The sequence below is a fragment of the Companilactobacillus sp. FL22-1 genome (assembly GCF_043951805.1).
GTDB lineage: Bacteria > Bacillota > Bacilli > Lactobacillales > Lactobacillaceae > Companilactobacillus.
The window spans coordinates 1-41395 of the sequence record NZ_JBINJY010000015.1; the positions used below are offsets into that span (position 1 = coordinate 1).

Annotated in this window: 33 protein-coding genes, 6 tRNA genes, 1 pseudogene, 2 riboswitches and 1 other annotated feature; of the genes and pseudogenes, 12 read left to right on the forward strand and 28 right to left on the reverse strand. The window is 37.6% G+C overall.

Translation table 11 applies throughout. The annotated features are described in order from the left end of the window. Positions 1–636 (reverse strand): annotated as a pseudogene (locus ACG72T_RS11535) (hypothetical protein); the annotation flags it as partial. A gap of 243 nt (positions 637–879) precedes the next feature. Here ACG72T_RS11535 and ACG72T_RS11540 point away from each other — a divergent pair. Beyond that, positions 880–1161 (forward strand): hypothetical protein, encoded by a 282-nt coding sequence (locus tag ACG72T_RS11540; protein WP_395266304.1) that lies wholly within the window; start codon positions 880–882, stop codon positions 1159–1161. A gap of 131 nt (positions 1162–1292) precedes the next feature. Here the strand turns inward: ACG72T_RS11540 and ACG72T_RS11545 are convergent, their stop codons facing one another. Continuing rightward, the gene (locus ACG72T_RS11545; RefSeq protein ID WP_395266305.1) at positions 1293–1730 is read right to left on the reverse strand and encodes a MerR family transcriptional regulator; all 438 of its coding nucleotides are present in this window, start codon (positions 1728–1730) and stop codon (positions 1293–1295) included. A 177-nt stretch (positions 1731–1907) separates the two neighbouring features. Further along, positions 1908–3236: a type I glutamate--ammonia ligase gene (glnA, locus tag ACG72T_RS11550; RefSeq protein ID WP_395266306.1), complete on the reverse strand. Its 1329-nt coding sequence runs from the start codon at positions 3234–3236 to the stop codon at positions 1908–1910. Positions 3237–3544: 308 nt separating this feature from the next. Between glnA and guaC the strand changes: the two genes are divergently transcribed. Further along, positions 3545–4522: a GMP reductase gene (gene guaC / locus ACG72T_RS11555; RefSeq protein ID WP_395266307.1), complete on the forward strand. Its 978-nt coding sequence runs from the start codon at positions 3545–3547 to the stop codon at positions 4520–4522. A gap of 200 nt (positions 4523–4722) precedes the next feature. Here the strand turns inward: guaC and ACG72T_RS11560 are convergent, their stop codons facing one another. Next, complete coding sequence (locus tag ACG72T_RS11560; RefSeq protein ID WP_395266308.1) at positions 4723–5691, reverse strand: glycosyltransferase family 2 protein; 969 nt, start codon at positions 5689–5691, stop codon at positions 4723–4725. Between the two features lie 20 nt (positions 5692–5711). Then, positions 5712–8144: a glycosyltransferase family 39 protein gene (locus ACG72T_RS11565; protein ID WP_395266309.1), complete on the reverse strand. Its 2433-nt coding sequence runs from the start codon at positions 8142–8144 to the stop codon at positions 5712–5714. Between the two features lie 218 nt (positions 8145–8362). On the opposite strand from ACG72T_RS11565, the gene ACG72T_RS11570 reads away from it, so the two are divergent. The 3 genes from ACG72T_RS11570 to ACG72T_RS11580 are packed head-to-tail and all read left to right on the forward strand — an operon-like array spanning position 8363 to position 10817. Further along, positions 8363–9055 carry a response regulator transcription factor gene (locus ACG72T_RS11570; protein ID WP_395266310.1) on the forward strand — a complete coding sequence of 231 codons (693 nt, stop codon included), beginning with the start codon at positions 8363–8365 and terminating at the stop codon, positions 9053–9055. Further along, positions 9039–10358, forward strand: a complete 1320-nt coding sequence (locus ACG72T_RS11575) for a sensor histidine kinase (protein WP_395266311.1) — start codon at positions 9039–9041, stop codon at positions 10356–10358. Before ACG72T_RS11570 ends, ACG72T_RS11575 begins: the two co-directional genes overlap by 17 nt. A 15-nt stretch (positions 10359–10373) precedes the next feature. Further along, a complete protein-coding gene (locus tag ACG72T_RS11580) occupies positions 10374–10817 on the forward strand; it encodes an ASCH domain-containing protein (RefSeq protein ID WP_395266312.1) in 444 nt (147 codons plus the stop codon). A gap of 84 nt (positions 10818–10901) precedes the next feature. On the opposite strand, the gene mscL is transcribed toward ACG72T_RS11580, so the two are convergent. Continuing rightward, positions 10902–11303 (reverse strand): large-conductance mechanosensitive channel protein MscL, encoded by a 402-nt coding sequence (mscL, locus tag ACG72T_RS11585; RefSeq protein ID WP_395266313.1) that lies wholly within the window; start codon positions 11301–11303, stop codon positions 10902–10904. Between the two features lie 180 nt (positions 11304–11483). Between mscL and ACG72T_RS11590 the strand changes: the two genes are divergently transcribed. Next, positions 11484–11870: a hypothetical protein gene (locus ACG72T_RS11590; protein WP_395266315.1), complete on the forward strand. Its 387-nt coding sequence runs from the start codon at positions 11484–11486 to the stop codon at positions 11868–11870. Between the two features lie 73 nt (positions 11871–11943). Here the strand turns inward: ACG72T_RS11590 and ACG72T_RS11595 are convergent. Beyond that, positions 11944–12027: transfer RNA gene (locus ACG72T_RS11595), tRNA-Leu, on the reverse strand. A gap of 67 nt (positions 12028–12094) precedes the next feature. Between ACG72T_RS11595 and ACG72T_RS11600 the strand changes: the two genes are divergently transcribed. Continuing rightward, positions 12095–12937, forward strand: a complete 843-nt coding sequence (locus ACG72T_RS11600) for an NAD(P)H-hydrate dehydratase (protein ID WP_395266316.1) — start codon at positions 12095–12097, stop codon at positions 12935–12937. A 111-nt stretch (positions 12938–13048) separates the two neighbouring features. Here ACG72T_RS11600 and ACG72T_RS11605 read toward each other — a convergent pair whose 3' ends face one another. The 3 genes from ACG72T_RS11605 to ACG72T_RS11615 form a co-directional block, all read right to left on the reverse strand. Then, positions 13049–14647 carry a polysaccharide biosynthesis C-terminal domain-containing protein gene (locus ACG72T_RS11605; protein WP_395266337.1) on the reverse strand — a complete coding sequence of 533 codons (1599 nt, stop codon included), beginning with the start codon at positions 14645–14647 and terminating at the stop codon, positions 13049–13051. 450 nt (positions 14648–15097) lie between these two features. Then, on the reverse strand, positions 15098–17512 hold the full coding sequence (leuS, locus tag ACG72T_RS11610; RefSeq protein ID WP_395266317.1) for a leucine--tRNA ligase: 2415 nt from the start codon (positions 17510–17512) through the stop codon (positions 15098–15100). Positions 17513–17552: 40 nt separating this feature from the next. After that, positions 17553–17768 (reverse strand) — a binding site (T-box leader). Further along, a complete protein-coding gene (locus ACG72T_RS11615; RefSeq protein ID WP_395266318.1) occupies positions 17766–19016 on the reverse strand; it encodes a glucosaminidase domain-containing protein in 1251 nt (416 codons plus the stop codon). (Overlaps the previous feature by 3 nt.) A gap of 79 nt (positions 19017–19095) precedes the next feature. Here ACG72T_RS11615 and ACG72T_RS11620 point away from each other — a divergent pair, with 79 nt between their 5' ends. Then, positions 19096–19746, forward strand: coding sequence for a phosphatase PAP2 family protein (locus tag ACG72T_RS11620; protein ID WP_395266319.1), 651 nt, complete (start codon positions 19096–19098; stop codon positions 19744–19746). Here the strand turns inward: ACG72T_RS11620 and ACG72T_RS11625 are convergent. Together ACG72T_RS11625 and metK are read right to left on the reverse strand one after the other, a co-directional pair. Continuing rightward, complete coding sequence (locus tag ACG72T_RS11625; protein WP_395266320.1) at positions 19693–21168, reverse strand: MDR family MFS transporter; 1476 nt, start codon at positions 21166–21168, stop codon at positions 19693–19695. The two genes, ACG72T_RS11620 and ACG72T_RS11625, sit on opposite strands and share 54 nt — an antisense overlap. Positions 21169–21241: 73 nt before the next feature. Next, positions 21242–22435, reverse strand: a complete 1194-nt coding sequence (gene metK, locus ACG72T_RS11630; protein WP_395266321.1) for a methionine adenosyltransferase — start codon at positions 22433–22435, stop codon at positions 21242–21244. After that, positions 22433–22511: riboswitch (SMK box riboswitch) on the reverse strand. It overlaps the preceding gene by 3 nt. Positions 22512–22603: 92 nt before the next feature. On the opposite strand from metK, the gene ACG72T_RS11635 reads away from it, so the two are divergent. Next, complete coding sequence (locus tag ACG72T_RS11635) at positions 22604–23278, forward strand: hypothetical protein (protein WP_395266322.1); 675 nt, start codon at positions 22604–22606, stop codon at positions 23276–23278. A gap of 95 nt (positions 23279–23373) precedes the next feature. Here the strand turns inward: ACG72T_RS11635 and ACG72T_RS11640 are convergent. Beyond that, positions 23374–23446, reverse strand: a tRNA-Val gene (locus tag ACG72T_RS11640). A 4-nt stretch (positions 23447–23450) separates the two neighbouring features. Beyond that, positions 23451–23522, reverse strand: a tRNA-Glu gene (locus ACG72T_RS11645). 130 nt (positions 23523–23652) lie between these two features. Here ACG72T_RS11645 and ACG72T_RS11650 point away from each other — a divergent pair. After that, positions 23653–24270: a DNA-3-methyladenine glycosylase gene (locus tag ACG72T_RS11650; RefSeq protein WP_395266323.1), complete on the forward strand. Its 618-nt coding sequence runs from the start codon at positions 23653–23655 to the stop codon at positions 24268–24270. On the opposite strand, the gene ACG72T_RS11655 is transcribed toward ACG72T_RS11650, so the two are convergent. The 11 genes from ACG72T_RS11655 to lysA all read right to left on the reverse strand — a co-directional run bounded on the left by ACG72T_RS11655 (position 24265) and on the right by lysA (position 38104). Next, entirely contained in the window at positions 24265–26064 is a 1800-nt protein-coding gene (locus ACG72T_RS11655; RefSeq protein WP_395266324.1) for a heavy metal translocating P-type ATPase, read from the reverse strand. The two genes, ACG72T_RS11650 and ACG72T_RS11655, sit on opposite strands and share 6 nt — an antisense overlap. Before the next feature lie 291 nt (positions 26065–26355). After that, positions 26356–26937, reverse strand: coding sequence for an anaerobic ribonucleoside-triphosphate reductase activating protein (gene nrdG, locus ACG72T_RS11660; RefSeq protein WP_395266325.1), 582 nt, complete (start codon positions 26935–26937; stop codon positions 26356–26358). Continuing rightward, positions 26867–29077 (reverse strand): anaerobic ribonucleoside-triphosphate reductase, encoded by a 2211-nt coding sequence (gene nrdD, locus ACG72T_RS11665; protein WP_395266326.1) that lies wholly within the window; start codon positions 29075–29077, stop codon positions 26867–26869. The genes nrdG and nrdD overlap by 71 nt, the downstream gene beginning before the upstream one ends. 280 nt (positions 29078–29357) lie before the next feature. Continuing rightward, the gene (locus tag ACG72T_RS11670) at positions 29358–30668 is read right to left on the reverse strand and encodes a hypothetical protein (protein WP_395266327.1); all 1311 of its coding nucleotides are present in this window, start codon (positions 30666–30668) and stop codon (positions 29358–29360) included. Positions 30669–30760: 92 nt separating this feature from the next. Continuing rightward, complete coding sequence (locus ACG72T_RS11675; protein WP_395266328.1) at positions 30761–31819, reverse strand: aspartate-semialdehyde dehydrogenase; 1059 nt, start codon at positions 31817–31819, stop codon at positions 30761–30763. Between the two features lie 180 nt (positions 31820–31999). Beyond that, positions 32000–33199: an aminotransferase class I/II-fold pyridoxal phosphate-dependent enzyme gene (locus tag ACG72T_RS11680; RefSeq protein WP_395266329.1), complete on the reverse strand. Its 1200-nt coding sequence runs from the start codon at positions 33197–33199 to the stop codon at positions 32000–32002. An 89-nt stretch (positions 33200–33288) separates the two neighbouring features. Next, complete coding sequence (dapB, locus tag ACG72T_RS11685) at positions 33289–34062, reverse strand: 4-hydroxy-tetrahydrodipicolinate reductase (RefSeq protein ID WP_395266330.1); 774 nt, start codon at positions 34060–34062, stop codon at positions 33289–33291. Between the two features lie 11 nt (positions 34063–34073). After that, positions 34074–34943 carry a 4-hydroxy-tetrahydrodipicolinate synthase gene (gene dapA, locus ACG72T_RS11690; protein WP_395266331.1) on the reverse strand — a complete coding sequence of 290 codons (870 nt, stop codon included), beginning with the start codon at positions 34941–34943 and terminating at the stop codon, positions 34074–34076. Then, positions 34943–36100 (reverse strand): N-acetyldiaminopimelate deacetylase, encoded by a 1158-nt coding sequence (locus ACG72T_RS11695; RefSeq protein WP_395266332.1) that lies wholly within the window; start codon positions 36098–36100, stop codon positions 34943–34945. The genes dapA and ACG72T_RS11695 overlap by 1 nt, the downstream gene beginning before the upstream one ends. A 2-nt stretch (positions 36101–36102) precedes the next feature. Then, the gene (dapD, locus tag ACG72T_RS11700; protein ID WP_395266333.1) at positions 36103–36807 is read right to left on the reverse strand and encodes a 2,3,4,5-tetrahydropyridine-2,6-dicarboxylate N-acetyltransferase; all 705 of its coding nucleotides are present in this window, start codon (positions 36805–36807) and stop codon (positions 36103–36105) included. Positions 36808–36820: 13 nt separating this feature from the next. Next, positions 36821–38104: a diaminopimelate decarboxylase gene (gene lysA / locus ACG72T_RS11705; RefSeq protein ID WP_395266334.1), complete on the reverse strand. Its 1284-nt coding sequence runs from the start codon at positions 38102–38104 to the stop codon at positions 36821–36823. A 75-nt stretch (positions 38105–38179) separates the two neighbouring features. Further along, a riboswitch (Lysine riboswitch) is annotated at positions 38180–38362 on the reverse strand. Between the two features lie 146 nt (positions 38363–38508). On the opposite strand from lysA, the gene ACG72T_RS11710 reads away from it, so the two are divergent. Then, a complete protein-coding gene (locus tag ACG72T_RS11710) occupies positions 38509–39867 on the forward strand; it encodes an aspartate kinase (protein ID WP_395266335.1) in 1359 nt (452 codons plus the stop codon). A gap of 13 nt (positions 39868–39880) precedes the next feature. Continuing rightward, entirely contained in the window at positions 39881–40849 is a 969-nt protein-coding gene (dapF, locus tag ACG72T_RS11715) for a diaminopimelate epimerase (protein ID WP_395266336.1), read from the forward strand. A 44-nt stretch (positions 40850–40893) separates the two neighbouring features. Here the strand turns inward: dapF and ACG72T_RS11720 are convergent. The 3 genes from ACG72T_RS11720 to ACG72T_RS11730 form a co-directional block, all read right to left on the reverse strand. After that, a tRNA-Arg gene (locus tag ACG72T_RS11720) sits at positions 40894–40967 on the reverse strand. Between the two features lie 243 nt (positions 40968–41210). After that, positions 41211–41301, reverse strand: a tRNA-Ser gene (locus ACG72T_RS11725). Between the two features lie 13 nt (positions 41302–41314). Continuing rightward, a tRNA-Asn gene (locus tag ACG72T_RS11730) sits at positions 41315–41387 on the reverse strand. Positions 41388–41395 lie beyond the last annotated feature (8 nt).

Sequence of the window (41395 nt, forward strand, 5' to 3'; positions counted from 1 at the left end):
TTGTTGCGCATACATCTTTTGGTTTTTCTTCGAAGTCATTTCAAAGTATTTTAAAGTTGAAAAGTCATAATAAGATAACGCACTTTCTGCACTGGCTTGATGTGCCTTCACATCATAAAAGCTGGCAATTTTTCCCCGGCTCATGGTGTTTTTTTGCAGTTTAGCAAATCTTGTGGCAGCTTCCTTTTTATATGAACGATTGCCAGTGGCTTCAGTGTACATTTGTAATGCACGAATAATTCGCAAATCATCCAAGGTAGCATTAACGTTGAATTGTTTTTTTGTAGCGGTCACATAACGATAACTGAACTGTGAACCCTGATCAAAGGTGGTTTTCGTAGCCGCATAAAATTGTCGAAACTTTTTATACTGATGCGTGGTCACCAAATATTCGAGCCAAAAGCCTGATGATTCAGATAATAACTCATGGCCCCGTGCTTCATCTTTTCGATATGTTTGTTTTTTATAATTAGTGTAAATACCTTTCTTGGTCAACATTTTTTGCTCAATAAAAGTTGATAACTCTTGTTCCTGTGATTGATAATCACCATATTTCGTCACTAATGAAAAATTACTTTGCGACTTAGGAACAATTGTCTCAACTTTTGAATCAGCACAGCTTACCAAAAAAAACATCAACAAAAAAATTAGTGAAACATTAAATTTTTTTTGCATGCAATAGTCGACCTTTACCCATAATTGAAACCCAATTCTCAATTTCTACTTTAATACAATTGTCTTGTTTTTAATATGTATCATTTCAATTTTTTTAAATTTTTTGAACCATTTCACCTGTTTTTATTGATTATGGAATATTATTTCAATATATAAATTTATACTGAAGTTTTTTTGATATAATCAAGTCAAGGAGGCGGTTCTATGGCTTTGAATATTAATTTAATAAATGGTCGCAGTATCCACATTACTGAAGAAACTTATATCATTGCTTGGAAATATCAATCCTCAATGATGGCTAGCAACGCTGATCACTACTATCTCGATTGTATCTTCAAGGGTGGATTTGAAGATGGCAAGATCACTGAAGAAGACGAAGAGAATAAGTTGGAAGGTTTGATCAGCGCAGCTGATTGGATCACCATAGGCAAAGATAGCAAGAATTCTTTGAAAACAACCGCAGTTTTAAGTATTACTCGAGAATAAAAAAAGGGCTCAGTCATTTGACTGGGTCCTTCGTGCTCTCTGGGGGGAAAGCAGTAATCAGTATTTTTGATTACGCCAAATATTACCATGAAAAAAAAACAATTTCCAGAGAAAAGCCTGAATACAATTATTTAGTTATCAACGGATTGATTAATTTTTGAAGTTTCATTTAAAACCTCACAATAGTCATTTTGGGAAGATTCAAAACTCTTTTTTTGAGCAGCTTCAAAATACCTAACTTTGTGATCCAGTTTCTCAAGGTATCTCTGTGACTGTTCGATTTGTCTCAATACTTCAGCACGTTGCTTTTTAAACATCTCTAAACGCGCTTCTAAGGTAGAATCGCCTTCAAGCGACATATTGACAAACTCTTTGATTTCTTTTAAGGACATCCCTGTTTCTTTCAAACAAGCAATCAAATCAACAAAATCAAGGTCATTTTCTGTAAACTCCCGGCGACCGCCAACTCCACGATGAACAAATGGCATCAAACCTTCTTTATCGTAATATCGCAAGGTGTAGCTGGATAAGCCTGTCCGTTCAGCGACCTGCCCGATTGAATAAGCCATATCGCAATCCTCTTTTCATAAAAATATCATTTTAATTATACCCGTTATTATCGCTAAATACTGTAACAAGCATCTAAACCGATTTAATACTTGTCGCATAAAAATCCCAGTGGGTTAGCCATTTCTGGTTAATCCACTGGGATTATTTACTTTTCGTAATTTAATTTATATCACAAATTAAAATTGTGACATGTATGTATCACGTTCCCATTGCGAAACGGTTTGTTGATATCTAGCCCACTCGGCATTCTTAGCAATGAAGAAACTATTGGTTAAGCCTTCACCAAGTGATTGTTGGACATATTCATCTTTTCTAAGAGCCTTTAAAGCGTTGTGTAAAGTGGATGGTAAGTCAGTAATGCCTTTTTCACGACGTTTTTCTTCTGACATTTCATAGATGTTGTCTTTAACTTCTGGCATCAAATCATAATCGTTGTTGATTCCATCTAAGCCAGCATCCAAAATACATGCGATAGCAAGATATGGATTAGTTGCTGGATCAACACTTCTTAATTCGATGCGTTTTGATTTTCCACTAGCAGCAGGTACACGTACTAATGGTGAACGGTTTTTACTTGACCAAGCAATGTAAGTAGGAGCTTCAAAGCCAGGTACTAAACGTTTATATGAGTTAACGGTTGAATTATTTACTGCGGTTAAGGCACGAGCATGCTTCAAAATTCCACTCAAGAATTTCTTAGCTGTATCTGACAACATGTCATTTTCATCATCAAAGATATTCTTATCGCCTTCAAAGAGTGACATATTGATGTGCATCCCAGAACCATTGATACCTTGCATAGGTTTTGGCATAAAGGTTGCATAGAGGCCATGTTGTTTAGCAATCGTCTTAACAACTAGTTTGAAAGTCTCAATACTATCAGCGGCTGACAAAGCGTCTTCATACTTGAAGTCAATTTCTTGTTGACCTGGTGAAACTTCATGATGACTCGCTTCAACTTCAAAGCCCATCTTTTCTAATCCTAAGACGATATCTTTACGAACGTTGACACCTAAATCAACTGGTGAAAAGTCGAAATAGCTACCATCATCGTTCAAATGTAAAGTTGGATTACCATGTTCATCGGTATTGAATAAGAAAAATTCTGGTTCTGGTCCGATGTTAAAGTTGGTATAACCCATTTTTTCCATCTTCTTAAGGATTCTTTGAAGATTTACTCGAGGATCGCCTTCAAATGGTGTGCCATCAGTCTTATAAATGTCACAAATCAAACGAGCAACCTTGCCGTGTTCTTCTCCCCAAGGGAAAATCAACCAAGTTGATAAGTCGGGATGTAATAACATATCACTTTCTTCAATTCGCGTGAAGCCATCGATTGATGAACCGTCAAAAGTAATCTTATTAGCTAGAACCTTATCTAGTTGTGAAACTGGAACTTCAACGTTCTTGATGATTCCGTTGATATCAGTAAACATCAAACAAATAAATTCAACGTTTTCATCATTTACCATTTTTGTAATGTCTTCTGCAGTATAATGTTGCACTTTTAACCACTCCTATTGGATATACCGATTTTTGGTGAGTCACTAATAAACGTTATTAATATACCGTTCTATTAATAATATGAAGATAATACCAATTTGACTTATTACTGTCAATTACTTTTCATATACATTTTCAAAAAATTCCATTATTGAATAATGAATTTATTATATATGAAAATTTTATCACATTTTACTTTTTTATTAGAAAGTTTTGTTTGACTTCTGAACAATTTCTAGGTAAATTATAGATACGAACGAAACTTAATATTAAAATAATAATTGTTCGTAATTAATGGAGTGAATAGTAAATGCAAGTTTTCGATTATGAAGATATCCAACTAATACCGAATAAATGTATCGTTGATAGCCGTTCTGAATGCGATACTAGCATCAAATTTGGGCCAAGGACTTTTAAAATTCCAGTCGTACCTGCCAATATGCAGACGATCATTGATGAAAAGTTAGCTGTAAAACTAGCCGAAAACGATTATTTCTATGTGATGCACCGTTTTGAGCCGGAAAAACGTGTTGGCTTTATTGAAGATATGAACCAACGTGGTTTATATACTTCCATCAGTGTCGGAATTAAAGCAGCCGAATTTGATTTTATCGATACTTTAGTTGAGAAACATTTAACACCTGATTATATTACGATCGACGTTGCCCATGGTCACAGCGACCGAGTTATTAACATGATCAAGTACATCAAAGAGAAATTACCCGATTCATTCTTAATTGCTGGAAATGTTGGTACACCTGAGGGAGTCCGTGAACTAGAAAATGCTGGAGCCGATGCTACCAAAGTTGGGATCGGTCCTGGAAAAGTTTGTATCACCAAATTAAAAACTGGTTTTGGTACTGGTGGTTGGCAATTAGCTGCTGTCAGACTTTGCGCAAAAGCCGCCAGCAAACCTATCATCGCTGATGGTGGTGTTAGAAATGACGGTGATATTGCTAAATCGATCCGCTTTGGTGCCGACATGGTGATGATTGGTTCACTTTTAGCTGGTCACAAGGAATCTCCTGGTAAGATCATCGAAAAAGATGGTCAAAAGTACAAAGCATATTTTGGTTCAGCCTCACAATATCAAAAAGGCGAATACAAAAATGTCGAAGGTAAAAGAATGCTAGTTCCATATAAAGGTGAAATTATGGATACTTTGGCAGAAATGAAACAAGACTTACAATCATCGATCTCCTACGCTGGTGGCCGCGATGTCAATTCATTACGTAAGGTAGATTACGTAATCGTTAAAAATTCAATTTACAATGGCGATGTTTATTAAAAAAAAATAAAAAAAGAAGCTGACGACTGGGTGTTCGTCAGCTTTTTTTTATGAATGGGATAGTTCATGTTCAATTTGATAAGAATCAGTTGTCCATCAAACAACGATCTGTAACTATCAAATTTAACATTACTTTAACACATTACAACCTAATTAAAAAGTATGAAAACTTTTAAGGTAAAAAAGATTTTTTCTAATATTTAATTATTGACTTGACGTGCTGAGAAATGGTGAATGCCTTGATTACGTTTTTCAAAACCCTCGGTTTTACTTACGATATAGCGAGGTCGATCGTTGACTTGATCTAAGACTCGGCCGAGGTAACTTCCCAAAATACCCAACGATAACATCAAGAGTCCTAGAGTAAAGAGTAATATCGTCACTCCTACTCCGGCAAGGCTATAGTTACCATTAATAATCATATATCCTAAAGAAAAGACTCCGCTCACTAAAGGCAAGATTGAGAAGACATTGACAAATTGTAAAGGCTTCATTGAAAATGATGTGATCCCATCAATCGCTAATTTAACCATCTTAGAGAGTGGATATTTGGTCTCACCAGCAATTCTCTCTTGACGATGATACTTAACGCTTGTCTGTTTGAAACCGATCCAAGTTACCTGACCTCTGACAAAGGGGTCTTTTTCGTGCAGTTTCAATAATTGCTGGACAGCTTTGCGATCCATTAGACGAAAGTCACCGGTATCGAGCGGCATATCAATTGTGGCCAATTTTTGGAAAGTTCGATAAAACATTTTAGCGGTGAATTTTTTGAAGAAAGTCTCACCGTCACGTTGCATCCTCTTCCCATAGACGATCTCATAGCCCTCGTGCCATTTTTCAATCATTTGAGGAATGACTTCAGGCGGATCTTGTAAATCAGCATCCATGACGACCACAGCATCACCTTTGGTGTATTCTAGGCCAGCAGTAATCGCTAATTGATGGCCGAAATTTCGTGAGAACTCTACCAATTTAATATTATTATGCAACTTAAGTGCATGTTTGATGATTGATACTGATTTATCTTTCGAACCGTCATCAACGAAGATCAATTCATACTGTTCCTCTTGCTGTTCAACATAATTTAATAACGTATCGATCGTTGCTTGAATTCCAGCTTCTTCATTAAAGACTGGCAAGACGATAGAAATCAATTGATTTTTCATAATTATTTTCCTTTCGTTGACTATTTGTAAATACTTGATAAATCGTAAAGGGTTCCTGATTGACCAGGTCCACCCATACCACCCATTGCTGATGAAGCTGATTTTGCATTCTTCTTCATCTTCTTGAGTTGAGCTTTAGTTAGCTTTTTCTTAGACCCAGTTGGTGGCGTCTTCGTATTTCCGGTAGCCCCGCTTGGAGCAGCGCCACTTGGAGCTTTAGTGCCACTAGGCTTAGTGCCGCTAGGTTTAGTTGGTGGATTACCTGACTGTGAACCAGGGGCATTTCCAGCTGCACTTGATGGCTGTGTTGGAACAGTAGTAGATTCATTTTTAGTTGAAACCGTAACTGAACTAGAATTATTAGTTGGTGTGGAACTAGTTGAAAGTTTAACTTTTTTTGCATGCTTCTTGATCCAAGAAACAATTTTACTATTGTTACCACCTGTCTTACCACCAGAATAGTAATACTTCAGCTTGCCTTCCTTAACTAACTTCTTGAATTGTTTTAAAGTAATCGCGTTATCGGTACCATTAAATCCACCCATGGCCATAACAGCTTTACCAGTTTTAATGATATATGGTGCAGCGGTACTAGAGTCATCTGTTGCAAATAAGTATTCTGCTGATCCTTGATGCTTTTCAAGATACTTCAACAAGGTTGTATCGACTTGAGAATTACCCATACCGCCACTGCCACTGCCGCCAGATAACAGCGATGGTCCAGCACTTGGAATACCGTCACTAGAACCAGCTAAAGTTGGAGTCAATGACCACCAAGTTGGTGCTAACATCATAATAATCAATGCAACAATCGGCCAAATTCGTTTATTTTTCAAGCGAATTGCGATCCATGGCAATACAAACAGTGGAATTGAGATGATGATTCCCGCAATTAAGAGAATCCATGACAAGGTTGGATAATAATCGTTTAAATACCAAGCTTGCAAGCAACCCGTTGATAAAATCGCAACCGGCAGAAACATCGACCAGATAGATTTCTCACGCCATTGCTTGATAATTGTAAAGATTCCTACACCTGCTAAGGCTGCCATAGCTGGAGCTAACATGATGGTGTAATAAGGATGGAAGAAACTTGCTACGGAGAAAAATCCTGCTACAGGAACTAACCATCCCATCCATAGCCAAAGGTTCCTTCTTTGGAAATTAAGACTGTACCACTTCTTCTTGGGATCTTGATAATAGATATAACTAGAAATTACTCCAAAAACAGCGAGTAACATCAACCAACTAATTTGCGGACCAAGTTCTTTTTGCAATAATCTAAATGGACCAGCCGTACCAATATTGAAGGCACCGCCACCACCGCCTGCTCCAGCGGCTTGTCCACCAGGTTGACCGTTTTTAGATCCAGTCATTGATGGTGCACCACCTTTAGTTGAGCCAGTTGGCTTAGATGGTGGATTACCCGTACTTGACTTCTTTTTCGAACCACTTGGTGGTGTTGGAGCATTCTTTGATGACTTAGAACCACTTGGTGGCGTTGGGGCATTCTTTGATGATTTAGATCCACTCGGTGGTGTCATTGACTTACTGCTCTTTTTAGAAGAGCTGCTGCCCATACCGGGGAAAGCTCCACCTGTACCAGTAGTTTGACCGAGCAGACGTTCAGTCCCGTTATAACCAAAGGCTAATTCAAGAGCTGAGTTAGTTTCTGAACCACCCTCATAAGGACGGTTTGAAGAATTAGTCAGATCAACTGACAATGGCCAAATTAAGGTAAAGATAGCTAGAAAAATAGTTGCAATCGACAAATGAGCCAATTTCTTTTTCCAATTAACTTTAGCTGCCAACCAATAGTAGAGATAAAGGGCTGGTAAAATCATAAAAGCTTGTAACATTTTGACATTAAATGAAACGCCCATTAAGGCAAAACCGATCCATAAATATCTTTGTTGACGATTTAAAACGGCTTTTTGGACGAACCAAACTGATAACAATAGGAAAAATACTAAGGTTGCATCCATATTATTTGTTCGTGAATCTGCCACCACGATAGGTGTCAAAGTCATTACTAAGGCTGCAATCCGGGCAGGGATTTTTCCGAATGGTTTTGATACTAAGTTATAGATCAAATAAACTGATCCAATTCCAAACAGGATCGATGGTAGGACAACGCTCCAACCATGTACCCCGAAAATCTTAGCACTGATAGTCATAAACCAAAGTGCTACTGGTGGCTTATCAACCGTAATAAAACCAGCAGGATCAAAACTGGCATACCAAAAGTTCTTAAAACTCTTAGTCATACTGACGATTGCTGCCGTATAGAAGTTATTGGCCTCACCCGCTTCCCAAATATTCCAGGCATACAAGAATGCAGCCAAAATTAAAATAGCGATTAACCAATAATCATATTTAATAGTTCTTAATTTATCGAAAAAATGTCTATTCTCATTTTTTTGAACGCGACTTGATTTCTTTGATTCCATCATTCATCTTCTCCAATCTCTAAAAAAATATATTTATTAAAAAACAAATGACCGAATAGCATAAAATCGAAACAATAATCGATTTCATTTGTGATTTATTTTTCATCTACTCAAGTTCCTTTCTTAACAACAAAAACCAGATTAGACAAACTAACTTAAAATCAGCTTAAATCGAAAATTTTGCTTTATAATTATGACTAGAGAAATTAAAGGAGTCCATTATGTCAAATAATATTAGAATTTTAGTAGTTGAAGATGATGAAAACCTTGCGAATAATATTGCCTCTTTCTTATCTGATTTTTCAGAAGTAGATATCGAAAACGATGGCTTGAGTGGCAAATTTGCAGCGACGGAAGATGTTTATGATTTGATCATCTTAGATATTATGTTGCCTGAGATGAACGGCTATGATGTCTTAAAAAATATACGTCAAGATAAAATCAATACCCCGGTCCTAATTTTGACGGCCAAAGCAGAAATCGACGACAAGCTGCATGGTTTTGACTTAGGAGCCGATGATTATTTAACGAAGCCATTCCACCGTGAGGAGCTACAAGCACGTGTGAAGGCTTTGCTGAAAAGAAGTGGCGTCCTCGCAGATGATTCCGTTCTAAGGATCAGCAATCTAGAAGTTAATTTAAATAGTCACGAGACCACAGTTGATGGCAAACAAATCGCTTTGAATGGTAAGGAATATGATTTATTAGTTTATTTGTTGCAAAATAAAAATACTATCCTGACTAAAGACCAAATTTTTGAAAGGATCTGGGGGTTTGATTCTGATACTTCCATCACTGTAGTTGAAGTTTATATGAGTAATCTTCGTAAAAAACTCCGCCCTTCAGCAAATGACAATTTGATCAAAACTATTAGAAACGTTGGGTATATTTTCCAAGATGAAACCGAAAACTAGACAAACTAAAATTACTCGTCGGCAACAATTCAAACTTTTCCTTTCAATCATGGCTTCTTTTGCGATCCTATTCTTAACTTTGGGAATCATTATCTTTAACCTTTTCCAATCATCTACTTATCGGAGTATTGATAAAGATATTCGTAATCAAGTCATTGCCATCCAAAAGCAACCCAACCTTTCAAAGAAAAATACTCCTGATCCTCATGATCTAAATCATCCCTTAAATCAAAAAAAACCAGATCCCAAAGCCCCCTTTCAGACCTCGATTCTGGTTTTTGATAATAATGGCAAACTACTGAATAAATCAAGCTTAGGTAGTCGCTATTCAGTGCTAAAAAATATTAAATTACGTAAATCACATATTAATGATAAAGAAACTCTCGTCGTTAACAATATGAACTTCCGGTCGATTTTGATCAAAGTTTCTAAAAAGAATAATAATCCAATGTACGCTGGACACTACGTGTTGATCATGCAAAATGTCGATACACAGATTCAAGCCATCAAGAACTTCGAGGAAATTTTAATTATGACCTTCTTCATCTTCTGGGTCATTGCTTTAGTAATATCTTATTTCCTAGCTCGGATCAATATGTTGCCAATCGTCAAGTCCTGGAAGCAACAGACCGAATTTGTCAACGATGCGGCCCACGAATTACGGACACCTTTGACGATCATTCAAGGTAAGCTGGAATACATGTTGACTAAGCCTACTAAGACCATCCTTGACGAGGCCGAAGCAATATCTGTTTCCTTGGATGAAGTAAATCGTTTAAATTCTTTAACTAATAATTTGTTAGTTTTAGCACGGTCAGATTCTGCAACGACAAAGTATGATTTTGAATTAACCACTCCCGATTTCTTTTTGAAAGATCCAATCGAGCCTTTTAAAGACATCATCAACTCGCAATCAAAAGTCTTTCAGATCAACCTATCTCATCAGCCAACGCTTTATCTTGACCGAGATAAGATAAAGCAGCTATTGATTATTCTCTTAGATAATGCCACCAAATATACACCCAAAAATGGCACGATTAAGATTTATGACCAAATCGAGGGTTCAAAATACCAATTCATCATTTCAGATACTGGAGTCGGTATCGACGATGCTGACAAGAAAAAGATTTTTGGTCGCTTCTATCGAGTCGACAAATCGCGAAACACTAATAGCGGCGGTCATGGACTAGGCTTAGCCATTGCCAAACAAATCACTGATCTTCATCACGGACACATTTTTGTTCGAGATAACTTGCCTCATGGCAGTGAATTTGTAGTCGAATTACCAATTAAACGCCAGTAAAGGGGGGAAAATCAATTGAATAAAGCGCAAATAAAGAAATATTGGTTTGATTTTCTCAAAGATAAGAACCCACTGGACTACCCTCTGGGCGACATTACAATCTTTGGAGCCGAACCAGACTTACTAGCTCAACTAGTCAAAGACAATATCAAGACCGCCACAACTTCGTCATATGCCTTATACGAACCAACTGAATATATGCCCACAGTTGGCGACTATAATATCATTTTGGACGGGAATGAAAATCCAGTTTGTATTACCAAAACGGTCGTAACGGAAGTAGTCCCTTTTAACCAAGTTAGTGCTGAACACGCTTATCACGAGGGCGAAGGTCCCCGTACTTTAGAGTATTGGCGTCAAGTTCATGAGGAATTTTTCAGACAGGAATATCACGATTATGGTCAAGAATTTGATGAAAATATCCCTTGTCTATGTGAAGTTTTTGAACGTATTTACTGATCTTTTTCTTTTAATACAAATAAGGACAAAAACCTTGCTTGGTTTTTGTCCTTATTTAGATTGAACACTTCAAAATAATTAAAACTACTTGTCCAACTTTTGCTGGTCTAAAGAATCAGAGATTTTCTTCAAATACATGACCATCTCTTCTTCCTTACTTGCCTCTTCTTCTGCGTCTTCTGCCGCCTTAGCATCACGACTATTAATAATCTTGTTCATAACTTTAACTAACAAGAAGACCACTATCGCAATAATCAGGAAGTTGATGATCGATTCAATGAATGAGCCATATTTAAAGGTAGCATCACCAACTTTAAAAGCAAGGTTACTGAGATCGATTTTCCCTAAGAATAAACCGATCAAGGGATTGATCAAATTCTTTACCAAAGATTGCACGATTGCCGTGAAAGCAGCCCCCATAATGACACCAACGGCCAAGTCCATTACATTGCCGCGACTAATAAAGTCCTTAAATTCTTTTATCATATTCCCAAATCTCCTAAAAATAGAATTCTATCTCTAATTATGGTTGATTTCCGGTGGATTATGCAAATTTTTTAATAATTAATTTTAGACAAATTGTCTAACTCAAATTATTCTTCACCTATTTTCATCTCTCAAAACCGGTAAATTCAATTATAATTGACTGTGAAAGGCTGTGAAAAAATGGACAAGTTAGCTATTTATAAAATGATTCTCGAAATTATATCTCAAGATAATCCGCAAGACTTCCAAGCATTGCTAGATGATTCTCGAAAATATCAAAGCGTAAAGAATTTTATTGCTAGTGATGAACCCAATCTCTTTTTGATTCAAGACATGCAAGAATCTGTTATCAATATGATCGAGGCCGGGTTGATATCTGGTCAAGTCAATCCTATGAAATACGTTACTCTCATCACTCTTAACGGATTGACAGCCGAAGGATTTCAATATTTAAAAAAGTTACGTGAAGAAGAAACTGAAAAGAAAATTAAAGCTATCATCAAAAGTAATAATCAGGCCCTCAATGCCCAAACTGTCACCGAAGCTCTTTCGTCATTGATTTTTTGACAAAAAAACAATCAAAACGTTGAAATCACAACATCTTGATTGTTTTTTATTTAAGACTATTCTCGATTGCTGATGCCGTTGGCGGGAGTCGAACCCGCACTCGGAAACCCGAACAGCGACCTGAACGCTGCGCGTCTGCCAATTCCGCCACAACGGCATAGTAGTATAATTGTTGAACCAATTAGACTACAATTAAAATAATACTACAAATGGAGGAACTTGTAATGGAAAAAATTAGTAAAAGTATTCTAAATCAGGTAATTAGTCCTCGAGCACCAGAATCATACAAGGGAACCTATGGAAAAGTATTAGTCATTGCAGGATCAATTCACTTTGGGGGTGCAGCCATTCTGGCAAGCAGTGCTGCTATTCATTCCGGTGCAGGTTTGGTAACAGTTGCCACTACTCCAGAAAAATTTTTAGCCCTGAACACGACTATCCCCGAAGCGATGACTATTGATTATCACCACCAGAATGAATTATTGAGTGCCATCGAAAATAATGATGTTATCGCCATTGGCCCAGGCCTAGGTACTAGTAAACTAGCGATTGACTTAGTTAAATTAACTTTAGATCAGGCGACATCAAGCCAAACACTTATTATCGACGCTTCAGCCTTAACAATCATTGCCGAAGAAAAGCTCCCCTTAAAAACTTCTGCCCACGTAATTTTAACTCCCCATCAAGGCGAATGGAGACGACTTTCCCAGCTACCTATTCCTGAACAAGTTGAATTGAACAACTTTGAAAGTTTGCAAAAAATTAATCCGCAAGCTGTTTTAGTTCTCAAAAAACATCATTCCGAAATTTATTATCAAGATATGTCCTTCAACATCACCGCTGGCAATCCCGGTATGGCAACTGGAGGTATGGGTGACACCCTGACCGGAATCATCTCCGGATTCATTGCTCAATTTGGTTACTCTTTAGCAACTATTCAAGCTGCCCTTTTGATCCACAGTACGATTGGTGATTCTTTAGCTGAAAAGCACTACGTTGTTTTACCTTCAACAATTATCGAGAAGTTACCTAAATATATGCAAAAATACAGTTTACTTGAACGTTGAACAAACTTAACCACTATATTCTGCCAATTAAAAATCCCAGTGAATCAACCATCTTACCTGGTTAACTTCACTGGGATTATTTATTATTAATTTTTAAATATATCATTCAGCCTATTTAATATTAAAAATTCTTCTGATTCTGGCAACTCGTGGTCCTAAAATCTTATCAGCTAATGATGTCTTCAAAACTAGGTAACCGTAAATCACACCACCCAAGCCGGCTTCTAGTATTAGAACTACAACCGAAATGATTCTATCGGAGTTACCAACGAAACGAAAGACGATCCAATTGACTAATATTACTGAAACAAACATGATCAACGAGAACAATATAATGCCACTGATGCGGCGTGAGAGACGGCCAGTATCAAACGGATAAATTTGGTGCAACTTGCGTACCATTAGCCAGCAAACGACACCCATACCAATACTTGTCGCTACTAATGGTCCAAATTCATGAAATAGCCAAATCATTGGCAATTGAGCAACGACTTTCGCCAGGAAGCCATAAACAAAGTATTTGATAGCTAGTCTGTTACGATATAACGCCTGCAAAACGGCTGACAAAACCGTGAACAATCCTAGCAATATGGAGATAATTGCTGAGAATTGTAACATCAAGACCCCTAAAGAATCATAACGATAAAAAGTCGTCCAAAGCGGTTGTGCAACGGCGTACATCCCTAATGAAGCAGGAATCATAACGAAGAAGAACAATTCAATCGTATTGGAAATTTGACCCTCAATTTTTTCCTTATTACCTTTAGAATATAAGCCAGATAAAATTGGGACGGCTGTAACAGCCATAGCAGTCGATAAGGATACGATAATCATAATCAATTTATTTGCTTGAAAACCAAATAAAGAGTAGTAGTTATCCAACTGTGCCCCTGTAGCGTTGACAAACATCCTCATGAATTGATTAAAGGTTGATTGATCGAATAGATTGAAAAAAGTAATCCCTGCATCGAGAATGATGAATGGCAAAGCTTGTTGAAAAATTTCACGGGTGAAATTATTTTCATTCACATCAGCTGCTGGTTGACCATTCTGTGATAATTGTCGTAGTTTTGGTAATCGTCTTAGTAAGGCTAAGATCAAAATTCCAATCGCTACAGCCGCTCCAATAAAGGCAGCAAAAGTTGATTGGACCACGGCATTAATATAACTGCCCTTATTAACCACCATAATGATATAAGTTGCCAAAAGCATATAAATCACACGGGCAATCTGTTCAATAAATTGAGAAATGGCAGAAGGTGCCATATCAGAATATCCTTGCAGGTAACCTCTTAAGATACTCAGAATAGGAATAATCAAAACAGCAATCGCTAATGACTTAATAACTGGAATACTTCGTGGATCACCATCAGTAAAAATCGTTGCTAAAACCGGTGCGCCAAAGTACATGATTGCGGCAAAGATCACACCCATGAAAGTCATGATCCGTAGACCGTGTTTAAATAATTTATTACCTGTTGCATATTGATCCAGTGCATTATAATGTGAAATTTGTTTCGAAATTGCGCCAGGAATTCCGGCTGTTGAAACAATCAGAAACAAACTGTAAATATTATACCCTTTCGCAAATAATGCATTAGCTGCTGGATAATACGATCCCATCCATGCCATCCAAGGAATGATATAGATTGCACCTAAAATTCGAGAAAAAATGCTACCGGCTGTCATCCAAGCTGACCCTTTTAACATGGTATCTTTCGATGAAACCTCTGGGTCTAAGACTGGCAACACTTCTTCTTCATTATCATGGCTATTGTTTACGCCCAAATCTTGCACCACCTTAAAAACTATCCATTTAATTATAGCAAAGTTATCTTCCTAAAAATTTTAAATTACACTTTATTTCAATAAAAAGCAATATATTTTCCAAAACATTATGCTAACTTGACAGATTGCATAAATTGTAAAGCGTCTTTAAAAACAAATCATGCTAAAATATTTCTGTCGGATGGATCAACAATTCTATTAATACACTCACCTAATAGGCACTTTTTGCAATTATTCAAGAATTGAAATTCCCTCAAAATAATATATATTATCAGTAGTTATACACACTCTACAAAATAGGCAACGCTTGATGCCATTCGACCATCAAAAAAGGACTTCGGAAATTCCCGAAATCCTTTTTTTATTTTCTCATTATTTAACAACAATGTTGACGATCTTATTAGGAATTACAATCACTTTAACAACATTTTTATCAGCAATGAATTTTTGAACTTTCTCATCATTAAGAGCTAATTTCTCTAATTCATCTTTAGGTGTACCATTAGCAACTTCGACTTTATTTCTCAATTTACCATTAACTTGCAGAATAATTTCTACGGTGTCAGAAACCAATTTCTTTTCGTCATATGTAGGCCATTGGGCATAAGAAATTGATTCAGTATGACCAAACTTACTCCATAATTCTTCCATCATATGTGGAGCAATTGGAGCCAACAATTGAACTAATCCTTCGGCGTATGCCTTTGGCATTGTATCGACTTTGTGAGCTTCATTAACGAAGACCATCATCTGTGAAATGGCAGTATTGAAATGCAAAGCATCGTAATCTTCGGTAACTTTCTTAACTGTTTCATTATAAACTTTATCAAGTTTACCATCGTTAGAATCTGTTAGATAGTCATCCTTGAGTGTACTGTAATCGTCATCGTTGATGAACAAGTTCCAAACACGATCCAAGAATTTAGCTGAACCTGACAAACCGTTTTCAGACCAGGCAATTGATGCATCCAAAGGACCCATGAACATTTCATAAGTTCTTAAAGTATCAGCGCCATATTGTTCAACTACGTCATCAGGATTAACAACGTTACCTTTTGACTTAGACATCTTCTCATGACCCTTACCGAGGATCATTCCTTGATTAAATAGCTTTTGGAAAGGTTCTTTAGTTGGAACTACGCCCAAGTCATACAATACTTTATGCCAGAATCTAGCGTATAACAAGTGAAGAACAGCATGCTCAGCACCACCGATATATAGATCAACTGGTAACCACTGTTTCAACAAGTCGTAGTCAGCTAGTTCTTTATCATTATGTGGATCAATATATCTCAAGTAGTACCATGATGAACCAGCCCATTGTGGCATGGTATTAGTTTCACGGCGACCTTTTCGGCCATTCTTATCAACTACATTGACCCAATCGGTCAAGTTAGCTAATGGGCTTTCACCAGTACCAGATGGTTTAATATCTGAGTCCGCTGGTAATTTAAGTGGTAATTCATCTTCAGGAACAAGTGATGTTGTACCATCTTCCCAATGAATAACCGGAATTGGTTCACCCCAGTATCTTTGACGGGAGAAGACCCAATCACGCAAGCGATAATTAACTTTCTTTTCACCAAAACCTTTATCTTCAAAGTATTCGACAGCTCGTTGAATAGCATCTTCTTTGTTCAATCCATCTAAGAAATCAGAATTGATGTGCTTGCCATCACCAGTGATTGCTCCGTTATCCAAGTCACCTTCAATAACTTGAGTCATTGGTAAATTAAACTTCTTGGCAAAGGCAAAATCACGGTCATCATGAGCTGGAACGGCCATAACGGCACCAGTTCCGTATGTGACTAAGACATAATCTGAGATCCAAACCGGAATCTTTTTACCATTAACAGGATTGATCGCATAAGCACCAGTGAAGACACCCGTCTTTTCATCATTCAAATCTGTTCGGTCCAAATCAGACTTATGAGAAACTTCTTCTTTGTAAGCTTCAACTGCGGCTTTTTGTTCAGGTGTCGTAATCTTATCAACTAATTTATGTTCTGGGGCCAAGGTCATATATTCTACACCAAAGATCGTATCTGGTCTTGTAGTAAAGATATTAACTGAATCATCGCTATCGGCAATATCGAAAGTAATTTGAGCTCCAACGGAACGGCCGATCCAGTTTCTTTGCATTTCTTTGATATTTTCAGGCCAGTCAATATCATCTAAATCATCCAACAAACGGTCAGCATAGGCTGTAATCTTAAGCATCCATTGACGCATTGGTTTACGAACAACTGGGAAGCCACCACGTTCAGTTTTACCATCAATAATCTCTTCATTAGCTACTACGGTACCTAAATCAGGTGACCAGTTAACGAGAGTTTCTGATTCATAAGCCAAGCCTTTTTTGTACATCTGTTCAAAAATCCATTGTGTCCACTTGTAGAATTCTGGATCAGTTGTACGAACTTCACGGTTCCAATCATATGAGAAACCAAGTGAATTGATTTGACGTTTAAAGTTTTGAATATTCTTTTCCGTAAAGTCAGCTGGATTATTACCAGTATTCAAAGCATATTGTTCAGCAGGCAACCCAAAAGCGTCAAAACCCATTGGATGCAAAACATTATAACCTTGAGCACGCTTCATTCGAGCAATAATATCTGTTGCTGTATAGCCTTCAGGATGTCCGACGTGTAGACCTTGACCTGATGGGTATGGGAACATATCCAAAGCATAAAAGTTCTTCTTGTCTGGATCTGTTGTTGTCTTAAAAGTATCGTTTTCCTTCCAATACTTTTGCCATTTCTTTTCTACCGTATTGTGATTGTACATATTCTTCCTCCTACAAAAAAAGTCCTATGATTATAATTAATCATAGGACGAGTTATCGCGTTACCACCTAAGTTCCGTACTAAAATATAGCACGACTCTTGAAATCCTTAACGAGGATTAAACGTAGTCACTTACTTAAAGTTCAGCGACTAGCATTCGTGGACGAGTTCGAAAATGAGGACTTGCGTATTCACATCACCATACGCTTTCTGAAAAGTCGCTTCATATTCTACTACTTCCGTTTTGTTATATTCTATACCAATAATCTTTGGCCGACAACCAATAAATCGGAATTCAAGTTATTCAATTGGCGAATGTTGCTAACCGTAGTACCTGCTTGTGAAGCAATCGAATCGATCGTATCGCCGCTTTGAACTGTTACCGACTTAGTATTATCACCTGAATCACTGGAATTATTATCTGAGTAATCATTTTGAACATTAATTGATGATGAATCGGAATCAGAATCTTCCGATGGAACATACTTCTTGACACCGTTTCGTTCATCTTGAACTACGACTGGTGCTTGTTGACTGCCATATGCGTCGCCAACATTATTAGTATCATTAGTATTTTCAGCGGTACTCAAGTTACTTGTGGACAAGGCTTGACCATTGGAACCGATAATTTGTGTAACCGTCAAAACTTTACCTGGGTAGATGTAATTGTTTGACTTCAAGTTATTCAAGGACATTAAGGTATCAGTCGTCATATTGAATTTATCGGCGATTGATTGCAAAGTATCACCTTGAGCAACAGTGTATGTTTGATCTTTATCAAGCGGTGTATCATATTGAGTCAAGTTGTACTTTTCAATCATACTATTTAACTTGTCACCGTATGTTGTATCGGTTGCATAACGACCTGTCAAATACTTCGTAGCATCTTCATATGACTTGGTATTGCTCTTCCAAGCACCAGCATACATTTGGGTATTGCCAGAAGTTCCACCACGAAGCAACGATACATAGTCTTCAAGTGATTCTTTATATGATGGGTATTTTCTGAAGTTAGAGTTGATAGAATAAAGATTGCCAGTTCCATCATCCTCTTGAGTACCCATATTGACTGATTCACCTTTATAATCACCTTTGATACCAAAGAGATTGTAATTAGGTGAACTAGCAAGGCCACTAGTACCCCATCCACTTTCGACCATTGCTTGAGCAATCATAACTGAAGCATAGAGGTCGTTATTTGCCGCTAATTTACGGGCAGAATTGCCAATGTAATCGAGAAATTGTTGATCTCCCGCACCTTTAGAAGTAACTGGTGTAGTAACCACAGCAGCATTTTGATTCAACAAATTGTTAACTGACAAAGCCTCAGCTTTAACAGGTGTTGCGACAGAAACATTTGCAACTTCAGCAACGACAGCCCCCACAAACATACTTGAACCCAAAATAGTTAAGTTTTTGCGCAAGTTTGCATTCTTTAGTTTTTTATTATTTAATCTAGTCAATCGACTATCTTCGATTTTACGTTCACGACGTGTCATAATCATAGATATCAACTCTCCTAAAGATCCTTATACTTTATTATATTTCTTAATAAAAACTTAAACAATAGTGAGACAAATAATAATGAAAAAAATTCAAAAATTATCTATCTTAAATACACTTTTATTAATTATCTTTATATTTTGGACCTTCAATGTTGTTTTAAAGACAAATTTAATTAAAAATTTTGATAATACTTTGATTAATCAAATTTATCATCACAACAATTTCAGCTTGAGCTTTTTTAGACCACTCACCAATCTTGGAGATACTTATCCAACCATCGCCATCGCCGCAATTTTCTTTCTATTATTAATAATAAAAAGATATTATTATGCCGGAATCTTCCTCGTTGTCAACAAAGTTGTCATCTCGAGTTTGAACAGTTTGATCAAAACTCTAGTCGATCGTCCTCGTCCCAGTCATACCCATTACGTTTCGGCCGGTGGATATAGTTTTCCAAGCGGTCACTCTGCTAGCTCATTTGCCCTCTATATCTCTATTTTAATTATCAGCTTATTCATCTTCAAAAAGTTGAGTTCAAAACTGATCATTAGTACATTATGTATTTTGTTAGTCATCCTAATCGGGTATAGTCGTATCTTCTTAGGTGTTCACTACCCTAGCGATGTCCTCGGCGGATATCTTCTGGCAGCTACTGTAGTAACTTTCAACACACTATTATTTAGATCCCAGAACCTTTTTATTCTTCCACTCAAAGGCATTAAGAACTAAACCCAATACTAATAATACTAAAGTTACAAGGTAAATGTTGTGCAATCCAGAAAAAAGAATTTGTCGCATTTTGGGTAAAAGCTGATGTGGCAAGGAATTAGCCGTCTGTGGATCGATCAATTTATTCATCATATCAACGGTAATATTCTTATTTTCGGCGGCACCTTTAGCCAAAGCGGCATTTAGGACAATTCCATAGACTGACACCATCATTGATTGACCAATTGTACGCAATAAAGTATTAAAACTAGTAGCAACACCGACGTTTTCTGGATCAACAACTGTCTGAGCAGTTACCGTCGTAGTCGTGATCGTCAAACCAAATCCTAAACCGGCAACAGCTGCTAGTGAACAGAAGTACCAAAATGGCGTAGTAGGACCGGCGGCCAACAATAAACCATTAGCGATTGCTAAAAAGAATAAACTAATGTAAATGACACGGTTGGGTGCCATTTTTTTTATCAACGTTCCTGCCCAAAATGATCCAAAAATCCAAATGATCGAACTAGGTGTGACCGCAAATCCCCCCATCGAAGGACTCAAGCCTAAAATTCCTTGCATCCAAGTGGGAATATAAGCTTCAAAACCAATTAAGAAACCACTGACCAATAGCGCTAAGATATTCTGAATGACGAAAGTCTTATTATTGAACAATTCGAGCGGCAAGATTGGATCCTGGACCCGTTTTTCAACTTTGATAAAGATAAATACGGAAATAATTGAAACTGCCACTAATCCCAAAGGAAGCAACAAACTGCTTGTACCAAGACTTTGTAAAGCTAACATCAGTGGTAATAAAACTAAAATCAACAAGATTGTTCCTAAATAATCGATCTTAATTTTTTCGTGTTCTGTTTTCTCTTCTTTAAAGAAAATCCATATCAAAGCAATCGTAATCAAACCCACTGGCAAATTGATCAAAAAGACCCAATGCCAGCTCAACTTTTCAACGATAAAACCACCTAATAGCGGTGCAATAACTGCCGCGATTCCCCAAGCTGAACCATTCAAACCTAGAACCCGAGCGCGTTTCTCTAACGGATAAATATCAGCAATGATCGTAAAAGTTAATGGTTGGATTGCCCCTGAACCGATACCTTGAATCACACGAGCCAAAATCAAAGTTAACATTGAATTCGACATCGCACACAAAGTTGAACCGATAACGAAAATCACTAAACCAATCAATAAAACTGGTTTTCGGCCTACAACGTCAGATAACTTTCCGTAAATTGGCGTTGCTACAGCAGTCATCAATAAATAAATTGAGAAAACCCAATTCATCAAGCTGACTCCGTGCAAACTCCCGATAATAGTCGGCATAGCGGTCGAAACAATCGTTCCTTCAATTGCCGTCATAAATGTTGCGATAAATACAGCAATCGTTACGATCACCACATTTGATTGATTTTTTCGTGCCATTAATTAATTCCCTCCATAAAAAAAGAGACCTTCCCTAAAGTTAAACTTTAAAGAACGCCTCTGTAATCACCGATTAAATTTTCAAGAAACTCTTAATATCATCTACTTTATCAAGTTTTTCCCATGGTAAATCGATATCTGTACGTCCGAAGTGACCATATGCGGCCGTCTTCTTATAAATTGGTCTTTGTAGATCAAGCATTTTAATGATACCTAGGGGACGTAAGTCGAAGAACTTATTGATAACTGATTCAATTTGTTCTTCGGAGAAGTCACTAGTACCAAATGTATCCACATGAATTGAAACTGGTCTTGCCACACCAATGGCATAGGCAATTTGAATCTCGACTTTGGCCGCTACTCCAGCAGCGACAAGGTTCTTAGCGATATATCTAGCAGCATAACTTGCTGAACGATCGACTTTAGTAGCATCTTTACCTGAAAAGGCACCGCCACCGTGACGGGCAAATCCACCGTATGTATCAACGATGACTTTACGGCCAGTTAATCCGGAATCGCCTTCTGGACCACCGATAACAAAACGTCCCGTAGGATTGATCAAAATCTTAGTCTTGTCATCGAGCATGTTCTTAGGCACAACTTCGTCGATCACATATTGTTTGATGTCCTTTTGAACTTGTTCCAAACTAGCCTCAGCTTTGTGTTGAGTACTTAAAACAATTGTATCAACACGAACTGGATGATCGTTTTCATCATATTCGATAGTAACTTGTGACTTTGCATCAGGCATTAAGTATGGAATCGTTCCGTTTTTTCTGACTTCAGCAGTTTTTCTCATTAACTTATGAGCTAATGAAATTGGCAATGGCATGAACTCTTTTGTTTCGTTAGTAGCAAACCCGAAAACAAAACCTTGGTCGCCGGCACCGATTTGATCCAAAGGATCTTTATCATCGTTACCACGATCTTCTAAGGCATCATCAACACCTTGGGCGATATCAGGAGATTGTTCATCTAGTGCAACTAATACGGCACAGCTATTACCATTAAAGCCAGGATTTTCACCATCATAGCCAATATCGGTAATTGTTTTACGTACAACACTTTGAATATCAACATATGCAGAAGTTGAAATTTCACCAACAACTAGCACTAAACCAGTTGTAACAGTTGTCTCGCAAGCAACACGTGCATCTTTGTCCTTTGCTAAAATAGCATCGAGAATTGCATCACTTATTTGATCAGCAACTTTATCTGGATGTCCTTCTGAAACTGATTCAGAAGTAAATAAATAATTTTTTGACATTTTCTTTCCACCTTTTCGGTTACAGGGCTTCTCCTTTAAACAAAAAAAGGATCCCATCAGGAACCTCTTAATAGGTTAACACAAACTAAATGTATTTTCATGAAAAAAATCGGTTTGACGTTAATCTTTTTCTACATTAATATATTTTTATGAGTCAAAGGAGTGCCTATGGATAAGTTAAAATCAAAAAAGATATTACTATCTTTCATTGAGTTCATCAGTTATCATATTTTCCCATTCATCTTTATTTTTATACATGACCTACACAATTATTCAATTAATGGTTATCTAATTATCATGGTAGCTATGGTGGCAATATACAAAGAGTATCTCTTAAATTTAAATCCCAACCGATATTTTCATATTCTTTATAGCGTACTCTACCTATTATTAGCGATCTTAGCCTTACATTCGTTGAATCCGCTCGTGATAATTCTGGTTTTTACGCAATTAGTTTTCTTATACCTAGTACGCTACTTACCTGAAAATTATCAAAATTTAGTTTCATTAGTTAAAGATTTTATTGTTCCTAGTTTCATCTCAACCGCCTTGGCTTTCAACTACATGCATTTTATTTCGGTCAACTTCATCATTCCCTTGCTGCTAGTCAATCTGGCAACGGTCCTGATCAATTACTTTAACGGAACTAAATTGGATTATGGCGAATTATTGGCCATCTCAGTTTTGTGTTTTCTCTTATTCTTGCTAAATTATATCAATCTATGGACGACGCTAATTATTATCTTGTTCGTTGTCAGCATGTGTCTGTTGAAAAAATATCAACATTTTACACAAACAAATCTCTTCTACCGTGTCATTGGCAATCTAATTTTGATAATATAATAATAAACGTTATTGGAATTTTCAATAGCGTTTTTTAATTGCAAAAAAAAATGATATCAAGAATTGATCTTGATATCATCAAAGTGTTTTTGGAATGGAGGATACAGGGATCGAACCTGTGACCTCCTGCTTGTAAGGCAGATGCTCTCCCAGCTGAGCTAATCCTCCAAAATGACTCCTACGGGATTTGAACCCATGTTACCGCCGTGAAAGGGCGGTGTCTTAACCACTTGACCAAGGAGTCATATAACTAATTTGTTGTTGCGCTCTCTCAAGCACAAGAAATATAATACAATAATAATAAAGGTGTAGCAAGCTTTTTTTTCAATTTTTTTGAATCTTTTCAAAAAATAGGAGGATAATAGACTTTTAATGTGCAAAATTACTTTGAATCAGCTGAAACAATGGACTTAGCTCAAGATATGTTAGGTCATACCTTTACGTATCGCTCAGCCCAAGGAACTTTTTCGGGATTAATTGTAGAAACGGAAGCTTATTTGGGACCAATCGATATGGCGGCTCACAGTTACAATGGTCGTCATACTGATGCTAACGACCCACTCTATCAAGCCGGAGGAACTATTTATATTTATTCGATTCACAGCTGGCTTGACATGGATATCAGTATTCAAAAAGCTGGTACTCCTAACGGAATCTTGATTCGGGCTTTGGAACCACTTGAGGGCCTTGAACAAATGGAATTGAACCGCAATCGTACTGGTTTTGAAACAACCAATGGACCTGCAAAATGGATGGCCGCTTTTGGAATCAAAGATAAGTCGCTGTCTGGAACTATGTTGAATGAAAATAACTTTATTTTTTCCGACAAAAAAGTCCAGACTCCCCAAAATATTTTAGCCACACCTCGAATCGGCGTGAAAAATAAGGAACCCTGGACTTCTAAAAATATGCGTTTTATTGTTGAAGGCAATCCTTATGTTTCCAAATTGCCAAAACGTGATATGAATCTTGAAACTCATGGTTGGTTATAGACGATCGCTACGAGCTCTCAATGCATAAAGAATTGCGACGGTATCGACTACTTCTTGAGACAGAGCACCAAAAATCGTTGGAATAAAGCCAAAGGCAGCGATCACCATCAAGGCAGTACAGATAAAAATACCAATTAAAACGGCTTCACGGGCAATTTTCATCGTGTCGTGAGAAATTTTTACTGCTGTGCTGACCTTACTCAAATCATCTTGTAAAATAACGGCATCCGCTGATTCACTAGCAGCATTGGCCCCTTTATATCCCATCGCAATCCCAACATCGGCTAAAGCCAGTGCTGGTGCATCATTGACCCCATCACCAACCATAATAGTTGGATGATATGCTTGATCCAAATTGCTGATAATTTTAACTTTATCTGCGGGCAAACTTGAAGGATATGCTTTTGTAATTCCGACTTCTGAAGCGACCATTTCGGTGGCTTCTTTTTTGTCCCCGGAAATCATCAAGATATTTTTAATACCAAAATTCTTTAACTTCTCAATTGTGGACTTCGCTTCAGGACGAATTTGATCTAACAAGCTATAAACCCCAGCATATTGGCCATCGATTGAGACATAGACACCAGAACCCTTAACTTCTTCCACTGTTTCATCGGTCACGAATTCACCTTGGCCGACTTTAACAACATGGCCTTCAATGGTTCCTATGATACCAGCTGCTGTAACCTCTTTTAAATCTTGAGCATTATGCAATGGAAGTTGTTGATTCTTAGCGTAATCGACGATAGCTTCTGCCATAACATGACTGGAATTTTGTTCAATTGAAGCTGCGTAACTGGCAACAGTATCTTTACCAAAATTGTTAGCAGTCTTAAATTCATCGACGACTAATTTTCCACGCGTAATGGTCCCCGTCTTATCAAAAGCCACTGTTTTGGCAGAGTTCAACTTTTCCAAAGCCGTTCCTGACTTGACAATGATTCCGTTGCGGCTAGTGCGACTCATCCCCGAAACAAAGGCAATTGGAGCCGCCAAAATCAAAGGACAAGGTGAAGCAACAACTAAGACTTGCGCAATTCTAACTGGATCTTTGGAAAAATACCAAGCCAAGCCGGCAATCAAGTATGCCACCAAAGTAAAAGGCACCGCATAGCGATCAGCTAAACGAACGAATCTGGCGGGATGAGTTTCCGATTCCTTAACCAACTTCACAATTGCTTGGTATTCAGAGTCAGCGGCAACTTTTTCCGCTTGAATTTTAAAGGGATTTTCACCGTTGATCGATCCCGACATGACCGCTGAACCTTCTTGGATGTTAACCGGTACAGATTCCCCTGTCAGTGAAGATTCATCAACTTCTGAAGCACCCTCAATTACCGTACCGTCAACGGGAACTTGTTCTTTGGGACGAATCAATAATTCATCACCAATTTTTACTTCATCAATATCAATATCTTTGATATTGCCATTTTCAAGCAAGTGAGCATTGGAAGGTGTATTATCCAGCAATGATTTCAGCTCGCTTTTGGCCTTGTTGGCAGCATATTCTTCCAGAGTATCACCACCGGTCAACATCAAGAGGACAATCCAACCAGCCCAGTATTGACCCAAGGCAATCGTCGCCACAATCGCAGTGATTGCTAACAGATCGACCCCAAAGTTACCAGACTTCAAGACCTTGATCATGTCAACAAACATTATCAAAGCTAACAACGAACCCAAAATACTGATGATCAACTGGGCATAGCCTGCCATGTGGAGACCAAATTCCAAAATAGCGGCAATTACCCCAATCGTCAAAGTACCGTACAATTTAATTTTGTCAGAGTTCATAAATATACACCCCTCTCAAATATAATTATATCTTTACCATGATTATACCTGCTTTAAATAAAAAATGATAGTCTTATTTGGAATGATTCTCATTTAATTATCATTTCAAATAAAGGCCTAATTCGGACTACAAAAGTAGATTTTTAACTTATTGCTGCAATTAGCTTAATTGGAAAGAAACTCATTTAAGTGTAATTGTATTAAAATGCCAAATTTAAGGCAAAGAAAAAGGTAGATATTTTTAGACTGAAATATCTACCATCAAACCTTAAAATTTAACTGTTGAAATCCTTATCTAACTAGCTTGTCCCAAATAACTACTTGCTGTTGTCTTAAAGATTTTTGGACATCGACTATTCTTTGATTAGATGAACCTCTGAATTGCAAAGTTAAATCCTTCTTTCTCAATAAAAAGCGTCCATCAACTAAAATGTCTAACAACGACAATAATTCTAATTTATCGTCAGACTCTTTCATCAACTCATCCCAAGAATATCCTGTCCACGACCAAATATCCTTCCTGTGCCCAAATTCCTTCCGGATTCGCTTGCATAACGATAGACAGACTTCAGTATTTAGAAATGGTTCCCCACCTAATAAAGTCAATCCTTGAACATAGCTTTGGCTCAAGTCCTGGATGATCCTATCTTCAAGTTCTTGTGTATAAGGCTTCCCATATCGAAAATCCTGTGCCGCAACGTTATAACACCCGGGACATCTAAATAAACAGCCTGAAACATAGAGACTGCAACGAATCCCCTCTCCGTCGACAAAGTTGAACGGTTTATAATCAGCAATTCTTTTAAGACTGTGGTCCGCGCTCAACCATTCTTGCGGAGTCGGATTGTTTGGCTCTCTCATATTTTGCCGCATGTTTTATCATCTCCGTATCCATATTCTTCTTCCGTGAAGCAATTTCCATATGTCGTCCGTGAATCATTGGCCGCTGCTGGGGATTGCCCAGATAACCACAAGTACGCTTTACGACATCACAGAATTGTGGATCATGATTCCCACATTGGGGACAGACGAAACCTCGAGCCGTTGCATTGAATTCACCATTAAAGCCGCATTTGAAACACTTATCAATGGCCGTATTTGTTCCCAAATATCCGACATGATCATAAGCCCAATCCCAGACTGCTTCCAAAGCTTTGGGATTTTGTCGCAAATTGGGATATTCACAGTAATGAATAAAACCACCTGAAGCGTACTTGGGAAATACTTCTTCAAAACTCAATTTTTCAAACGGTGTGGGATGCTTTCTCACATCAAAGTGAAAACTATTGGTGTAATATTCTTTTTCCGTGATGTTGGGAATCGAACCAAATTTTTTCAAATCATCACGGCAAAAAGTATCGGTCAAAGATTCGGCTGGAGTTGAGTACAGACTGTAGTGATAACCAGATTCTTCAGCCCACTGATCGCATTTTTCCCGCAAAGCTTTAGTAATTTGTTCAGCAAAATCGTGAGCCAAAGGATCATTTTCCCACTTATCGCCATAAAAGGCCGTACAAACTTCATACAAACCAATATAGCCTAACGACACAGTGGCACGTTGATTTTTAAATAATTCATCGACACTTTGGTCCTTTTTTAAACGTTTGCCAAAAGCTCCATACATATAGAGCAACGGTGCATTCTCCGGTTTGGCCTGTTTCGTCCTTTCAATTCGGTATTGCAAGGCCATATGACAAATGCGCATCTTTTCCTCAAAAATTTGCCAGAATAATTTCTGGTCGCCATTAGCTTCCAAAGCGATTCTAGGCAAGTTTACCGTTACAACGCCTAAATTCATTCGACCCGAATTGACCTCTTTGCCAGATTCATCTTGCCAACCTTGTAAGAAAGACCGACAGCCCATCGGAGTTTTAAAGCTACCTGTCAATTCCTTGATCTTGTCGTACATTAATAGGTCAGGATACATTCGTTTAGTCGAACATTCTAAAGCCAATTCTTTGATATCGTAATTAGGATCTCCAGGTTCCATATTCAGTCCCCGTTTGAGTGTAAAGGTTAGCTTGGGGAAAATTGCTGTCCGATGTTCCTGACCCAAACCTTTGATTCTAATTTTTAAAATTGATTTTTGAATCTCTCGTTCGATCCAATTAGTACCTAGGCCAAAATTGATTGTCGTAAACGGAGTTTGTCCTTGTGAGGAATAAAGCGTATTGATCTCATATTCCAGTGCCTGCATGGCATCATAAATATCTTTTTGAGTCTTTTCACAGGCAAAAGCAGTTTGCTTATCGGCCGCAATCCATTTTTGAGCATCTTGTAGATGCTTTTGATAATTGAGTTTTGCATAGGGCGCTAATAACTGGTCAATTCGATTGGCGGAACAACCACCGTATTGCAAAGAAGCTACATTAGCAATAATCTGCGACATTTGAGCTGTTGCCGTTTGAATTGAACGCGGGCTTGAGACCCAAGCATTACCAATCTTGAAACCATGACTTAACATCTCATCAAAGTCGATCAGACAACAATTAGTTTCTGGTGTCACTGGCGAATAATCGAGGTCGTGCCAATGAATATCGCCACGTAAATGCGCCTTTGCAACAATTTCAGGCAACATTTTTAACCCCATAGCTCTGCTGGCAACACCGGCTTCTAAATCACGCTGAGTATTAAAAATATTACTATCTTTATTAGCATTCTCGTGAACCATATCTTCATTACGATCAAAAAGTTTTTCAATATTGCCTTGTACATCAGTCGCTTGCTCAAAAAGAAGTTGATCCTGTTGTGAATAATTCTCATATGCTTGTGCCTGATCATTTGCTCCAGCAGCGACCAAACTCTCCAAAATAAACCTGTGAATTTGTGAAGTTGTAATCATATCAAATTCACCAAGCTGTGAGACCAAACTCTCAATCAAGGCCTTTTTTTGTTGACTTGTTAATCCTAATTTATTTAGAACAAATTCAATTTTATATGGATAAAAATCAGTTTGTACTCCACACTTTTTTTCAACTCGGAGCCCAATTAAATTATCCAGCTTTGAAGTCATATTTTTTCCTCCCCATCTGAAAAAAATCAAATCATCGTCATTGATCAAGTTCATTCTACAAAATATAAAACAAAAAAATAAGGCTACCAATACATCATGAAGTGTTATATATAACACACAAGCACAATATATAGTAGTCTTATTTATATTTTCATAAATTCATATCGCCGACTGATTCACAAAACAGCGTTATAGTGAACCAAACCATTTGCCTCCACAACAGATGTTCATGTTCAAAAAAAGTTTAGTAAATTCGAATCATAACGTTGTAATGGTCTTATTACTCTTTATCTCGGGCAAAATAAAATGTCGCCGCAGCATAAATAAATACAATTGTTGTAATAAAAATGTGGACTCCGTATAAAACTCCATCCGTAGGTCCTTTAGTAACGCTGGCATTAAAGAAGCCTAAAGCATTGATTTTTGTAAAATAACTGATGAAATAAATCGTTGTCATATAAACTAATTGTTGAGAAACATTCCCCACGCAAGAAAGTTGATACTTGATCAAAAAGGCTCGTTCAGAATCTAAGTCAGGATGATTATATAAAGCATCGTTTAAGATCCGATTATCAGTTCCGACAAAGATTGCACATAATAATAAACCAATGAAATAAGTATAGTTAAATAATGCTAAGACAAGTCCCAATAACAATAGAGGATATCGCCAGCTAGTACGATTTTTCAATAGAAATGGACCAGCTTCAAATCCTAACAAATAAATCGTATAAATTAGCATCAGTGTATTGAAGCCAAATCTGATCGTACTATCAAAAATCGAATATAACATCACGTAATTCATGATGACACCACGATTGACGGCCACTAAACTCAAAGGAAAAATCTTTTTGTGAATGTCGATTTGATAATATGCTAAGAATAAAAAGAGCATAATGGCAACGACACTAATGAGTAGATCAAACGTTTGAGATACTGCCTTGAGCCGTGTATATCGAATAATGAAGATCAACATGACTAAGCTGGCTAGCACGATCAAACTAAAGAACGAATTAATCCGAAACTTTTGTTTAGTTTGAATTCCTTGATAAAAAGTTAATCGATGAGTGATATTCATTCCACCAACTAAAGCTGCCAAAAATAGAAAAGCTAGTAGAATAAAAGACAGATTTAAGAAGTTCGTCTTCGTAGCAATCAACTGAACCACTACAAGGAGAACTAAAGTTATTAACACCGATAAAGTATGCATTCGATTAAATTTAAATTCTTTATCCATCTGTCCCCGAGACCGAACCGTCAAGTAATATGGCCAGATCCAACTGGAAGCAAGCCCCAAGAGGACCCCTCCAATTACGCCAAAGAACGGATTAGCTGCTCCGAGAATAAAAATTGAACCGACCACCCCGAACAAACTTGAAAAGGACAACATGGTTGAGGCTGGTAAAGTAATAAAAGTCGTCAACAACATTCCCAAAGCTCGAAAAGTATAGAGCATTAAAAATGGTAATGCATAGTTGAAAATACTCTTATTTTGATTATATAAAGTTAAACAGAAAAAATACGGTATTGCGACGCCACCATTGGCCAAGAGGTCCAAGGCACCTTCGTTAAAGAAACTCATTATTCGCTTCATTTTTTTCACCTGAATTTAAATGTCTTTAAACATTTTAACAGATATAGCAAAAAAAATATGGAACACAGTCTAATTAATGTGTCCCATATTTTTTATTTGTTACGAACTAAATCATCTGCGACTAATCTTTCCGCAATTTGAACTGTATTCCAAGCAGCTCCTTTTAACAAATTATCAGAAACAACCCACATATTGAATGCACCTTGATTTTCTAAATCGGGACGAATACGCCCGACGAAAGTGTCACGACTGCCAACCGCATTGATTGGCTGTGGATAAACTTGTTGTGTTGGATCATCTTGTAAAACGGCTCCTGGAGCATCACTGATCAATTGTCTAATTTGTTCAACAGTTGCTGACTTATCTGCTACTTCAATATAAATTGATTCGCCATGGCCAATCGGTACCGGCACTCTAACGCAAGTAGCGGTGACTTTTATCTCTGGCGAATTCATATCACCAAGCATGATCTTCTTGGTCTCATGAATCATTTTCCACTCTTCATGAGAATATAAATTATCTTCTAAGACATCAATTTGTGGCAAGAGATTAAAGGCTAAAGGATAGTGCTTTTTATCACCCTTAGTAGGGAAGATTTCGGCACTCATCTGCTTGTGATCTAGATAGTCTTGAGCTTGATCATATAATTCCTGCAAAGCACTTTGACCTGCACCACTAGCGGCTTGATAAGTTGAAACGATAATCTGTTTGAGTCCAAAAGCTTTTCTGATCGGTTCCAAAGCAACCATCATTTGAATCGTGGAACAATTGGGATTAGCGATAATTCCATGATGTTGATATAAAGCAGCTTCATTGACTTCAGGAACAACTAACGGTACATCTTCTTCCATTCGAAAAGCACTCGTATTGTCGACACAGACGGCACCACGTTTGACCGCTTCTGGTAACAATTTCTTAGAAACCGCTCCCCCGGCAGAGGCCAAAACTAGATCAACACCTGCAAACGACTCTGGTTTTGCTTCTTCAACGGTAATTGTTTGATCTTTGAATTGAAGCTTTTTACCAGCTGAACGAGAAGATGCCAACAATTTAATTTTGGAAACTGGAATTGTCGACTGTTCTAATTGTTGAATCAATCGTGTCCCGACTGCACCGGTGGCACCTAAAATTGCTACTGTATATCCACTCATAAAAATTCATCCCTTAGTAATAATTTGTGAACTACTCGTCTTTAAAATTACGAGTTTTTAGGAACATTTCTAACTTGCTAAGCAACTAAAGTTGAAACTCTTTTACTAAGGTCTGTTCCCAGCCTTTGTTCTCAACGTCAAACTATAAAAATTATTAATAGCTAATTAAACAAGCACTAATTATTCAACCGTCTCTAATAAACTCTCTGTAAAGACGCGTAAACGTTTCATTGCTTCTTGAATATCTTTCATCGAAGCAGCGTAAGAAATTCTAAAGTGACCCTCGCCACCTTCACCAAAAGCCACACCAGGAGTTACTCCAACTAAGCCCTCTTCAGCTAATTTATTGGCAAATTCAACTGAAGTTAAATGATACTTTTCAGGAATTTTTGAGAAAGTGTAAAATGCTCCTTCAGGCATTGGTGTTTCATAACCCAGATCATTGAGTTGTTCTACTAGATAATCTCGACGTTGTTGATAAATATCACGCATTTCGATTGGGTCATCGATTCCATTTGCCAAAGCTTCCTCAGCTGCGAATTGAGCTGGGTTAGAAGGCGCTGTGACTGTAAAGGCATGCATTTTATTAGCTTGTTCAACAAAATCTTTAGGAGCTGCAATATAGCCGATTCGATAACCTGTCATAGCGTGAGACTTAGACAAACCATTGATCAAAACTGTTTTACCAGGCATTAATTTAGCTAATGACAAGTGTTTATGCCCATATGTTAATTCGGCATAGATCTCATCTGAAATTACGAACATATTCTTATCTTTTACCACATCAACGATTTCTTGCAGATCTGATTCTGAATAAACAAATCCAGTTGGGTTACCAGGGAAATTCAACATCAATGCTTTAACAGAATCTGGACCTTGAGCTTGGATAACTTGTTCCAAATGCTCACCAGTCAGACGGAAACCATCAGCCGTCGTATCAACTTGAACTGGAATTCCGCCTAGGATCTTCACGATGGGAATGTATAAAGCAAAAGTTGGTGTAGGAATAATAACTTTGTCACCAGGATTAATAATGGCAGCTAATGAGTCAAAAATAGCTTCTGTAGCACCAATCGTAACAATAACTTCCGATTCTGGATCATATTGCAGATCAAATTGTTTGTTCAAATAATCTGAAATAGCTTTTCTTAAGCTTAAGAATCCCTTTTGATCAGAGTAATGAGATTCATTTTCAGTGATACTTTCAATTGCAGCCGCTTTAATGTGTTCGGGAACGTTAAAATTAGGTTCACCCAACGTTAATTTGATTAATCCAGGGATTTTGGCAAATTTTTCGGCAAATTCTCTAATTTTTGATCGTCCCATAGGGGCGATTGTTTCATTAACAACATTCTTAACTGATGCATCTAATTCTGGCATTCTTCAACACTCCTTAAATTTTATGTAATCTAATCATATAACAAAATAGCATTTAATATTAGATATTTTTTAATCTTTTTAGTGAAAATCTAAATAACATTTTCAAGACCAATTACTAAATGATCTTGTTCAACAACTTCGGAAATTGCCAGTTTGACTCCAGTCATGAAGCTTACACGATCAGTGGTACTTTGCGAAATGGTTAAGGTCTCACCAGTTCCACCAAAAATTACTTCTTCATCGGCAACAAAACCGGGTAATCTTAAGGCATGGATCTTCGTACCATGATAATCACCGCCACGAGTTCCTAATGGATCAGTCGAAGCAGAATCCACTTGATTGTGTCCTCTGGCTTGATAAATCAAACGAGCTGTATTGAGGGCTGTTCCCGAAGGAGCATCGATTTTATCCTCATGGTGCTTTTCTACTATTTCCGCCTGACTAAAGTATTTAGCGGCCACCGCTGCAAATTTCATCATCAACACGGCCGATAGTCCAAAATTAGAAGCGATGATCCCACCGAGTTGTTTTGTCTTAGCTAGTTTTTGGAGTTCTTTAACTTGGCTTTCACTCAAACCACTTGTTCCTACGACTGGTCTAATTCCGTGTTCAATCGCAAATTTAGTATTTTCAAAAACAGCACTAGGAATGGAAAAATCAATCCAAATATCGGCAGTTTCAGTAATATCTTCAAGTTTGTTAAATAATTTTACGTCTGGTGAAAGTCCATAACTTTGTGGATTCAGATCTTTCAAATTTGGATTATAGCCTGCTACTAAAGTTAAATCGGTAGCTTGTTCAACCATTTGAACTGTTTTTTGACCCATCGAACCGTTAAATCCAGAAATGATTACTTTTCGCATAAATTACTCCTCTAAATGTCCAAAATTTTAAATAGTTGTTCTTGTTCATCCTTATCGAGTGATAAGATTGGCAAACGACAACCGCCAACCTTAAAGCCTAAGCGGTTCAAGGCAGCTTTGACTGGTGAAGGCGAAGGATACATGAACAAAGCATTCATCTTAGGTGTCAATTGACGTTGAATTTGACCAGCTATGCGATAGTTGCCATCTTCAAGCGATTGATACATTTCTGTCATTTCATTTCCAAAGATATGTGAAGCTACCGATATAACGCCGTTCGCTCCGATAACCTTAGCAAATAAGGCCTGACCATCTTCACCGCTATACACATCAAATGATTGGTCAACATGTTCAACAATGTATTCCAAATCTTCCAACGTATTGCATTGTTTAATACCGGCAATGTTTTTATTCTTTGACAGTTGTACGACGGTTTCTTTCTCCATCAATACTCCCGTACGACCTGGAATGTTATAAATCATGATTGGTAATGGTGAATGTTTAGCTACGGTTTCAAAATGAGCCACCATCCCCTTTTGATTAGGCTTATTGTAATAAGGCACTACTACCAGGGCCATCTCAATACCATCAATTTCAGCCAACTTCTTTATAAAATCAATCGTACCTTCAGTACTGTTACTTCCAGCACCAGCAATAATAGGTGCCCGTCCTGCAACTATTTCGACGAATCTTTGATAAAGCTGTAATTTTTCTGCTTCTGACAGAGTTGGCGTTTCTCCAGTAGTTCCACCAACGACAAACCCTTTAGTACCTGTGGAAAGTAAATGTTCCGTCAGTTTTTTTAAAGCTTGATAATCAATTTTTCCTTCCTCATCAAATGGGGTGATGATTGCCGTCATTAAATCGATCTCGTCATTCATTACGCTTCCTCCAAATTCATTCGATATTTCAAAAATTCAACAATTGCTGCGACACCTTTTTCAATCGCTGCTTCTTTCGGTAAAAAATCAGCTGAATGTAATGCAGCTGGGCTGTCAACCCCGAGCCAAAACATCGTACCTGGAATCTTATGTATCAAATAGCCAAAATCCTCACCAGTCATTTTAGGACTTGTTTCTTCAAAAGTTATATCAGCCGCTTGTTTCATAAAGTCAATCAAACGCTTAGTCGTTGTCGGATCATTTTCCACCGGATAATATCCGCCTTGGTTGTATGCCACTGAGATTGAACAATCAAAGGACTGCTCTAAACCAGCGGCCACTTCTTTGAGCCGTTTGCGGACAAATAGAATCATTTCTTGAGTTAATCCTCTAATCGTACCGTACAGCTTAGCTTCACCAGCAATCACATTTCTGATCACACCAGCTTGCATTTGCCCAAAGGTGATCACGGCACATTTGGTTGGATCAACATTTCTGGAAACAATCGTTTGCACTTGGTTGATAAAATTGGCTGCAATCACAATACTGTCAGTAGCCAATTGAGGATAAGCGGCATGACCGCTCTTACCGTGAATAGTCACATCTACTTCAGTTGTCCCTGCAAACAATGTTCCCTTACGACAACCAATGACACCAGCCTTTAAATCCGGATTATCATGTAAGCCATAGAACTCATCAACGTGAAATTTGCCACTAAAAGCACCTAAATCATAGGCAATTTTGCCACCACTTTGACTTTCTTCTGCTGGTTGAAAAAAGAAAATTAAATTATCAATTGGTTGATGTTGACTGAAATAATTCAAGATTCCTAAGGCCACAGTCATATGAATATCATGACCACAAGCATGCATCACGCCGTTATTAGTCGAACGATAATCGAATTCGTTGGTTTCAGTTACCGGTAAAGCATCCATGTCACAACGATACCCAATGTTTCTAACTGGTTTAGAACCATCAACTCTAACTAAAATGGCCGTTGGCAATTGTGAAAAAGTTTTTACGTGTAAAAAGTTTTGATCCATCGCTTGAATAACTTGTAAAAGATAGGCCTGTGTTTTAACTTCTTGCATCGCTAGCTCCGGAATCGAATGCAAGTGTCGTCTGATTTGAATCAATTGTCCTGTCGTTAGAGCCATAATTACAACTTCCTTAAAGTACTTTCGATTTTAGTCTTGTCAGTTGTCTTTTGATCTTTAACTTTGAGGATTTTGGCGGGAACACCAGCAACAACACTCCCTGCAGCTACATCTTTGGTCACTACCGCACCAGCACCTACAACGGCATTATCGCCAACTTCAACACCTTCGAGAACGACTGCATTAGCTCCGATAACGACATTATTACCGACTTTAACTGGTTTAGCGGAAGCAGGTTCAACCACGCCAGCTAACACTGCATTAGCACCAATGTGAGAATTTTCTCCAACAATAGCACGACCACCGAGAACTGCTCCCATATCGATCATCGTCTTAGCACCGATTTCGGCTTCAATATTAATAACTGCACCCATCATTATAACGGCGTTATCACCAATAGTCACTTGATCACGAATGATTGCACCCGGTTCAATCCGAGCGTTGACATTCTTAATATCTAGCATGGGTACGCCAGTATTTTGACCGATTGTTTCCACATATGGATCATTAAAATGATGTGCTCTTAAGATTGGTTCAATTACTTGATAGTCACCAATCAAAATGGCAAAATCTTTATTTCGAAAAACCTTTATTTCTGGGGGAAAAGTTATCGAAGTAACATCCTCTTGCAAATAAACTTTTACCGGAGTAGTTTTCTTAGAATTTCCTATATAATCAATAATTTCTCGTGCATTCATCTTTGCCATCTTAAATCCTCCATTAATAATCCAAATCAAGTCTAGTTAAATCTTGCAAACTTTCACGTTTGACGACTAACTTATCCTCGCCATTTTCGACGAAAACTACTGCTGGTCTGGGGTTGCGATTGTAATTCATTGCCATAGAATAACCGTAAGCTCCAGTAGCTAATACAGCGATGATATCACCCGGCTGTGTTTGCGGAACTGGTAATTGATCGATCAAAATATCACCTGACTCACAGTACTTACCAGCAAGATGAACCGTTTCCTTAATGGGCTGATTCAATTTATTTGCGACCACAGCTTCATATTTAGCTTGATATAAAGCGGGACGAATATTATCTCCCATCCCTCCGTCGACTGATAAATACGAGATTAAGTTGGGAATATCTTTTCGCGAACCGACTGTATACAACGTATATCCTGCAGGACCAACGATCGATCTTCCTGGTTCGATCCAAATTTCAGGCACTTGCTGACAATCCTTCTTCAATTCCGCAGCAATTTGTTGAATAAAGACTTTCGGAGCAATTGGGTCATCGTCATCGTTATAACGAATACCAAAACCACCGCCTAGATTAATTACTTTTGGCCAATAATCAAATTCTGCTTGGAAGCTCTTAGCAATCTCTACCATCTTTTTTGCCAATAAGACGAAACCTTGCGTTCCAAAAATCTGTGACCCGATATGTGCGTGAATTCCCAGCATTTCCATATTAGGATCTTTTAAAACTAACTCTAAGGCTCGTTTAGCCTGCCCAGATTCGACATCAAAGCCAAACTTACTGTCAACTTGTCCGGTTTGATCGTACTTATGGGTATGTGCTGAAATTCCTGGAGTCAGTCGCAACATAACTTTGATTTTGGTATGGTCTGTTTTTAAAATACGTGAAAGTAATTCAATCTCTAAAAAATTGTCTAAAATAATTACTCCAACTTGATTTTGTACCGCCATAACTAATTCTTCAAAAGTTTTATTATTTCCATGAAAACTGATCTTATCCGCTGGAAATCCGGCTTCTAAGGCCGTTTGTAGTTCGCCGCCTGAAACGACATCAACGTGCACATTCTCCTGTGCCATCACTTGATAGATAGCTTTGACTGCAAATGCTTTGCTAGCATAACTGATTTGATACTTTAATTGATTGGCGACAAAAGCTTCTTTATATTTGTTGATCTCGGCACGAACCTTTTCAATATCAAAAATATACAGTGGCGTACCGTATTTTTTGGCCAATTCAACGCTATCGACCCCACCAATCATCAAATGTCCTTCATAGCTATCTAAACTGTTTATTTTCATAGAAAATGCTCCTTTTGATAAAAAAAGATCCCTTTGCTTTACAACAAAGAGATCCACAAATTAATTTGCATCCGACTTGTCATAAGCTCACCGTGACCGACTTTTTAGCCACGACAGTTCGTATTCTCTTGTTAATACGCCCCAGCTTGTTGAACTCTGTAAAGTCCAACGCTTCGGCAATCTCCCCTTTCAATAAGTTCACAGCTCTTACAGAAGCTCCCTTATTTACTGATGTCGATTGCGACCTCTTTTATTGATTATTAGATTATAACAACCCTCATAATCAGTCAAGTAATATTAGTAATTTTCTCATTTTTATATTTTTTCAGTCTTTTTCCCTTGTCATAACTAAAGTTAATGATAAACTCATCATTAAAAACTATTTAATTTTAGGGGTGTATTACATGAAAATCGTTAAGTTTGGGGGAAGTTCCCTCGCTACTGGTGAACAATTTGCAAAGGTCGTAAAGATTATTAAAGATGATCCGGAAAGAAAAGTGATCGTTACATCGGCCCCTGGTAAACGTTCGCTTAACGATATCAAGGTGACAGATTTATTGATCGAATATGCTAATTCTGTCATTTTGAATGAAGACTCTACCAATATTCTCAAACAGATTATCTCAAGATATCATCAAATTTGTGATTATTTTAAACTGGATAACTCAGTTATTTCTAAATTACGAAAGATACTGATTGATTTAGCTACGATTGATTTTGAAAACAATGATTACTTGCTGGCAGCCTTTAAGGCTCATGGTGAATATCTCAATGCCATCGTTTTAAATGCCGTCCTCAATAATCAACAAATTCCATCAATAATGATTGACCCTAAGACAGCAGGAATCATTGTTCATGGACAAGCTAACGATGCTGATATCTCACCGCAAACTTATGCTAATCTTGCTAGCCTGCAACTACCAACTGACAAACGCGTCGTGGTACCTGGATTCTTTGGCTACAACACTAACGGTCAAATTTGTACTTTTGCCCGTGGTGGATCTGATATCACAGGAGCATTACTCAGTCGGGGATTTCAAGCTGATTTATATGAAAACTTTACCGATGTTGACGCAATTTATGCAGCTAATAATCACGTTGTAAAACATCCTCAGGCTATCAAAAAAATGTCCTATCGAGAAATGAGAGAATTGTCTTATGCAGGTTTCTCTGTTTTTCAAGATGAGGCCATTATCCCCGCTGTTGAAGGCCAAGTACCAGTCAATGTCAAAAATACCAATAATCCATCAGCCGATGGAACTTTAATCGTTCCTGAACAGTTTTTGTTCGACCCAGCTAATCAAATTACAGGTATTGCATGTTCCAAACGCTTTTCAGCTCTCTATATCCATCGATACTTGTTAAACAAAGAAGTCGGTTTTACTTTGAAGTTATTGCAAATATTTTATAAATACAATATCTCTTATGAACATATGCCTTCCGGAATCGATGATTTGACCGTTATTTTTGACCGCACAAAGTTGAATAAGACAACGATTGACCATCTTTGCCACGATGTCCGAGAAATATTAAAGCCTGATTATTTGGAATGGATCGATGACTATGCCATTATTATGGTAGTTGGCGAAGGCATCGCCCACAATGTTAACACGATTGGTGAAATCATTGATTCGTTAACCGAAAACAACATTGCTGTTCATATGATCAATCAGGGCGCCTCAAGAATCTCAATCATGATTGGCATTCAAGAGAATGACGCTGATAAGGCCGTTTTGAAAATATATCAAACATTTTTTAATTAATGAGGTGAATAGATTGGTAAAACTTCTCAAAGTACATGGTTCAGAAAATACATTCTTTATCCTTGATCAAACTCTGTTAGAGACTCCCCTGACGCCAACACAATTAAGTAAACTAGCCATCAATATCTGTGAGAATGTCTTCGGTGGAGCTGATGGACTCTTAGTGGTCGATGCTAGTGAAAATTATCTTGGAAAAATGACCGTCATTAACGCTGATGGTAGCTTAGCCAAGATGTGTGGAAATGGTTTAAGAACCGTCAGTCGCTACCTATCTGAAAAATTTCAGTTAGACAGTTTCCAGGTTGAGACTAACGATGCACCATTAGAAGTCGAAAAATCTGAAGACTTTTATCCTGGTGTACCTGCTTTCAGCGTTGAAATTGGTCCAATATCTTTCAATAATCTTGATTTACCATTTTCATATCACAATGAAGCTGAAATGGTCGATCAGATGATACCTGAATTCCTACCGGATCAAAGTTTTACTGCTGTAGCTGTGCCTAATCCACACCTTATCAGCTTCGTTCCCGAGGTAAGTAAATTAGAGCTTGGCGACCTTGGTCAAGAACTCAATTCCCAAAACCCGTATTTCCCTGAAGGCGTTAACGTTAGCTTTGGGCAAATACTAGCAACGAATAAATTATTTGTTGAAACTTATGAACGTGGCGTCGGCTTTACTAACGCTTGCGGAACCGGTATGTCAGCAGCAAGTTTGGTTTTTGCCATGCTACATAAAGATCAATTTGACCCTAACAAAGAGATTAAAGTCTACAATCCCGGTGGTATGGTCAAGACAAAAGTCACCCTCAGCAATAATAAAGAGCACAGTAAATTACGATTGATCGGCAATGCCACCTTTACTGAAGAAATCAATGTTGATGAGGACAGTCTAAGACAAAATGACTTAACCAACTTACAAATCATTGCAACTGGTGAAGAAAGAGATTATCAAAAGTTTATTAAAAATATTTCTCAAAAGTAAAAAAAGAGACCTATGAGTTAAACTCATAAGTCTCTTTTAATTAGTGCGCCTAGTAGGAGTCGAACCTACAACCTTCTGATTCGTAGTCAGACACTCTATCCAATTGCGCTATAGGCGCATATCTCTATCACAACAGAATTTATTATATCATATGGTTACATTATTTGACTAGTCAATTTCTCATTTTTTTATGTTAATTATATAACGAAATTTGTTGACTCTATGAATAGCTTTTTCGTAGCTTACATTTTATCAATGATTAATACGATTTGACTAAGAGCCGATTTTACTAAAAAAACCGCCCTATCGTTAGATAGGACGGCCTTTGTTGGTATATTAACCATATTGAGTTTAACCTTAACGGAGAGTAGGGGGTTCGAACCCCTGATACAGGTCAATACCCGTATACATGATTTCCAATCATGCTCCTTCAACCACTCGGACAACTCTCCAAGATAAAAAAAACTCCGGTTGTCAGACTCGAACTGACGACAACCTGATTAACAGTCAGGTGCTCTACCAACTGAGCTAAACCGGAATAATAAC

Coding starts and splice junctions, on each gene's coding strand:
- ACG72T_RS11540 (WP_395266304.1), top strand. CDS start 880: ATGGCTTTGAATATTAATTTAATAAATGGTCGCAGTATCCACATTACT.
- ACG72T_RS11545 (WP_395266305.1), bottom strand. CDS start 1,730: ATGGCTTATTCAATCGGGCAGGTCGCTGAACGGACAGGCTTATCCAGC.
- guaC (WP_395266307.1), top strand. CDS start 3,545: ATGCAAGTTTTCGATTATGAAGATATCCAACTAATACCGAATAAATGT.
- ACG72T_RS11560 (WP_395266308.1), bottom strand. CDS start 5,691: ATGAAAAATCAATTGATTTCTATCGTCTTGCCAGTCTTTAATGAAGAA.
- ACG72T_RS11565 (WP_395266309.1), bottom strand. CDS start 8,144: ATGATGGAATCAAAGAAATCAAGTCGCGTTCAAAAAAATGAGAATAGA.
- ACG72T_RS11570 (WP_395266310.1), top strand. CDS start 8,363: ATGTCAAATAATATTAGAATTTTAGTAGTTGAAGATGATGAAAACCTT.
- ACG72T_RS11575 (WP_395266311.1), top strand. CDS start 9,039: ATGAAACCGAAAACTAGACAAACTAAAATTACTCGTCGGCAACAATTC.
- mscL (WP_395266313.1), bottom strand. CDS start 11,303: ATGATAAAAGAATTTAAGGACTTTATTAGTCGCGGCAATGTAATGGAC.
- ACG72T_RS11590 (WP_395266315.1), top strand. CDS start 11,484: ATGGACAAGTTAGCTATTTATAAAATGATTCTCGAAATTATATCTCAA.
- ACG72T_RS11600 (WP_395266316.1), top strand. CDS start 12,095: ATGGAAAAAATTAGTAAAAGTATTCTAAATCAGGTAATTAGTCCTCGA.
- ACG72T_RS11605 (WP_395266337.1), bottom strand. CDS start 14,647: ATGTTAAAAGGGTCAGCTTGGATGACAGCCGGTAGCATTTTTTCTCGA.
- leuS (WP_395266317.1), bottom strand. CDS start 17,512: ATGTACAATCACAATACGGTAGAAAAGAAATGGCAAAAGTATTGGAAG.
- ACG72T_RS11615 (WP_395266318.1), bottom strand. CDS start 19,016: ATGATTATGACACGTCGTGAACGTAAAATCGAAGATAGTCGATTGACT.
- ACG72T_RS11620 (WP_395266319.1), top strand. CDS start 19,096: ATGAAAAAAATTCAAAAATTATCTATCTTAAATACACTTTTATTAATT.
- ACG72T_RS11625 (WP_395266320.1), bottom strand. CDS start 21,168: ATGGCACGAAAAAATCAATCAAATGTGGTGATCGTAACGATTGCTGTA.
- metK (WP_395266321.1), bottom strand. CDS start 22,435: ATGTCAAAAAATTATTTATTTACTTCTGAATCAGTTTCAGAAGGACAT.
- ACG72T_RS11635 (WP_395266322.1), top strand. CDS start 22,604: ATGGATAAGTTAAAATCAAAAAAGATATTACTATCTTTCATTGAGTTC.
- ACG72T_RS11655 (WP_395266324.1), bottom strand. CDS start 26,064: ATGAACTCTGACAAAATTAAATTGTACGGTACTTTGACGATTGGGGTA.
- nrdG (WP_395266325.1), bottom strand. CDS start 26,937: ATGCGGCAAAATATGAGAGAGCCAAACAATCCGACTCCGCAAGAATGG.
- nrdD (WP_395266326.1), bottom strand. CDS start 29,077: ATGACTTCAAAGCTGGATAATTTAATTGGGCTCCGAGTTGAAAAAAAG.
- ACG72T_RS11670 (WP_395266327.1), bottom strand. CDS start 30,668: ATGAAGCGAATAATGAGTTTCTTTAACGAAGGTGCCTTGGACCTCTTG.
- ACG72T_RS11675 (WP_395266328.1), bottom strand. CDS start 31,819: ATGAGTGGATATACAGTAGCAATTTTAGGTGCCACCGGTGCAGTCGGG.
- ACG72T_RS11680 (WP_395266329.1), bottom strand. CDS start 33,199: ATGCCAGAATTAGATGCATCAGTTAAGAATGTTGTTAATGAAACAATC.
- dapB (WP_395266330.1), bottom strand. CDS start 34,062: ATGCGAAAAGTAATCATTTCTGGATTTAACGGTTCGATGGGTCAAAAA.
- dapA (WP_395266331.1), bottom strand. CDS start 34,943: ATGAATGACGAGATCGATTTAATGACGGCAATCATCACCCCATTTGAT.
- ACG72T_RS11695 (WP_395266332.1), bottom strand. CDS start 36,100: ATGGCTCTAACGACAGGACAATTGATTCAAATCAGACGACACTTGCAT.
- dapD (WP_395266333.1), bottom strand. CDS start 36,807: ATGGCAAAGATGAATGCACGAGAAATTATTGATTATATAGGAAATTCT.
- lysA (WP_395266334.1), bottom strand. CDS start 38,104: ATGAAAATAAACAGTTTAGATAGCTATGAAGGACATTTGATGATTGGT.
- ACG72T_RS11710 (WP_395266335.1), top strand. CDS start 38,509: ATGAAAATCGTTAAGTTTGGGGGAAGTTCCCTCGCTACTGGTGAACAA.